The organism is Psychrobacter sp. AOP5-GZ1-6, from assembly GCF_052376345.1.
In the GTDB taxonomy this organism is placed as follows: domain Bacteria; phylum Pseudomonadota; class Gammaproteobacteria; order Pseudomonadales; family Moraxellaceae; genus Psychrobacter.
Genome location: NZ_JBQSVP010000011.1, coordinates 1 through 47,123, shown reverse-complemented (window position 1 = coordinate 47,123; position 47,123 = coordinate 1). Strand labels below are relative to the sequence as shown.

General features: G+C 41.6%; 35 protein-coding genes and 1 pseudogene. 17 read left to right on the top strand and 19 right to left on the bottom strand.

The window, feature by feature from the left end; genetic code table 11:
• The first annotated feature begins 157 nt into the window (after positions 1-157).
• Positions 158-1,057 (top strand): LysR family transcriptional regulator, encoded by a 900-nt coding sequence (locus ACT3RN_RS03125; RefSeq protein ID WP_192519183.1) that lies wholly within the window; start codon positions 158-160, stop codon positions 1,055-1,057.
• A gap of 61 nt (positions 1,058-1,118) precedes the next feature.
• Here the strand turns inward: ACT3RN_RS03125 and thrS are convergent, their stop codons facing one another.
• From thrS to folE2, 5 genes are read right to left on the bottom strand one after another with little or no spacing between them, the layout of a single operon-like run.
• Entirely contained in the window at positions 1,119-3,134 is a 2,016-nt protein-coding gene (gene thrS / locus ACT3RN_RS03120; protein ID WP_192519182.1) for a threonine--tRNA ligase, read from the bottom strand.
• 58 nt (positions 3,135-3,192) lie between these two features.
• On the bottom strand, positions 3,193-4,563 hold the full coding sequence (locus tag ACT3RN_RS03115) for a dihydroorotase (protein ID WP_192519181.1): 1,371 nt from the start codon (positions 4,561-4,563) through the stop codon (positions 3,193-3,195).
• Complete coding sequence (locus ACT3RN_RS03110) at positions 4,553-5,113, bottom strand: gamma carbonic anhydrase family protein (RefSeq protein ID WP_192519180.1); 561 nt, start codon at positions 5,111-5,113, stop codon at positions 4,553-4,555. The genes ACT3RN_RS03115 and ACT3RN_RS03110 overlap by 11 nt, the downstream gene beginning before the upstream one ends.
• Positions 5,103-5,561, bottom strand: a complete 459-nt coding sequence (gene hisI, locus ACT3RN_RS03105; protein ID WP_192519179.1) for a phosphoribosyl-AMP cyclohydrolase — start codon at positions 5,559-5,561, stop codon at positions 5,103-5,105. Before hisI ends, ACT3RN_RS03110 begins: the two co-directional genes overlap by 11 nt.
• A complete protein-coding gene (gene folE2, locus ACT3RN_RS03100) occupies positions 5,549-6,451 on the bottom strand; it encodes a GTP cyclohydrolase FolE2 (RefSeq protein WP_192519178.1) in 903 nt (300 codons plus the stop codon). The genes hisI and folE2 overlap by 13 nt, the downstream gene beginning before the upstream one ends.
• Before the next feature lie 116 nt (positions 6,452-6,567).
• Between folE2 and ACT3RN_RS03095 the strand changes: the two genes are divergently transcribed.
• The 4 genes from ACT3RN_RS03095 (at position 6,568) to ACT3RN_RS03080 (ending at position 10,429) form a co-directional block, all read left to right on the top strand.
• Positions 6,568-7,389: a D-Ala-D-Ala carboxypeptidase family metallohydrolase gene (locus ACT3RN_RS03095; RefSeq protein WP_225739154.1), complete on the top strand. Its 822-nt coding sequence runs from the start codon at positions 6,568-6,570 to the stop codon at positions 7,387-7,389.
• Between the two features lie 282 nt (positions 7,390-7,671).
• The gene (gene zigA / locus ACT3RN_RS03090; RefSeq protein WP_192519177.1) at positions 7,672-8,892 is read left to right on the top strand and encodes a zinc metallochaperone GTPase ZigA; all 1,221 of its coding nucleotides are present in this window, start codon (positions 7,672-7,674) and stop codon (positions 8,890-8,892) included.
• Positions 8,893-9,105: 213 nt separating this feature from the next.
• Positions 9,106-9,264, top strand: a complete 159-nt coding sequence (locus ACT3RN_RS03085) for a hypothetical protein (RefSeq protein WP_192519176.1) — start codon at positions 9,106-9,108, stop codon at positions 9,262-9,264.
• A gap of 112 nt (positions 9,265-9,376) precedes the next feature.
• On the top strand, positions 9,377-10,429 hold the full coding sequence (locus ACT3RN_RS03080) for an iron-containing alcohol dehydrogenase (RefSeq protein ID WP_192519185.1): 1,053 nt from the start codon (positions 9,377-9,379) through the stop codon (positions 10,427-10,429).
• Positions 10,430-10,548: 119 nt separating this feature from the next.
• On the opposite strand, the gene ACT3RN_RS03075 is transcribed toward ACT3RN_RS03080, so the two are convergent.
• A complete protein-coding gene (locus tag ACT3RN_RS03075) occupies positions 10,549-11,730 on the bottom strand; it encodes an aspartate aminotransferase family protein (protein ID WP_192519175.1) in 1,182 nt (393 codons plus the stop codon).
• 43 nt (positions 11,731-11,773) lie between these two features.
• Positions 11,774-11,965, bottom strand: a complete 192-nt coding sequence (locus ACT3RN_RS03070; protein ID WP_192519174.1) for a DNA gyrase inhibitor YacG — start codon at positions 11,963-11,965, stop codon at positions 11,774-11,776.
• Positions 11,966-12,199: 234 nt separating this feature from the next.
• Between ACT3RN_RS03070 and ACT3RN_RS03065 the strand changes: the two genes are divergently transcribed.
• On the top strand, positions 12,200-12,874 hold the full coding sequence (locus tag ACT3RN_RS03065) for a DUF938 domain-containing protein (protein ID WP_192519173.1): 675 nt from the start codon (positions 12,200-12,202) through the stop codon (positions 12,872-12,874).
• Positions 12,875-13,011: 137 nt separating this feature from the next.
• On the opposite strand, the gene ACT3RN_RS03060 is transcribed toward ACT3RN_RS03065, so the two are convergent.
• Both ACT3RN_RS03060 and purD read right to left on the bottom strand, forming a co-directional pair.
• On the bottom strand, positions 13,012-14,406 hold the full coding sequence (locus ACT3RN_RS03060; RefSeq protein WP_192519172.1) for an ABC1 kinase family protein: 1,395 nt from the start codon (positions 14,404-14,406) through the stop codon (positions 13,012-13,014).
• Between the two features lie 428 nt (positions 14,407-14,834).
• On the bottom strand, positions 14,835-16,163 hold the full coding sequence (gene purD / locus ACT3RN_RS03055) for a phosphoribosylamine--glycine ligase (RefSeq protein ID WP_192519184.1): 1,329 nt from the start codon (positions 16,161-16,163) through the stop codon (positions 14,835-14,837).
• 464 nt (positions 16,164-16,627) lie between these two features.
• Between purD and ACT3RN_RS03050 the strand changes: the two genes are divergently transcribed.
• Positions 16,628-21,475, top strand: coding sequence for an NAD-glutamate dehydrogenase (locus ACT3RN_RS03050; RefSeq protein ID WP_192519171.1), 4,848 nt, complete (start codon positions 16,628-16,630; stop codon positions 21,473-21,475).
• Between the two features lie 258 nt (positions 21,476-21,733).
• On the opposite strand, the gene ACT3RN_RS03045 is transcribed toward ACT3RN_RS03050, so the two are convergent.
• From ACT3RN_RS03045 to ACT3RN_RS03025, 5 genes are all read right to left on the bottom strand, one after another.
• Complete coding sequence (locus tag ACT3RN_RS03045; RefSeq protein WP_192519170.1) at positions 21,734-25,663, bottom strand: AAA family ATPase; 3,930 nt, start codon at positions 25,661-25,663, stop codon at positions 21,734-21,736.
• A 79-nt stretch (positions 25,664-25,742) separates the two neighbouring features.
• Positions 25,743-27,425, bottom strand: coding sequence for an exonuclease SbcCD subunit D C-terminal domain-containing protein (locus ACT3RN_RS03040; protein ID WP_192519169.1), 1,683 nt, complete (start codon positions 27,423-27,425; stop codon positions 25,743-25,745).
• A gap of 738 nt (positions 27,426-28,163) precedes the next feature.
• Entirely contained in the window at positions 28,164-29,801 is a 1,638-nt protein-coding gene (cysG, locus tag ACT3RN_RS03035) for a siroheme synthase CysG (protein ID WP_192519213.1), read from the bottom strand.
• A 303-nt stretch (positions 29,802-30,104) separates the two neighbouring features.
• Positions 30,105-31,055: an acetyltransferase gene (locus ACT3RN_RS03030; RefSeq protein ID WP_192519214.1), complete on the bottom strand. Its 951-nt coding sequence runs from the start codon at positions 31,053-31,055 to the stop codon at positions 30,105-30,107.
• Positions 31,056-31,308: 253 nt separating this feature from the next.
• Positions 31,309-31,632 carry a transposase gene (locus ACT3RN_RS03025; RefSeq protein WP_444518454.1) on the bottom strand — a complete coding sequence of 108 codons (324 nt, stop codon included), beginning with the start codon at positions 31,630-31,632 and terminating at the stop codon, positions 31,309-31,311.
• Between ACT3RN_RS03025 and ACT3RN_RS03020 the strand changes: the two are divergent.
• Positions 31,541-32,236, top strand: a pseudogene (locus ACT3RN_RS03020) (DUF817 family protein); the annotation flags it as partial. The gene ACT3RN_RS03025 and the pseudogene ACT3RN_RS03020 overlap by 92 nt on opposite strands.
• A 297-nt stretch (positions 32,237-32,533) precedes the next feature.
• Here ACT3RN_RS03020 and ACT3RN_RS03015 read toward each other — a convergent pair.
• The 3 genes from ACT3RN_RS03015 to ACT3RN_RS03005 form a co-directional block, all read right to left on the bottom strand.
• On the bottom strand, positions 32,534-33,172 hold the full coding sequence (locus ACT3RN_RS03015; RefSeq protein ID WP_192519216.1) for a phosphoadenosine phosphosulfate reductase domain-containing protein: 639 nt from the start codon (positions 33,170-33,172) through the stop codon (positions 32,534-32,536).
• Between the two features lie 118 nt (positions 33,173-33,290).
• Positions 33,291-33,887 carry a DUF934 domain-containing protein gene (locus ACT3RN_RS03010; RefSeq protein WP_192519217.1) on the bottom strand — a complete coding sequence of 199 codons (597 nt, stop codon included), beginning with the start codon at positions 33,885-33,887 and terminating at the stop codon, positions 33,291-33,293.
• A complete protein-coding gene (locus tag ACT3RN_RS03005; RefSeq protein WP_192519218.1) occupies positions 33,880-35,571 on the bottom strand; it encodes a nitrite/sulfite reductase in 1,692 nt (563 codons plus the stop codon). Before ACT3RN_RS03005 ends, ACT3RN_RS03010 begins: the two co-directional genes overlap by 8 nt.
• 287 nt (positions 35,572-35,858) lie before the next feature.
• Between ACT3RN_RS03005 and sat the strand changes: the two genes are divergently transcribed.
• The 6 genes from sat (at position 35,859) to ACT3RN_RS02975 (ending at position 42,635) form a co-directional block, all read left to right on the top strand.
• Positions 35,859-37,112 carry a sulfate adenylyltransferase gene (sat, locus tag ACT3RN_RS03000; RefSeq protein WP_192519219.1) on the top strand — a complete coding sequence of 418 codons (1,254 nt, stop codon included), beginning with the start codon at positions 35,859-35,861 and terminating at the stop codon, positions 37,110-37,112.
• 326 nt (positions 37,113-37,438) lie between these two features.
• Entirely contained in the window at positions 37,439-38,512 is a 1,074-nt protein-coding gene (locus ACT3RN_RS02995; protein WP_192519220.1) for a sulfate ABC transporter substrate-binding protein, read from the top strand.
• A gap of 234 nt (positions 38,513-38,746) precedes the next feature.
• A complete protein-coding gene (locus ACT3RN_RS02990) occupies positions 38,747-39,835 on the top strand; it encodes a sulfate ABC transporter substrate-binding protein (RefSeq protein ID WP_442440093.1) in 1,089 nt (362 codons plus the stop codon).
• A 193-nt stretch (positions 39,836-40,028) separates the two neighbouring features.
• On the top strand, positions 40,029-40,913 hold the full coding sequence (cysT, locus tag ACT3RN_RS02985; RefSeq protein WP_192519222.1) for a sulfate ABC transporter permease subunit CysT: 885 nt from the start codon (positions 40,029-40,031) through the stop codon (positions 40,911-40,913).
• A 1-nt stretch (position 40,914) separates the two neighbouring features.
• On the top strand, positions 40,915-41,838 hold the full coding sequence (gene cysW / locus ACT3RN_RS02980) for a sulfate ABC transporter permease subunit CysW (protein WP_192519223.1): 924 nt from the start codon (positions 40,915-40,917) through the stop codon (positions 41,836-41,838).
• 74 nt (positions 41,839-41,912) lie between these two features.
• Positions 41,913-42,635: a sulfate/molybdate ABC transporter ATP-binding protein gene (locus ACT3RN_RS02975; protein WP_192519224.1), complete on the top strand. Its 723-nt coding sequence runs from the start codon at positions 41,913-41,915 to the stop codon at positions 42,633-42,635.
• A gap of 95 nt (positions 42,636-42,730) precedes the next feature.
• On the opposite strand, the gene ACT3RN_RS02970 is transcribed toward ACT3RN_RS02975, so the two are convergent.
• On the bottom strand, positions 42,731-43,054 hold the full coding sequence (locus ACT3RN_RS02970) for an ArsR/SmtB family transcription factor (protein ID WP_192519225.1): 324 nt from the start codon (positions 43,052-43,054) through the stop codon (positions 42,731-42,733).
• Between the two features lie 378 nt (positions 43,055-43,432).
• Between ACT3RN_RS02970 and ACT3RN_RS02965 the strand changes: the two genes are divergently transcribed.
• From ACT3RN_RS02965 to bfr (ACT3RN_RS02955), 3 genes are all read left to right on the top strand, one after another.
• The gene (locus tag ACT3RN_RS02965; RefSeq protein ID WP_192519226.1) at positions 43,433-43,624 is read left to right on the top strand and encodes a (2Fe-2S)-binding protein; all 192 of its coding nucleotides are present in this window, start codon (positions 43,433-43,435) and stop codon (positions 43,622-43,624) included.
• 710 nt (positions 43,625-44,334) lie between these two features.
• Positions 44,335-44,823 (top strand): bacterioferritin, encoded by a 489-nt coding sequence (bfr, locus tag ACT3RN_RS02960; protein ID WP_192519227.1) that lies wholly within the window; start codon positions 44,335-44,337, stop codon positions 44,821-44,823.
• A 61-nt stretch (positions 44,824-44,884) separates the two neighbouring features.
• Positions 44,885-45,367 carry a bacterioferritin gene (bfr, locus tag ACT3RN_RS02955; protein WP_192519228.1) on the top strand — a complete coding sequence of 161 codons (483 nt, stop codon included), beginning with the start codon at positions 44,885-44,887 and terminating at the stop codon, positions 45,365-45,367.
• Positions 45,368-45,506: 139 nt separating this feature from the next.
• Here the strand turns inward: bfr (ACT3RN_RS02955) and ACT3RN_RS02950 are convergent, their stop codons facing one another.
• A complete protein-coding gene (locus ACT3RN_RS02950) occupies positions 45,507-46,913 on the bottom strand; it encodes a DHA2 family efflux MFS transporter permease subunit (protein WP_226945052.1) in 1,407 nt (468 codons plus the stop codon).
• Positions 46,914-47,123: the final 210 nt, after the last annotated feature.

The following is a 47,123-nucleotide window of genomic DNA, read 5'->3' as shown; positions in this document are numbered from 1 at the left end:
GCTGATATCTATTTGTGTCTTCATAACCTCAAATATATCATCTTGCTTCGGCTGTCACCCTTCTTTTATTACTCCAGCATACTTTTTGATACACCACCAAAAATTCGTTATAATAGTTAAGTTATATTAAAAACTGAAATACAGCTTAGGTGAAAGTATGTTAGAGAATTTACGCGGTATGGCCGTGTTCGCCAGTGTGGTCGGACACGGTTCTTTTAGTGGTTCAGCTCGTGAGCTAGGTATTACTACCAGTGCAGTCAGCCAACAAATTCGTTCCTTAGAAAATGATTTGGGTGTGGTACTGCTTCATCGTTCAACCCGAAAACTTAGTCTAACAGAAGCTGGTGAAAGCTTTTATGAAGCAGCCAAGGATGTGGTGAGTGCTGCTGAACAAGGTAAAATTAAAGTCAATCAGTTGCGTGATGAGTTAGCGGGTAGCTTGCGTGTGGCGACAACTCCTGAGTTGGGTGTCAATCATATTTTGCCTGCACTCTCTACGTGGATGGCGGCACATGATGATCTGAGTCTCACTTATCTGGCAGACAACCATTATGTTGATATGATTGATGAGCGCATTGATATTGCAATCCGTATGAGTCCTTCGATAAACGACTCCAGCCTGAGTAATCATCCACTGACTGATGTGCGTCAGATGCTCGTTGCCTCACCACAATATCTACGCCAACATGCTAAGCTACAAACACCTAAAGATCTAGCAAATCATCAGCTAATTTGTATTGAAATCATGAAGGATGCTAACCAGATTGATATGGTTCAAACAGAAAGTGGCAAAAAAACGCGCATAAAAATGAACTCACACATTTATACCAATAATGTCTTTATGGCAACTACTTTGGCCAAAGAAGGTCATGGTTTGGTAAGAATGATGGAAATGGATATCAAAAAAGAGCTTGAAAGTGGTGAGCTCGTTGAAGTTTTGACAGGGTATCAATTACCAAGCTTTGTATTATATGCAGTTACCTTGAATGCTGAACAGCAACCAGCTAAGATTATTCGTTGCTTAGAAGTCTTAAAAAAGTACTTTCATGCCCATTAGAGCGTGCCTAAAATGAAGACACACCCTAAGAGGTATATGATAAACAGCCTCTTTATTCAGTTTAACTGACTATCGTTTCTTTAATGTACTCATCTGCAGTTTGGCTGCCCACTGTTGTTACAAAAAAACCTGCTAATTCATCTATCGGCAGTAATCCTAAGTCCGTACCTTTACTGGTACGGATTCTAACACTAGATTGCTCTAACTCTTTTTCTCCAATCAGTAAAATAAATGGTATTTTCTGTAAGGTATGCTTGCGAATTTTATAGCCAAGTTTGTCTCTACCAAAGTCACATTCCACTCGCAACGATAAATCTTTTAGTTGCTTTAAAACTTGATTGGCATAAGCCTGCTGATTTTCAGAAATAGTGATTATCATCACTTGGACAGGAGCAAGCCAAAAGGGTAGGTGACCTGCGTAATGCTCAATCAAAATACCGATAAACCGCTCAAGCGAACCAAATATAGCGCGGTGTAGCATCACCGGCCTTTGTTTTTGGTTATCTTCGTTAATATAGCTAAGATCAAAGCGCTCTGGCAGGTTTAAATCTACTTGAATAGTGCCGCATTGCCACTCTCTGCCTATCGCGTCTTTTAGCGTGAATTCTATTTTAGGGCCATAAAATGCGCCTTCTCCTTCACTGACCTCATAAGCGATATCAATGTCTTGTAAAGACTGAATTAGGGTCTGTTCTAAAAAGTCCCATATTTGCTCAGATCCTATTCTGTTTTTTGGACGGGTAGATACTTTGATAGAAATATTATCAAATCCAAAATGCTGATAGATTTTATAAATCAAGCGGATGGTACTGACACACTCTGATAGAAGCTGATCTTTGGTACAAAATATATGCGCATCATCTTGAGTAAAATGCCGAACGCGCATCAAGCCGTGCAGCGAACCTGAAGGCTCATAACGGTGAACTTTACCAAACTCTGCCATTTTGAGAGGCAGTTCTCTATAGCTTTTTAGATCATGACCATAGAGACAGACTGCACCGGGACAACTCATCGGTTTTAACGCGTAGGTTTTTTCGTCAGGGGTTTCTACCGAAAACATTTGCTGTTTGTAATTCTGCCAATGCCCTGAAATCTCCCACAATTCGCGATCCATGACATCCGGTGTATTGACCTCAGTGTATCCTGCTTCTTCTTGTTGATGACGCAAATATCCCGTTAGTAATTGAAAGACTTTCCATCCTTTCGCATGCCAAAAAACAGCCCCTGGGGCTCGTTCGTCAAAGTGTAATAAATCCAGTTGCTGTGACAGTTTTCTATGATCTCTTTTTGCTGCTTCTGCTTGTTGTTTCAAATAATCGGTCAGTTGTTTTCGAGCAGCCCAGCAGGTGACATATATTCGTTGTAGCATAGGTTGACTCGCGTCACCTTGCCAATAGGCGCCTGATACATGAGTAATTTTGAAGTGTGGCAAAAATGAAGTATTTGCAACCAAAGGGGACAGATAAACATCTTTCATGCTACCACTGCCATTATGTGTATGTGGTTGAAACAAAGTCGTTATCGATGCGCTCTGTTCTCTACACTGCTTCAAACTATGTTGCTTTAAGCTTTGTTGCTTTAAAATACATTGTTTTAAGTATTCTGATTTCAGTGGGTTCTCTAAGCTAAAGTAAGTGACAGCATCAGCTAGAGAAATATAGCCACTTGCTATAGGCTGCTTTTTTTGAACCATGTCTTGCATGACGTTTGAGATTTCATGGAGATGATCTTCGTTGAAATTAGGCGTCTCTGCAAAGTCATAATAAAAACCAGTATCTGTAGTTTGATACTGTACAGGTTTGGCGTTTGGATATAAGTGTAAAACCGACCTTGCCAGCAGATAAGCAAATGAATCGCGTTGCAGTATCGACGCCTCATCATTTTGAGCGGTGATCAGCTGGATGTGACAGTCTTCAGTTATAAGATGTTGTAAGTCAACATATTGGCTATCAACTTTAGCCAAAAACACCTTTTTATAAGCAGGCGGTTTATAGATTGCTAGTAAAGTCGCAATCGATATAGGGTCGTCAATTGAAAGTTGCTGAGCGTTTTGGTGACTGGTTATTTGGATATTCATAAGTAATCTATCAATTAGTAATTATAGTGATTAGCGTTTGTTGAATGTTCAATAGACCCTAACGGTCGATCTCAAGAGATTGACCACGGCAGTTTGGGAACAGCTGGTTTTGATGCCATGCAAGCTGTCCTGAGATGATGGTGGTGGCTACAGAATATCGAAAAGCTTTATGTGCAAAAGGCGTCCAGTTACAGTGCATATAGTTATGAGTGTCACTGACCATGACTTTTTCTTTGTTTTCTTTGAGCAATACTAAATCTGCCCAATAGCCTTCACGTATATAGCCTCGGTCTTTAATACGAAACAAGTCTGCCACTTGATGCGATGTCTTGCGTACCATGGTTTCGATACTCATCTGTTTGTCCGCAACCAACTCCATCAGTGCAGGTAAAGCATGTTGCACAAGGGGTAATCCAGCTGGTGCATTGAAGTAACTTTGCTGCTTTTCCTGCCAAGTGTGCGGTGCGTGGTCAGTGCCAATAATATCCAAACGATTGGACTCTGATACCGCTTGGATCAACGCTTGACGATCTTGTGCTGTTTTGATGGCTGGATTACATTTGATGAGGTGTCCTAATGTTTCATAATCCGTATCATCAAAACTTAAATGATGCACACAAACCTCAGCGGTAATATGCTTTTTATCGAGTGGTAGGTTTTTAAACAGACGAATCTCTTTGGCTGTGGTGATATGCAATACGTGTAGCTGCGTACCGTATTTTTCAGCCAACGCAACCGCCATGCTTGAGCTTTCAAAGCAAGCTTGTTTGTCACGAATACGGGCATGCATTACAGCAGGAATGTCGTCACCGTATTTTTCTTTATAGTGTTGCTCACGCGTTCTGATACGAGGCGTTGACTCGCAATGGGTCAGTAAGATAGTGGGTACATTTGAAAATAAGCGCTCTAGGGTTTGTGGGTCATCGACCAGCATGTTACCTGTCGATGCGCCCATAAACACTTTAACGCCACTAACGAGCTTAGGGTCTAGGTGTTCGATGATATCTATATTGTCGGCGCTGACACCGAAGTGAAAAGCGTAATTTGCCATGCTATGCGTGGCAGCGTTTAGCTTCTTTTGATGAAGTGCATTCAAATCCAGTGTCGCAGGCTGTGTATTGGGCATGTCCATATAACTTGTGATACCACCAACTACCGCTGCCATCGATTCTGATTTTACAGTGCCTTTTTGCGGTGCCCCAGGGTCTCTAAAGTGTACTTGGTCATCAATCATCCCTGGAATGAGCCAGCCACCTTCAGCATCGATGTTTTTTGCATCAGAGATACCTGTAATACTGGATTGTATTTTTTGGATGCGGCCATTTTCTATCAGTACATCACTCGTTTTTTGAATGCCTTCATTTACGATCACAGCATTACGAATGATGATTTTTGGTAGATTATCAAATGTTAGGTTACTAAAACTCATTATGTAAGGCCTTATATCCTTGCACCAGCTCGATGTTGGTACTCACCACACTTTCTGAAAACTCGCTAATAGATATGTCCATCGGGGGGAAGTCACTCAAGTCAGTCGTGGCATGAATATGGCTGATAGCGGGAACATAAAAACTATTAGGTAAGTCTTGTCCGTCAACCACAGCATTGTGTCTCACGGCACTTCTATTACCGACTTTGCAATTGAACAAAACGCTATTGAAGCCAATAAAGACATGATGTCCAATTTCGCAAGGTCCATGAATGATAGAGCGATGAGCGATAGAAGAGTTTTCTCCTATGGTGACGGCAGCTCCAGCTTTAGAGTGAATAACCACTCCGTCTTGAATGTTTGAGTTGGCACCGATGATGATAGGTTCCATTTCACCTTGTGCATCTACTTCATCAGCACGGATCACGGCATAAGGCCCAATGAAGACATTGGCGTGAATAATCACTTTGCCGCAAATAATAGCCGTTTGGTCGACATAGGCCGTTTGGTGAATGATAGGAAGGTCGCCGGATGGGTTTTTACGAATCATAAGAGGTCTTATTGGTATTGGATAAAGGATTGCTTAAGATTGATACTCGTGTCAATTCTAAGCCTAGATAAAAACAACTGGGTCGAAAAGTATGACAGGCAGCGCCATGCTGCTGAACGGAAAACAAGACCGCATCACCATCACAATCTAATTTGGCATCGATCAGCTGCTGATGGTGCCCAGAGCTTTCTCCTTTTCGCCATAAGGTTTGTCTGGAACGTGACCAATAGCAGACCCTTTTAGTGGTTAAGGTTTCTATGAGTGCCTCGGCATTGACCCAAGCCATCATTAACACCTCTTTGGTCTGCACGTCTTGTGCGATTGCGGCTATTAATCCTTGGTCATTCCAAGGAATATGACTCATAACCGTATCAAAGCAGTACTCTTGGCCTTTTTTGCCGTGTTCCATGGTCAGAAAAATAGACGTGTTTGTATTTACCATTGCCATGAGCCTTCTGCGACCGCGTCATGGGCATGCAGGCTTTCTGCATGAATGACTTTGAATTTAAATCCTAAAATATTGGCATAGTCCAAGAATGTATGATGTAGCCGCCGTACTGCATCTTCGCAGAACATCAAGTTTTGTCCGTTTGCCAGTGCAAAAGCCTGTTCATCGACACGCTTTACCGCTGTCTGTACAGGTGTGGCAAGGGCGTGTTCTGCTTGGTCAATGAGGGCGATGAGCGACAATTCAGATACAGCAGTGGATAGCTTAAACTGTAATTGAGCGACGCTACGCTGGCTGTGCGGTGTTGCAACAATGGCCTCGGTAGTCCCTAACCAATCGATAACTTCTGCTGCATTGGTCAGATCGAATCGCTCTTCGGATAAGGCTTTTTGAAACTGCTGCTGAATTAAGCTGCGTGATAGGGCCGCCGAACAAGGGCAAGTAGATGAGTAAGGAACCTCAATCTGAACTTCCACGAAAAACTGACGGTCAATAAGCTGGCAGGATAGCTCAAAGGGGTAACTCTTCCAGCCAGTTAGCGGACTGATTAATGCTGGCCGTTCGACGTATAGCTGGCTTTTTATATGTAGCTTTGCATGATTAGATAACCCCTTATGGCTGTTGAGAAAGCCCTGCAATGTCTCTTTGAGGTGGGAGGTATTAAGGTTTTTTAATTTGGCCAATTCTAGTAACTTGATATACAACCGAGACATATGGATGCCCTTGATAGCAGGATCATCTAGGCTAACAAAAGCGCTTATATCGCTTGGACAAAGTGTGTTTTCAATATAAATAGGTAGGGCTATATGTTCCATGCCGACCCAGTCTAAACAAGCAGAATTGGGCGGTGCTTTTAGGTTCGCAGAAATATCAGGAAGATCATTAATCATTAATATGCAAAACTCAGTTGAATTGTAAAATGTTATGTTATAACATAACTAAATACTTAGCAAGTATAGCGATGCTTGCTGTTTTACCTGTGCATTTTTAATGTAGATGGCTTCAAATGAAATATAGTGTCTTTATTCTGTGCTCCGTTTTTTATCCTATATGTTTTCTAACAGCTTGTGCCCATCAGTCTGTTGATAGTCAGTATGTGCCGACAGTCATGCCAAGCAATCACTCAAACCATGATTATTCAAATCAGAGCCATTCAGAAAAAAACTTGGTCAACCAGTCACGTGAAAAATTCGCCCATAGACAAGCAAAAGACCCATTAGTGCATTTGCCTTCAGTACAAAATTCAGAGCTAGTTCATCAAAAACAAACTCCAGACACTTACCGTATATGGCTAAGTGACAGCGTCAATCAGCAACAGGCTATGGAATACACTTCTTTTTTAAAAAGTAAGGGGTTGGTTGGCTACGTACCAGATCATGAGTTTTTTCAAAGTGCTAGAGACTGGGAAAAATGCGGTGCCGCAGAGTTTGAAATACCACCTACAGAGTTATGGTCAAATATTGTCCCCACACTTCAAATAATGAAAGTGCTTGTCGATGACAAGGTGGTTCGTGATTTTACCGTCACATCCGTTTATCGAAATTTTAATTTGAACCGCTGCGCCAAAGGTGCTGATACCTCGCGTCACGTATTGAATACTGCCATAGATTTTCGTATTGGAAGCGAAGCGCCAGATACATTAGAGACAATACAGATTATAGAAACTAAAAAAAGACTTTGTACGTTTTGGCAGGAGAAGGGAGCGGCGTTAAACATGGGGCTTGGAGTTTACAGTTCTGGACAAATTCATATTGATAGTGCTGGTTATCGCACATGGGGTCCTGATCATCGTAGTAGATCCTCTCCTTGCTTGTCTGTCTCAATTTGAATACTCAACAGACTCTAGACTAATCGTCACTATTTTCACTATTTTCACTATTTTTAAAGGATTCTAATTTGTTATGACCATATTTAAGAACCAGTATTTAAGAAGCAGTATTCTTTAAGCATATTTGATAACAGATTTTGATAACAAATATAGTTGAGTTCAAATAATTTCGATACAGGCAAATCGAGTGCAAGCCATACCTTAGTATGGTTAGCGAGGATGACAATGTGACGGATTTATATAGATTTGACTATATATAAATTGATAGAGAAGAGAGAGCCAATGAGTAATTCTTTAGCCATCGAAAAAAAACTGCCTGTGACAGTGTTGTCTGGGTTTTTAGGCGCAGGTAAAACCACGCTACTCAATCATATCTTGAATAATCGTGAGGGTAGGCGCATAGCGGTTATCGTAAACGATATGTCTGAAGTAAATATTGATGCAGCATTGGTCAGAGACGGTGGGGCCGAGCTGTCCCGAACCGATGAAAAGCTGGTTGAGATGAGCAATGGTTGTATTTGTTGCACCTTGCGAGAAGACTTGTTGATAGAGGTACGACGTCTGGCAGAAGACAATCGCTTTGATCAACTGGTTATCGAATCAACAGGCATTTCTGAACCGTTACCTGTGGCAGAAACTTTTACTTTTGAAGATGACGATGGTTTCTCCCTGAATGAATTTGCTCGTTTAGATACCATGGTTACTGTCGTTGATGCTTTTAATTTTTTAAAAGATTACAGCTCTTATGACAGCATACAATCTCGAGGTGAGTCACTAGGTGAGGAAGATGAGCGTACCGTGGTTGATTTGCTGATTGATCAAATTGAATTTTGTGATGTCATTGTGTTGAATAAAGTGGATTTGATTTCAGATGACGAGAAAGAAAGACTACTAGCGATTATTCATTCCTTAAATCCACGAGCTAAAATTGAGGTTTCTCAGTTTGGTCAGGTCAATTTAGATAAGCTCTTGAATACCAACTTATTTGATTTTGAGGCAGCCTCTGAGGCACCAGGCTGGTTAAAAGAGCTTAGGGGAGAGCATATACCAGAGACACAGGAGTATGGCATCAGTAGTTTTGTTTATCGAGCCCGTCGTCCCTTTCATCCGCAGCGTTTTTACGATTTTATTAATACAGAATGGAAAGGTGTGGTGCGCTCAAAAGGTTTCTTTTGGCTCGCGTCTAATCCTAAGCTGGCAGGTTCTTGGTCACAAGCCGGTGCGATGGCCAGACATGGTCTGGCTGGGTACTGGTGGGCAACAGTTCCTGAAGAGGAGTGGCCACAAGATCAGCAGAATCGTGACATCATAGAAAGTAATTGGGACGAGAGTACAGGTGACGCCCGTCAGGAAATTGTGTTGATTGGTATAGAAATGGATGAGTCAGATCTTATCGATAAGTTCAATGATTGCTTGCTCAACGATGAGGAAATGGCCCAAGGTCCTAAAAATTGGCAGTTGATGAATAACCCATTTTCAGAGTGGGCTAAATTGATTGCTTAACGGACCATACTTTTTTAAGTATTCTACTTAGAAGTAAGATTCACAACACTTATGTAAATAAATAGACCATAATGATATAATATAACAAATTAATATTTGTTTTTTTCAAAGTTATGATATGATAATTTTGGTGGTCTAAAGGAGTGGATCATTACTATTCTATTTAGCTAAACGCCAAATTTTTAATTAGATTAACTTAATAAGGATATTACCATGGCTTTATCACAATTTTTTATGCCTTCTAGCAACTTAGTCGGTGAAGGTGCTTTAGAAAAAGGTATTGAGCAGCTAGGGCGTGTCCTCAATTCAATCGATAGCCATCTAAATAGGTTAAAAATGGCTAAATCTTGCCAAACGGCGTCAAATAGCTGACTAATATCTCGATATTATCTGCGCTGTTTTCCTTGTTTGACGACAATTTATCTCATTTTTATCACCATTTTTAAAATGAGGACACACCCTAGAAAAGCTCAACTGTAAAAAGATATTCATCGTTACTGACAGTATTCTCGAAAAGATCGGTGTCGTAGATCAAGTCACAAAACCCCTTGAATCAAAAGGCATAAAAGTCAAAATTTTTACCGAAGTTCAGCCTAATCCAACAGTCGGTAATGTCGATGCAGGACTTGCAGAACTAAAATCATTTGATGCAGATTTGATGATATCGCTCGGTGGCGGGTCGGTTCATGACTGTGCTAAGGCAATCGCATTGGTTGCAACCAATGGTGGCAAGATTGAAGACTATGAAGGCCTTGACCAATCAAAAAAACCTCAACTGCCGTTAGTATCCATCAATACCACCGCAGGTACTGCCTCTGAAATGACCCGCTTCTGTATTATTACAGACGAGAATACCCATGTTAAAATGGCGATAGTTGACACCAATGTCACGCCTATTTTGTCGATTAACGATTCTGGTATCATGTCTAATATGCCTGCTGGTTTGACGGCGGCGACTGGTATGGATGCATTGACCCATGCAGTAGAGGCTTATGTATCTACAGGTGCCAGCCCGATTACAGATGCCTGTGCTGTCAAAGCTATTGAGCTCATAGCAACTTCTTTACCGACCGCCGTAAAAGAACCGAAAAACATGGTCGCTCGAGAAAACATGGCCTATGCTCAATTCTTAGCAGGAATGGCATTTAACAATGCATCACTTGGTTATGTTCATGCAATGGCTCATCAATTAGGTGGCATGTATGATTTACCGCATGGTGTATGTAATGCGCTGCTATTACCACATGTCGAAGCATTCAATGAATCAGCGGCTACAGAAAGGTTGAATACCGTTGGTCAGATTTTAAGTGACAATAATAGCGACTTAGCGGGTTTGAATACAATTGACGCGATTAAAAAACTGGCAGATATTGTCAATATTCCGAAGTCGTTAAAAGAGCTTGGTGTTAAACGTGAAGATTTCGACGAGTTAGCGACCAATGCACTTAAAGACGTATGTGGTTTAACTAACCCTGTTCAAGCAAATCACGAACAAATCGTTGGTATCTTTGAGGATGCGTTTGAAGCCCGTTCATAATTTTTCTTATTAGCCCATAAAAAAGACATAAGCCGATAAGCTTATGTCTTTTTTTATATTTAACGGTTGGTGAAATAAAACAGGCATACTTGAGTATACCTGTCTTAAAAAACCACCTCTTAAACAGAAGGTTTTAATAAGTTGATCAAACGCTCAGCCACCTGTGTGCTTTCATCACGATTCATATTAAGCGGCGGTAATAAGCGTATTACATGACCGCCTGTGACATTGATGATTAGATTCTGTTCATCACGAGCACGATTTACGAGCTGGCTACAGTCCATGTCTTCAGGTAATACAATACCAATCATCATACCGGCACCGCGACTGCTGATGTCATACTGTCCTAGCGTATCGACTACCGTCTCACGAATAAACAACCCTTCGGTGACCGCGTTATTCATAATATCGCTGTTGGCTAATACGTCATACACACTATGAACCACGCGACTGGCCAACGGCGTGCCACCATAAGTTGAACCATGGCTACCAGCGCCAAATAAGCCATTGGCACGGCCACTTACCATACAAGCACCAACTGGGAAACCGTTACCCAACCCTTTAGCCGTCGTTAGCACATCAGGGCGTGCATTGCTGTGTTGATAAGCGAAATACTTACCAGTACGGCCATTACCTGTTTGTACCTCATCTATCATAAACAACCAGTTATGAGCTTCACATTCTGCTTGTAAGTCTTCAAGATAAGCAAAGCCATTGGCCGCTGTATTGAGACCACCTTCACCTTGTATGGGCTCTACAAAAATAGCGCAAATCTCATCGTGATCTTGTGCCGCCTGTTGGATGGCCGCAATGTCACCAAATGGTACGCGAATAAAGTCTTCATTTAATGTATAAAAGCCTTCGCGCGCTTTGGGATTGGCAGTGGCTGATAATGAGAGTAGCGTACGACCGTGAAATGAATGCTCCATAACAATGACTTTTGGACGTTTGAATCCTTGTTTATGTGCATATAATCGTGCCATTTTTAATGCCGCTTCGTTTGCTTCAGCACCACTATTGGCAAAAAACACACTGTCCATCTGAGCGGCAGTGCATAGGATTTCTCCTGCACGTTCTTGCCAGTCGATACCGAATAAGTTACTGGTATGCACCAAGATGGATGCTTGCTGTCGAATGGCATCAGTCACATGTGGGTGGCAATGCCCCAGTCCACAAACTGCAATGCCAGTTAGTGCATCTAAATAAGGCGTGTCATCTTTTGTGTATAACCAACTGCCTGAACCGCGTGTAAAGCTAATCGGTTGACGGTTGTAAGTGGGCATCAAGTAAGTAGCAGACATGTAAAACATCCTTAGGATGATAAGTGAATAAAAAAATTAGAAGTTATAGTTCGTCAGAGAAAGGCGTGGTTTCCGCAGGCAAAGTGTAATCTTCATTTGCCCATGCGCCCAAATCAATCAGTTTGCATTGCTTACTGCAAAACGGTTTGTATTTATTGTCCTGCCATGCAGTTTGAGTGTTGCAACGTGGGCAAGGATAAGTCTTCGGAGATATGTTGGGAGTAGGTTCGGTCATAATAAGTGTGAGAGCATCCTCGAGGATTTTTGTATAATAAACATCGTGAATAAATATAGCTGGTTTAATAGTATTGGGACATGAAGAAAACCAATAATAGGAAAATTAGTAATAGCCTAAGCAAAAAATTATATCAAATAATAGTAAACGGCAAATCCTGCTATTAAAGCCGATTAACTATATAATAGCATGTGGTCAAATAATGGCAAAAGACAAATATTTTAAGGATAGTAGATGACTGACAATATTGAGCTTACGCATCAAAAATTGCGAGTATTTCAACCGCAAAAGCTCTCAGCACCGCGTGACTTTATCATTCCAGATATCATTAATAATAAAAATCATAGCCCTTTGGTATTAGAGATTGGTGCAGGGAAGGGCAAGCATGCGCTTGGTTTTGCAGCACACAATCCTGATAAGCATTTGATAGCGATTGAGCGTACACGCAACAAATTCGAAGCGTTTGCCAAACTAGCAGCAATACAATCTTCACCGAACTTAGATGCGATTCATGCTGATGCCATTGCATGGACAGTGCATGCTATCAAACCAAGCAGTTTGGTAAAAATCTTTATTCTTTATCCCAATCCTGAACAGCATAACCCCAATCAGCAATGGTTGAATATGCCTTTTTTTGAGTTTCTATTGTCACGTTTGCAGGTAGGCGGGGAAGTTGTGCTAGTCACCAATATTGAAGCATATATGGATAATGCAGAGCAGCAGGCAACCAGGGTATGGTGCTTACCAAACACTCGATATAAAGTAGCGGCAGACAGTCAGCGTACACATTTTGAAGTCAAGTATCTAGCGCGTGGAGAGACATGCTGGGAGCTGAGCATTTTTAAGCCAGAAGGCTATAAAACAAGGTTTGATGATTGGCGAATTGAGAGTGTTGACGAAGAAAAATAGCCTAAGTAATAAAAATAAACGGTGACAGATGATTAAGGTATATCTATTTAATAAAATATAAAATAGCCTAAGCAAAAAAAACCATACATAAAAAAACTGCCACTAAAGGGCAGTTCAAAAATCGTGCGTCGTTTAATCTATAAAAAGGGCTTTACCAACTTATCAGAGTAGGTATGTGCGTCCAAAACTGTCAAAAAAGTATACGCACCAATAAATTTTCGGCTGATAAACATAAATTCTTTTGGTGGGAGATTAAATTCAAAAGACTGCATGGCTTTTGATGCTTTAGTTGATAGACGTGAATGCAGTTTACTGTTGGCCCAAATATAACGATTATCCTGATCCAAGCTGTCAGTTGGAATATCTGGGTTTATAGTAGGGTCACTAAAAGGTTCTGTCGCCAGCAAAAACAGCGAAGCTACATCCGATCTAACTTTATCGCTCATGCTATCAAAGAAGTCATAACCAGTCATCGCTAGTACCATTGCCTGATGGTCATGATGATAACCTGCTTTTAATAAACCATGGGCAATGGTCAATAGATGTTTATCAAATTGACGAATTGCACCAAAATCCAATAATACCAACCTATCTATATCATCTTTGTCATCACTGACGCGCACCAAATAGTTACCAAAGTTTGGATCAGTTTGCATTTCGCCCCAAACAAATATCTCTTGCATCATAATTTCAATAGCGGCTTGACCAATCGCGTTACGACGCTCATGAGACAGCATCTGCAACTCTTCGGAAACTACCGTGATGCCAGGCTCATAAGACATACACAATAGGCGTTTTTTTGAGTAGTTTCGATTGATTTTAGGCACTATATAACGTGAATCATGACTGAGACGCTCATAAAAACGCTCTGTGGTCTCCGCTTCCGCTTCGTAATCAACTTCATGATGGAGTAGGTCGCGTATCTCTTCAAACCACGCATCGAGTGAACGGGTTTGCGGCACAATATTACTAACTTTTAGTAATTGCTTGAATAAAGACAGATCTGAATTGATAGCTTCTGCCACACCAGGGTATTGTATTTTTAGCACGACTTGCTCACCAGTTTCTAATACGGTTGCACGGTGAACTTGAGCAAGTGACGCGGTTCCAATAGGAATTGGATCTACCTCTAGGTCATTTAACTTATCGCCTAATAATCTACGTAAGGTTTGTTCAATCGTTGGCCATGATAGTGTGGCGGTATTATCGTTAAGCGTTTGCAATGCACGTGTGATTTCGGGAGGCAAAATATGCTCGCCATAAATCGCTAACATCTGACCAATTTTTACCACAGAGCCTTTTAACTTACCAAGCTCTGCCGCAAGATAAGTAGCTTGATCTTCCATAAAAGCTTGGTTGCGAGCTGTACGTGCTTCTTTACCTAAGAACATACCAGACACGCTATTACCTGCCCAACGACGACCAATATTTAAAGATGTTTTGGCAATCGACATTCGACGCTCAAAGCCTGACGTTTTTAGGGTATCGATTGATTGCTTATTGTTAGACGATTTAGACGTATCATTTGCCATAAATATAATCATTCAGTCAGTTGGTACTGATTTGTGGGTAAGGGAACTACAAATCAAGGGAGATACGATATACAGGTACAAAATTGTATCATATAAAACGTACTTGGTTGATGCCTCATAGAGGCTAATAGCAGTTACTCTGTACGACGTTGTTTTACAATATATAATTTTGTAGAAATAAGTATTTTTAGAAAGCTAAATTTTAGAAAAACAGCAGGATCATTAATATAGTTGAGTTCAAATAACTTCGACACAAGGAAACCGAGTGCAAGCGATACATTAGTACGGTCAGCGAGGATGACGATGTAGCGGATTCATATGGATTTGACTATATTATATTTTTAATCTAAAAAAAATAAGACCTAGCATCATGCTAGGTCAAATAATAGAGTGCAGAATTTTTTATTAATTTAAGACAAACCACTCAATTATTGAGCGTTTTCACGAGTAACAGCATGGTGACCGATATCACGGCGATATTGCGCACCATCAAAACTAATCGCACCTGTTACAACTAGTGCTGCTTGTTGAGCATCAGCAATATTGTCTGCTAATGCCGTTACGCATAGCACACGACCACCGTTGGTAATGACTTCTTTCTCAGAATCTCCAGCATTACTGTCAGAAAATGCAGTGCCCGCATGGAATACTTTCACAGCATTGTCATCATTGCTGCCTAACGCTGGTAAGCCAGTAATAACATCGCCTTTTGAAGACGTTTCTGGATAGCCTTTAGACGCCAAAACAATGCCCAGAGCAGGGCGTTTATCCCATTTAGCCTCACTAGGCAATTGACCAGCCAGTCCTTGTTCGACCAAATCTACCATTGAAGACTGTAGACGCATCAAAATGGGCTGTGTCTCTGGATCACCAAAGCGGCAGTTAAACTCGATAACATAAGGGTCACCTGCGTCATCAATCATAAGGCCTGCATATAAAAATCCAGTATAAGGATGTCCAGCATTTTTCATGGCATCAACCACCGGCTGAATGACTTGGCTCATGACCTTGTCATGTACATCCTGAGTCACAACTGGTGCAGGAGAGTAGGCACCCATGCCACCAGTGTTCGGTCCTGTATCACCTTCAAAGGCTCGCTTATGATCTTGACTGGTTGCCATCGGTAAGATGTTGTCACCATCAATCATGCAGATAAAGCTGGCTTCTTCGCCTTGTAAAAACTGCTCGATAACCACACGACTGCCCGCATCCCCAAATTTATTGTCTGCTAGCATGTCGTCGATTGCTTCATGTGCTTGCTCGATAGTTTCGGCAACGATGACGCCTTTACCAGCCGCTAAACCATCAGCCTTGATAACAATTGGCGCGCCTTGTTTACTAACATAGGCTTTGGCAGCCGTTGCTTCTGTAAAACCTTGATAAGCAGCCGTTGGAATGTTGTTCTGTGCCATAAACTCTTTGGCGAAAGTTTTTGAGCCTTCTAGTTGTGCACAGTAAGCAGTCGGGCCCCATACTTTGATATTAGCATCACGGCAGGCATCAACGATTCCTGTGACTAAAGGTGCTTCTGGTCCAATGATAACCATGTCGATAGCATTATCTTGGCAAAAACTTATTACAGCACTGTGTTCATCAGCACCAGCGACTGGTTCTAAAGTAATATTCTGACATTTAGGCTCAAGTGCAGTACCAGCGTTACCAGGAGCGACGTAAACATTATCGACTTTATCGTCTTTTGCGCACTGCCATGCTAGCGCATGTTCGCGACCACCTGAGCCAATCACCAAAATATTCATCATACGTCTCGCCCTTAGCGTTAAAATTAATAATGAGTGAGTCACACACTCGTAAATACATCGGCATATTCTAACAAAAAAGTCGTACTGATTGCCATGAGTATCCACCTACTAGTGCGCAGTCACCTATAAATTCGAAAGCTGTTTCATTAGAAAAGGTTATTGATGTCTTGCTAATTCATGAAATGAAGTTGCAAACGTCTGCTAGCGCCTTAGTTACGTTACACTTCAATAAATTAAGGGGGTGAGGGTCACTTGAATATCACTTAGCCCTATGACATTAAAATAGAAACAGGGGAGAAACGTAAAAAAGTAATAAAAAACAGAATAATTTTTATAAATGGATATACTGCATCGCGGCATAAACAACATTCAATATATGCAGGCAGTATTAGTAAGTAAACGCATGACTTAATTTACATAAATAATGGATCAACCAAACCTATAAAAAAGGAAAAAATAAAATGCCAAACTCTCTCAGTATCGCAACAGAGCGCATCAGCCAAATAAGCGATATTGCTACCAGTTACGTACAAAAAGACAAATCGCTATTTGATCACTTTATTCATAGCTACTACCAACCTTTGCATCAAGAAGTGGCAAAAAATATCAATAATGCTGATCTAGCAGGTATGGCGCTGCATCATTTTACCCTGCTTAAAGCTTATGAAGGCAATTACCCGCAATTGACAGTGTTGAACCCCAAAGCGGAAGAGCAGCACTTTCACAGCTCGCACACAGTTATTCAAATTGTGGCTTATGATCGACCTTTCCTAGTCGATACAATTTTGATGAGCTTAGAAGCGGAAGGTATCGATATTCATCGTACTTATAATATTATTATCAATGTTGAACGTGATGATAATGATCAAATTACGCATATTGAAAGTGCCAATGAAAGTGCGACGTCTCATCTGTCTTTGATTCATTGTGAGATTGCTTATCAAGATAACAAAGACTTAGAATCTTTACAGCAGATGCTACGAGCAAAAATTGATACGCTAGATACAGTCGTTGGTGATTGGGCACAGATGCGAGCACAGTTGACTCATATTAAAGATGAGCTGTCTCATAAACAGTTACCAGAAGCATTTTATTCTCATCAAGAAATACAGGCGTTTTTAGATTGGGTATTAGACGATCATTTTATATTTCTCGGATATCGAGAGTATCGCTTAGAAGGTGGACAAGCAGTAGAGGTGGATAAGAATCCTACTGCCTTAGATTTATTTGCTATTGGTAATAGCGGTTTGGGTCTCTTACGTGGTTCTGAAGAAGATAAATTATCACAAAGTTTTAGCCAACTACCTAAAGTATTAAAGCAACTATTGACTGAGCCAAGAGTATTGATGCTCTCTAAGTCAAGTCGTGTATCACCTGTACATCGTCCTGTATACATGGACTTTTTGGGTATTCATAAGTTTGATGATAACGGTAAACTGGTTGGGGAGTATCGATTTATTGGCTTGTTAACCTCACAAGCGTATCAACTGACTGTACAACAAATACCATTATTGCGTGAAAAAGCTAATAAAATAATGGCGATGGCAGAGTTGCCACGTGATGGTCATGCACATCACAAAATGATGCATGTTATTAATACTTTGCCGCGTGATGATTTATTTCAAGCCAGCGTTGAAGAGTTATATCCAATCGTTTCGGGTATCAGTCAGTTACAAGACAAAAAGAGTCTGCGCCTATTCAGCCGTATTGATCATTATCAACGTTTTGTGTCTTGCTTAGTTTATATTCCACGTGACAAGTTCAATACTGAACTGCGTATCAAGGTGCAAAACGTACTAAAAGATGCTTATGGCGGAACTTCGTCTGGCTTTACCACTGAGTTCAATGAATCTGAACATGCTCGTGTCCATGTCCATGTGCGCACAGTACCAGGTCAAGTAAATGAGGTTGATACACCTGCGCTTGAGGCTAAGTTATCCGAGTTGATGCAATCATGGACTGATAACTATCAGAAAGTACTGCTCGATAATGTCGGTGAACAACAAGCCAATGCTTTAAATCGTCGATTCTTAAACTATATTCCCGCCGCATATCAAGAGCGTTTTGATGCTCGTACTGCCGTTGAAGATACCAAGCGTTTGGCGGTATTGACGACAGAGCAACCAATGATTTGGCACTTGTACCAATCAACAGGTGATGCAAGTAACCAGCTGCATCTAAAACTCTACGGTCGTGAGCAACCTGTCATCTTGTCCAAGGTCTTGCCAATCCTCGAAAACTTCGGCGTATCAGTCATCTCAGCACAAACCTATGAGTTTGACTTGCCAGAGCAGCCTATTTGGATGCAAGAGTATGAGCTGACGCTTGAGCATGTTGATACTGTCAATATGCAAGTGGTACGCGGTCAGTTTGAAGACAGTCTCAAACAAATTTGGGCTGGAAAAGTTGAAAGCGACTCCTTTAATGAGCTGGTATTGACGACCAACTTGGACACCTATGGCGTGGTCTTATTACGAGCATTATCGCGTTATATGTTACAAGCTCGAGCACCATTCTCTAGCAATTACATTCAACAAACTGTGGTCAAAAACAGCGATATCAGTGTAGCGCTAGCCAGCCTATTCGATGCCCGCATGAATCCAGAACACAACGAAGACGAGCGAACACAGAAAGCTGCGCAGATACAAGAAAAAATCATCGCAGCGCTAGCAGATGTAGATAGTCTAGACGAAGATCTTATCTTGCGTTGGTATTTGGATTTGATCAACGCCATGGTTCGTACTAACTTTTATCAAACAGATGAAAACGGGCAACGCAAAGACCGTTTGTCATTTAAGTTTTTGGCAGCAGATATTCCTAACCTGCCAAAACCAAAACCAATGTTTGAAATATTTGTTTACTCGCCGCGCGTAGAAGCCGTACATTTACGCGGTGGTAAAGTTGCCCGTGGTGGTCTGCGCTGGTCAGATCGTATGGAAGACTTCCGTACTGAAGTGCTTGGGCTGGTCAAAGCTCAGATGGTCAAAAACGCTGTTATCGTGCCAGTTGGCTCAAAAGGCGGGTTTATCGTCAAAACCAAATCTATGGCTGATGGTCGTGAAGCGTTTCAAGCAGAGGGTATTGCTTGTTATCAAACATTCCTGCGCGGTATGCTTGATGTCACGGACAATATTGTCGATGGCAAAATCATCCCGCCAGCCAATACGGTACGCCATGATGAAGATGACCCGTACTTAGTTGTCGCAGCAGACAAAGGTACAGCGACTTTCTCTGATATTGCCAATGCACTAGCAGCAGAGTACAACTTCTGGCTAGATGATGCCTTTGCATCAGGTGGCTCAGTCGGATATGACCATAAAGCAATGGGTATCACAGCTCGCGGTGGATGGGAGTCGGTTAAACGTCATTTCCGTATGCGCGGTATGGACATCCAAAACCGTGATGACTTTACCGTAGTCGGTATCGGCGATATGAGCGGTGATGTGTTCGGTAACGGCATGCTGCTCTCAAAACATACCAAGCTGGTCGCTGCATTTAACCATCTACATATCTTTATTGATCCTAATCCAGACACTGTGGCTTCATACGCTGAGCGTGCACGCTTGTTTGAATTACCACGCTCATCGTGGGCAGATTATGAAGCGTCATTAATCAGTCAAGGTGGTGGTATCTTCTCACGCCAAGACAAAACCATCACTATCAGTCCTGAGATGAAATCGCTCTTTGATATTAGTGAAGACAGCCTTGCACCGAATGATTTGATTAGTGCGTTACTACGCGCTCCTGTCGATCTTATTTGGAATGGTGGTATCGGTACTTATGTCAAAAGTGCGAACGAAACGCATGCTGACGTTGGTGACCGTGCGAATGATTCACTACGTATTGATGGTAATGAGCTACGTGCAACCGTCGTTGGTGAAGGTGGTAACTTAGGTCTAACTCAGCAAGGTCGTATCGAATACGCTCAAACCGGTGGACGTATCTACACAGATGCAATCGACAACTCAGGCGGTGTTAACTGCTCGGATCATGAAGTCAATATCAAAATCCTACTAGGTAAGATCGTTGAGCAAGGCGATATGACGATTAAGCAACGTAATGAGCTGCTTGAGAGTATGACCGACACCGTAGCAGAGCTGGTACTGCGCCAGAACTATCTGCAACCTCAGGCAATTGAGCTGAGTCAACTTCGTGCATCAGCGAACCTCAGCGATCACCAACGCTTTATTCAGATGCTAGAAGGTGAAGGGCGTCTGGATCGTGCAATTGAATACTTGCCATCTGATGAAGAAATTGCCAAACGTCAAAAATCTCATACCGGTCTGACCAACCCTGAACTGGCAGTCGTGATGGCCTATGGCAAGATGTGGATATACGACAACTTATTGTCTTCTGATTTGCCAGACGATCCTTACTTCATTAATGAGCTACGTAAGTACTTCCCAGATGAGCTGGCGTCACGTTTCTTCGATGAGATGACCGAGCATCGCTTGCATCGCGAAATCATTAGTACTTATCTAACCAATAGTGTGGTTAACCGCCTAGGCATCGAAGCATTGTTCCGTCTTTTCGAGGAAACAGATCAGTCGCTTGCTACCATCGTGCGTGGTTATGCGATCAGCCGTGATGTCTTTGATGTATCAAAAGCTTGGAAAACGCTTGAATCATTAGACAATCAAATCGATGCTACTGTGTTGCTAAGCCTTGAACTACGTCTACGTGATTCGCTTGAGAGTGGCGTTGTTTGGTTTATCAATGCCTTTGGCCAAGATTTGCAAGTCTCTGATATGATCAGCCGATTTAATGACAGTGTTGAAAAACTGACCAAACCAGATGGGTTTATTGAGCAGAAATTTGCAGAGTATTTACAAAAAGATACCACCAAATTGATGCAAGACGACCTGTCTAACAGTGATGCGGCGTTATTTGCTATGATGCCTTATCATGTGGATGCGCTTGATACAGCGCTCTTAGCAGAACTATATGAGCGTCCTGTCGATGAGATTGCAACCTTATACTTTGAGGCTTATCATGTCTTGCAACTAGACTGGATGGCGGATAACATCGCGACTTTACCGCAGCAAGGTTATTGGGATCGTCGTGCTCGCCATGCATTAATGAATGAGCTGTCACGTAGTTTGCGTCTACTGATGGATGCTATCTTATCCAAACCAGATGCGAAACAAGCATTTGATGAGTGGTACTCACGCCATTCAGATCATTTGACATCTGTCACAGCAGAAATGAGCAAATTAGATCAGTTGTATGCCAATGATGAAAACCGTCAGATCACGCTGTCAACATTGTCAGTATTGATGAGTGAGTTGAGTGGCTTGGTGACCAAATAAGTAGTAGATAAATAGATAGCCAGCTATCTAAACCATAATTTATTTGCAAAAAAACCCACCGCTATTAAATAGCGGTGGGTTTTTATTATGAGCGGTTTATTTATTCACTGAATATAATCAGTTTCAAATAAAAGAGAGTCAACCACACGATACGGGTTACGCCTTTCTTGCTGTGCCTACGCAGGAGGCGGCGCAAAATATAATCCGTATCGATGTATTTGTTTTATAGTGGATCGGCTATAGATATGATGTTCACTATTACTTACTGGCTGCAGCGTCTTCCACTTTACGACAGCCTTGTCCGCTAATTTGGCTAAACCCACCAGAGATTTTTTCGACCTTAATTTGCGTCAAGATACGTTCTTTTAACGCTTGAACGTGAGAGATAATACCGATAATTTTGCCTTCTTGTTGCAGGCTGGTTAGGGTATCAAGCGCGATATCGAGCGACTCTTCATCTAGTGTACCAAACCCTTCATCCAAAAATAACGAGTCCACTCGTATGTTTTGACTGGCCATTTGTGACAATCCTAGTGCTAATGCTAGGCTAATGATAAAACCTTCACCGCCTGATAGGTTTTTGGTACTGCGGATATCACCGCCCTGATAATCATCAACCACGTTAAGCTCTAATGCGTTATCTGCATCATGAATGAGTAAGTAGCGATTGCTCATTTTTGTTAGCTGTTTATTGGCATGGTCAATCATCACCTGAAAGGTTAAGCCTTGCGCAAAGGTACGGTATTTTTTGCCATCTGCGGAGCCAATCAAATCATACAACTGTTGCCATACTTGCATGGTCTCTTTTTGTGCAGCGATAGCAGTGTGCTGCTCGCTCTGTACGGTTTTTTGCTGCTCATTAGTTGTAAGCTGTTGTTCGATAGCACCCAATGCACCAAAACGAGTGTCTATCTCTGTCTGTAGCTGGTTCTGCTTGCCAGCGAGTACGTCTCTTGGTTCATCAGTTAAAGGATTGGCAAGCTGATCATCCAATGATTGCTGCGTGGCTTGTAATTGGGCTTTGGTCTGGTTTAATGCTTGTTCAATACCAAACTGTCGGTTTTTTAAATCATCACGCGTCTCTTTTGGCAGTCGTGCCTGCTCAAAATCAGCCTCGCTTGTAAACTGTGATTGTGCCAATAACGCGTTAAAATTCGTTTGCTGCTCATTAAGTATGGTCGTGGCAATATCAAGGTCTCTTGCCAATTGCTGCGCGCGCAATTGTGATTGCTCCAGCAACTGTGCCGCATTATCGGCCTGCCGTTGTACGATAGCGGTCTTATTTTTTGCCTCATCTAGCGCTGTGTGTAGTCGATTGCTCTCGTGATCAGGGTTTTTATCTGCAAATAGCCTGTGTCTCTCTGCCTGTAATTGCTGATGCGTTTTAGTATGCTCGCTAATTAAAGTGTCTAATTGCTGGAGTGCGGCTTCTTCACTTGCCAGCTGATGTTGCTTGGTATCAATTTGTGCGGTGATACTGCTTAGATTGTTATTCAGCTGATGCTGTTGGTCGGTTTGCTCATTAAGGGTTTGTTTTAATTCCTTTAGCGCACTGCTTTTCTGGCGTAGTTGATCGATGTGAGTGTCACATTCAGTCTTACTTAATACTGCCTGCGTTTGAATACTATGATGTAGTTGCGAGAGTGCTGCCTGAATGTCTGCGCGGTTCGGTGCTGTATTCAAATACGCTTTGTATTTATCAATGGGATATCTATCTACTTGCGCGCAGACCGCCGTTATAATAGGCGCCAATTCAGCAAAATTAACATTAATACGGTTATCTATACCTTCAATTTTTTGTGATATCAATTTTATATCAGTCGTTATACTGTTTACCTCATTAATCAGCGCCTGTTGCTGTTTTTCATCGGCCTCAATCGTTCTGTTAAGCGCTATGATTTGTTCTGCCTGAGCATCATATTCAGTTAGTATGGTATGAGTCGACTGCTTTTGTTGATTGAGCTGCTGTTTGGTGTTGTTTAATATCGCGGTAAAATGCTCAATATGAGCCGTGTCAAAGGCATTAGCGCTTTTATAAAAGTCACTCATCTCAGTCAGTGGATGGATAATCTCAGCAAGCGCTTGGGTATACGTATTTTGAGTATGCAGTATTGAGACCAAAACAGACTGAATATCACTGGCTAGAGTTGTTGTTCGTGTCTGCAGATTCGCTAACTGCTGCTGTTCGCTATTGATGGCTGATTGTTTTGTCGCATGTTTAATATTATCGTTAGATAGGGTCTGCTCGATATTTTCGATCAACGTATCTAGATCATCTATTTGCTGCAGTGTTTGTTGCATTTGCGACTGAGGTTTATCACCGTCTGCATGCTTATCTAATAATGGATGATCGTTACCATAAGGATGTTCATGCGCGCCGCAAAGCGGGCAGGGTGTACCGTCTTCTAGCTCTATGATGTAATCTTCAAGCTTGGCGACTTTCTGTAGTAATCTTAGATGCTCCTGTTTTTCTTGCTGTTTGGATTTAGCTTCTTGTAAGTTTGACCGACGTTGGACAATCGAGTCTGCTAACGTAGCCAGCTCTTTATTTAGTGCTGGCAGTGTCAGGTCAATCTGACTGATTTGGTCAGATATTTCAGATAAATGCTGTAGCTTAAAACCTACTTGCTCAATATGAGCGCTTATTTGACCAATCTGTTCTTGCTCGCTGCGCATACTTGCAACCGATTGGCCTTTCATCAGAGCACCTTGCTGCTGTTGTAAGCTGGCAAGTTGCGTACGTTGCTGCGAAATTGATGACTTATCTGTCTCTAGTTTTTTTGATAATGTATCCGCATTGTCTTGTCGCTCACGCATTTGCTGATGCTGTGTGGCTTTGTCTGCTGTTAGGCTGATATTATTCGTTAAAATATTTTTTAATCGAATACAGTTGTCATTAAAAGTGGGTATGTCGCTGTCTAAATTATTGAGCTCTGGATAGTCGCTAAAGTATTTTTCTATATGGTTAAGCTGACGTTTAATATCACTTTCGGTTTGTTGATGTGTGTCGATTTGTTGACGTAAGTTCTGCATGCTCGTAGCCAGCATGTTTTTGCGTTGGGTGTCGTCTGCTAACAATCGAGCTTGCTGATTAATTTTGCTATCTAGATCCCGCACTTTTGTGATAACTGGTAGGGTGTCATTCAGTGCTGTTGTCGCTTGCGCCTCTATGGTAGTAGCAGTGTGTAACTCATTATTAGCTTTTAAAACAGATGCCTGTTGTGTTGGTAGTTCCTGAGTGATGGTGGTGTTTTCTGTCTGTAGGTCTTGCACTTTTTTGCGGCTATAAGTCAGCTCTCGAAACGGACTGTCAATCTCTAACGCTTTATTGGCAGCATCCAAACGCATGGATTCTGGCACAAAGTCTTGCTGCGCTTGCAACGCGTCTGCCATTAATCCTTGGTGCTTGGTCAGATTTTGCTGTAATTCTGTGACTTTATCCAACCATTGCAGTTGATCGCTCACTTCCTTAAAGGCTTCGCGCTGTACGGCTTGCTCCTGCTTGAGAGTGGTTAATTCCACACGCAGCTGCGCCTCATCTTCATCACTTAATAAGGGTAAGCTGTCGATACCTGCTTGTAGTTTGGCCAGTTGGTTTTCTTCGTGTCGTTTTTTTTCAAACACGTTTTTAGATATCTCGGCATAAATGGCTGTACCAGTGATTTTTTCTAGAATGGCCGCTCTATCAGCGACATCGGACTTTAAAAAAGCGGCAAAGCTGCCCTGTGCCAGCATGATGGAGCGGGTAAATTGGTTAAAATCCATGCCAATTAAGTCTTGGATGTAGACGGCTGTTTTTGATTTTTTTTCTTCTAATACTTTTGCGCTTTTGACATCACTGATCTCATGCTTGATGGGTAGTAAATTACCTTTGGCTTTTTTGCGCGCTCGATGCTGATACCATGAGCAGCGATAATGCTTATCACCGATCTCTATCACTACCTCGGCTGAGCACTCGCCTGTACCTTGGGTCATCATCTCATTGGCTGAGCCCGTAATATCACCCAACCTAGGAGTTCGGCTATATAGTGCCAAACAAATCGCATCTAAAATGGTGGTCTTGCCAGCGCCCGTTTGTCCTGTGATGGCAAATATACCTTCATTAATAAAAGCGGCATTCGTAAAATCGATGTGCCATTCACCTTTTAGAGAGTTTAGGTTTTTTAGTCGTAGTTCAATTAGGCGCATGGTTGGGTCTTATCATTATTGGAACAGTTGTTATTTTAAAGTAAAGTTAATGCTTCAAAGCATGATACTTAAGGTTTGATTATTCAGCCTGCGTATCGTCATTATGAATGTTATGAATAATTTGTGCGTAAGCATCACGTAAGGTCAGCTTTTGCGCATCTGTCACCTCATTAGCACTCAAACAACGCTCAAATACTTGCATCTCATTTAAGTCTTGTAAGGTTTCAGAAGCCGCCTCTTGATTCAATACCTTGTTGTAAGTACGAGGGTTTTTTATTTTCAATACCTCACAAGGCAAGCCATCGACCATCACTTGAATTTGCTCACGTAGGTCACTGACAATATCGTCACCGGTATAAATGAGCTCAAGCCAAACCGATTCGCTCGGTGCTAAAGATTGAATGGTGCTGTCGATTGTTTGTTGAATAGTCTGCAAATCGCCAGATATTTGTGCTAATTTTTGGAATCTTGGAATAGGTAAGGATAACACTTGCATCTGACGTTCAACATCATGGTGGAGTAGTTGAGCAGCGAACGCAAAAGTTAAAGGCGTTGACTTTGAAATACCGATGATGCTCTGAGCTATATCTGTTTGGGTGGCCTTTTCTTCAGTGTTGTTGTCTTCACTACTACTCTCTGCTTCAATACCGATGTCTTCCTGAGCGCTGTTGTTAGTCTTTCCGCTTGATATCGACTCGTCTATTATTGCGTCATCAAAACCAAATAAGTCATCGATAAAGTCGGTTTGACTGTCTGCCTTTTTGGTCGTGGGTTTTTCTACTGATACCTCAGGCTTGGTAGATGTATTACTAAGTTGAGCCATATCAGAGGTTAGGTTCGCCGCTGGAGCTTCACTTATACTTTCATGATGGCTTTTGTTATCAATATTCTCTTTAATATCGTCTAATGCTGCACCGAATTGTATCAGTAAGGCCTGTTTTTGCTGCTTGGCTTCACCAAATCCCATGGCAATAGGTGAGCCTGAATAGCGAATATGCTCGCGCCCGCCCACACGCTGCGGCACGTGCAAATGGCCCAGTGCCACGTAATCAAAGCACTCGTCGAACATTTCGGCAGAGATTTTCCCCAAATTACCAATATATAAGTCACGCACGCCATCATCAGCAGTGGTGCTACCACCTGATGCAAATAAATGACCAGTAGCAATAATGGGAATGTGACGATTATGTGTTTTGATAATGGTCTGCTGGTGCGATTTGGCAATGGCTGCTACGGCATCATAATGAGCACAAATACCATTAATCACGCTGGCGTCTTTACTGTCCATAGACTCGCCAGCACCGCTACTACGAACATCGCGGTCGCGCAGATAAGGTACCGCTACGATAATACAGCTAGGCACGCCTTGAGCATTATTTAACAACAGCACTTCATCGTTGACATCATCGCAAGCAGTACCGATCACATGCACGTTTAAAAACTTTAGGATTTGACTGGGTGCGTCTAAAAATGTTGGGGAGTCATGATTGCCTGCCACGATAATGATATGTTGGCAGCAAGATTTTGATACCTTACCCAAAAACTCATAGTACAGCGCTTGGGCTCTATTGCTTGGGGTCATGGTGTCGAAGATATCACCAGCGACGATTAATACATCGACTTTTTGCGTACTGATGGTCTCTTCAAGCCAGCTTAAAAAAGCTTCAAATTCGCTATAGCGCATATGTCCATAAAGCCGTCGTCCTAAGTGCCAATCGGATGTGTGCAAAATAGTTAATGGTAAGGCAGCGAGTACGGGCATAGGGGCACTTAATATAATTGGCTGAATTTGGCTAAATGAGGAAGAGTAATGCAGTGATTATTTTAGCAAGAATTGTCTGGTTTTGCTGTCTTTGGAGGGGTATTTAACGTCATTTCCTACTGGAGGAATAGTAATAGCTAAACAAAAAAGTATAATCTTTTGTCTACTATAGGTCTTGTATAGATTAAAATCGATACGTTGATAACGATAGGTTTGGAAACGATGTAAACAAAACAATGTAAATTTTAAAGCGAATCAAATACACAGCGTTTATAGACAGTTATTAAAAGATAAATCACGGTGTAAAATAACAATGAAAAAATACATCATCATAATTTTCACTATCATTTACCTGTTAGGTTATATCGAAATCAGACGTAATCATTTACTTGTACATCACTCAGGTTTTATTTCAAACCATGACGGAGTTAAATTGACTTACGGTCATAACATTTCACCGGGTAGTAGTGTAGGACTACTACAGCCACGCTTATTCTATGCCAGCTTTTTTGTTCATTTAATTTATAGGCCGTTAACTGTGGTAGAAGAGAGATATTGGTATATGGTTGTACCACAAGATGACGTTTGGCCTTATACGCTTCACACCACTTTATAAAATTCATACTATTTTATGAGTGGTTTTTTAATAAAAACCAAAAAAATGAGCTAAAATCCATACATCAAAAAGCCACGCTAATGATTATTAGCGTGGCTTTTTGATTGTTTAGACAACCTAAATTAATCAACAATCAGTTGCTCTAGACCATCTTCTGTGGCAAGGCTGGCTACCATCGACAAGGCATGCGCTTGTTGAGCATGAGGTTCATGTAGTGCAGTTTCGGATTTTGGCGTGGAAGCTGTACCACCACGTAACCAGTTATTATTGGTGTCGGATATATTTTGCTCATGTTGTTGATTGTACCAAGCCAAACTATCATGCAGGCTAACGACATCACCCATGATCAGTAGGGCAGGCGTTGGTAGTTGCGCTTGTGCTTGTAATTCAACGATATTGGCAAGTGTACCAGTCAATACTTGCTGATTAGGCATACTGGCATTGGATACGATGGCAATAGGTGTATCGCTACTACGTCCAGCACCAACCAAGCCCTCGGTCAAACGAGGCAAAGAGTGCAGACCCATATAAAACACAACCGTCTCATCGGTGTTCAAAAAGCTCTGAAAGTTGTTGTTTGGCGCGCCAGCCTTTAAAAACCCAGTAACAAAGCGGACCGATTGCGAGTGATCACGATGAGTAAGTGGAATCCCTGCATAGCTGGCCGCTGCATTGGCAGCAGTAATGCCTGGCACGACTTGATAAGGGATGCCATGTGCTCGCAAACTTTCAATCTCTTCGCCGCCACGTCCAAAGATAAACGGGTCGCCACCTTTTAGACGAACCACTCGGCGACCTTCTTTGGCACTATTTACCAACAGCTCATTGATACCGAGCTGAGCGACCGCATGGTTGCTGCGTTTTTTACCGACAAACACTTTATCCGAATCACGGCGGCATAAATCTAACACTTGCGGTGAGACTAATGCATCATAATAGACAATATCTGCTTGCTGCATCAGGCGTAGCGCTTTGAATGTTAATAACTCTGGATCGCCAGGCCCTGCACCCACGATATAGACTTCACCAACTGGAGTACTAGCATCCAAAGAGGTTGGGTTGTCGATCACAGGAGCGGCTGTCACAGCAGTGTCGATCGGTGATTCATGAGCACTGGCAATATGAGCGGCAGTGCTATCTAAGTCGGCTTGTAGCTGCTCAGTAGCTTGAGATTCATTACCAGCAAACATTAGCTCGCTAACTTTGCCTTCAAATGCCCGCTCCCAAAATTGTCGACGTCCGGTCAGTGTAGGAATCTTGGCTTTTACTTCAGTGCGAAATTCGCCAGCTAGTTTGGCTAATTTGCCATAACCTTGTGGGATTAACGTTTCAAGGCGTGCCCGTAACAGGCGTGCTAATACTGGTGCTTTACCGTTAGATGAGATGCCAATCACAATTGGATTGCGGTCAACGATAGCGGGAAAGATGAAATCGCATAGAGGCGGAGTATCGACGACGTTCACCGGAATATTAAGATCAGTGGCATCTGCATGAATCTGATGGTTTAGGGGTTCGTTATCAGTTGCTGCAATAATGATTCGTGCGCCTGACATATGACTTTTATCATAATTTTCATAAATCAGTGTATGCTTGCTATTAGATAGTAACGCTTGCAGTTCATCACAAATATCGGGCGCTAACACCGTAATAGAGGCACCGGCACGGCTGAGTAAATCGGCTTTACGCAACGCTACATCACCGCCACCAACGATAAGCACTTTACGGTCTTCTAGTTTAAAAAATAGCGGAAAAGTATTCATAGCATTACCAATCATTCATTTAATGTAAGATATACAGCTATTATGAGGTATCACGCGCAACGTCTCACGCAGTGAATTGGCATTAGTATATTCGTTTTTGTCATGTTGGTGGGGTTTTTTTGCGAGAAAGGGAATAGATGACTTAATAGGATGTTCATATAGCGTGATGCTTAGCAATAAAAGGCAGTATAAGACAAAAAATAAATAGGATAGCCAAAGTGATATAACAGTGATATAGCTAAGCACTTTGACCATAATATTTATAAAATATTCGCAATAATATATGGAGTATTTTGCCAAAGCCTACTCAAACTCACTGAGCATTTTAGTCATACGTGCATCTTTTTGTTGCCAGATGTCTTCTAGCCAATCAAACATCATTTTTTTCGTGGCTTCATCACGGTCATAACCACCATCCATAATTGCGGAAAATAACTCATCGGGTATCTTTAAGCGAGTCACATCTACACCCAAGCGACGGATATTGCCTTTCCATAAGTCATCATAGTCAGGCGTCCCATCTGGATATACGATCGTGATATCTAAGATTGAATCCAATTGATCACCTAATGCATTGATCGCCAATGACAGACCACCAGCACGTGGTTTTAATAGGTGTTGATAAGGTGAGTCTTGCTTATCATGTTTTTCTTTGGTGAAGCGCGTACCTTCCAAATAATTAAGTAGTGCAAAAGGCTTGTCTTTTAATTGACGACACGCACGTTTGGCTTCGATTAAATTTTGTTTTTTAAGCTCTGGATTTTTTGCTATTGCTTTAGAAGAAAAGCGCTTCATCATCGGAAAGTCTAAGAAGTAAAAGGCTTGACCGATAACAGGAATATAAATCAAATTAAACTTAGTAAAGAACCGTGTCAAAGGCAATCTACCTTGGCTAATGTATTGCACAATACTGGTATCCACCCAAGATTGATGATTGCTCACGAGTAGATATTGTTTGTCCTCACTTAAATCATTCGGCATATTGATACGCCAGTCTTTGTGAGGTAGCGCATGATTGATTACAGCGTTATTACTGTTAATCCAATATTTAGTAATTGCAATGAGTGCATCATCAGCGTATTTTGACTTGGTCAATACTTTGGTCGCGCCCAACGTCCAAATAGGTATACCAACGAAGACACTATTGGCAGTGAGGACGCTAGCACCAGTCAAAAAAGAAGCAGCTTTTCCGACAGGAGGTAATTTATCATGGAGCTTTTCGTAGAGTGAGTTATTTTTTTTTATAGAGGGCATAACTAATATCCATATTAATGAGTACGGTAAAACTATCACCAATCTTGAGTAGTACAGTGAGCGCGACTACTCACAAAGATGGTATTTTCGTTCATGGTTTGACTTTAAAGGGTGAGCGTCGTGCATTTATTATGCGCAGCCCTCAAAGGTAAGGCATAGAATAACCCAATGTTATACCATAAGACGTTAAAAAAACGTTATTTATTCAATTGAATGCATTTTAATATATTTTAAGGTGATTATCATACTATAGTCAGCTCAAAATAAAATTGTTATGGTTAGGGCAAACATCATAAAACAATTTGGATAAGTCGTTTTCCATCCAGCCTTGGCGTAGAAACTTCACCTGAGCCCATTTCTTTTCGATAGGGTTTAGGTCTGGGCTGTACGGCGGCAACCAAAGAATACGATGCCCGTGCCTGTTTAGTAGCTTTTGAATGCGTTTGCTCTTATGAAATTTGGCGTTATCCATCACAATCACGCATTTGGTTTTAAGACTTGGGATTAGGGTTTGTTTGCACCAGTTAGCGCTTTTGGTGTGCTTAAAGTTAGAAGCACCTCGTGAAGTATGGGTCATTGCTATTTTTCATATTATTGCCATGGCAATGGAGCTGTTTTTGACCCATCCCAAAATCGGCTCTTGGTGCTATCCTGAGCAAGCGATTTTTAGAATTGCCAATGTGCCGCTTTTTGCAGGTTTTATGTATTCGGCGGTAGGCAGTTTTTTAGCGCGTGGGTTAAGGCTGTTTAACGTGTCTTTTACCAATTTGCCAAATTTAGTATGGGTGATTTTATTGGTTGTTTCATCTTATGCTAACTTTTTTACTAAATTCTTTGTACCTGATATTCGCAATGTGCTGTTCGTAGCTTCACTCATCTTATTCTGGAAAACCAAAATATTTTTTCAAATTAATAGTGAGAATAATTTGCAGGCAGGTAGTGCCAAGCAATACCAATTACCATTTTTACCATTACTATTGTTTCTCGCATTTCTGGTTTGGTTAGCAGAGAATATTGCTACTTTTGCTAATATTTGGCGTTATCCTTCACAAGTGGGCTCATGGCAAATGGTCGGTTGGGGTAAGCTGGGTTCTTGGTACTTATTACTGATATTGAGCCTAGTATTGGTGTTGGCGGTCATGGGTAAACGCGATGCTAAAGGGAGTTGGCAACTGATTTAATCATGAAAAGTGAAATGGGCGAAAATAACAGTACTTATTATTTTAAAATTGAATGGGCGATAAGCATAAAAAAGGCCCTTTCTTGAATCCAAGAAAGGGCCTTTTTTATTCATAAACAGCTAGGGCGTGTCCTCATTTTAAAAATGGTGATAAAAATGAGATAAATTGCCGTCAAACAAGGAAAATAGCGCAGATAATATCGAGATATTAGTCAGCTATTTGACACCGTTTGGCAAGATTTAGCTATTTTTAACCCACTTAGATAACTATCGATTGAATTGAGGATATGCCCTAGTATTATAGCTGAGTATGCAAACCACACTCACGGCTTTCTTCTACTTTAGTTGGATCAAAATAATCAAACTCGTTTGGTAGGTTGTTTTCTTCAAGATAACCATCTAGATCAACATCGGTTTTTTCAAATAATGGAGCGACTTTTAACACGCCATCTTTTGATAGGCTAAGCACATCAAGGCCTTGACGGAACTCTGTTTGATCTTTACGAATCGCATTGAACCATACGTCAGGTTTCAGCTCATCTAAAGCGCGGCGGAATGGCTCAAGTTTTACTTGGTCAGTAAACTCACCATGCTGTGGGTTATCAATACCCGGGATACCGTTCATGGTTGCATCACGATGTGCCGCTGTTTGTTTAGGTATATAAGTCACAACGTTTAGGTTAAGGTCACGAATCACTTTATTAGCGAACTGATACGTCGCATCAGTATTATAGCCTGAGTCTACCCATAGTACGGTGATGTCAGGACGCTGCTTAGCAACCAAATGCAGGATTGCTGACTCATACGGACGAAAGTTAGTCGTGATGATTGGGTTTTTTGCTTGAGTCAGTGCCCATGCCACGATTTCTTCTGGTGATTTACCTTGCAGGTCTTGATTGGCTTGGTCGATATTTAGATTTGGGTGTAATTGGCTCATGGTATATTCCTTAAATGGGATTGATTTGATAAAAGGGTTTAGCACAGGCCCTCAATGTAAACAGCAAACTTTGAGTCGGCTGAAAACGAGGGCATGCTGTAGTAAAAGTTTAAGTTAGTTAAACACCTGCAAACATCGGTAATGCTGCGGCATCTCGACCGCCATAGCTGCTGGCAAGCGCATTGAATGCTTGACGAATATCAGAAATAGATTGCATGTCGTGCTCACTAAGCACAAAGCTGTCGACGCCTACGCGTAATAAATAGGCAATTTGATCACGGCCAAAATCACCAGTAACGCGAATCTCGCCTTGATAGCCAATTTGGCGTAAGGTTTGCGCGAAGCTAAAGTTACGTCCATCAGCGAACTTTGGCACATGTATGACGATAAGCGTCTGCGTTAATAGCAGCTCACTTAACGCTATTAACGCATCTGTGTCTGTATCAGCAGTCACCCATAATCCAGTATGACTGCTATGCTGGATTATCAGCTCATACACTTCTTTGACTAAGCCAACTCCTAGCGTGCCTGAAGCATCTAACAAATCAGCAAGTGGCACTAGCACATCAGGTTTTTCTTGTCGTTGTAAGAGCTCAAGTAAAGTAAGGTCTACAGAGGCGATTCCATCTGGTAGTGTCTCAGTGGTCAATACATGCCAGCTGTCCTGATGACTAATATCGACACCCTGACTATCCAAAATATGGTGATTAGCCATAGACCTTCTCCTTAAATGGATCAATACCGACACGCTCAACCAACTCACCAAAGCTTTCTACGTCGTTATCAGTGGTAGCACGTAGATCAACATAGACATCAACGATCTTTTGAATTGTGTCAGCAACTGCTTCCGTAGGTACGGATCGACCGAGTATCTTGCCAAGCTTGGCATTGTCGCTAGAGTTGCCGCCAAGGCTAATCTGATACCAGTTTTCTCCCTTTTTATCGACACCCAAAATACCGATATCGCCAGTATGATGATGGGCACAGGCATTGATACAGCCCGACATATTGAGACGGATATCGCCAAGATCATAGAGATAGTCAAGGTCGACAAACTGCTTTTCTATTTGTTCAGCGATGTTGTGGGTAGTGGCATTAGCAAGTGAGCAATAATCCCAACCTGGACAAACAATCATATCCGTGAGGGTGTTAATATTGGCACGAGCTAAATTCAGCGCTTTTAGTTGTTGCCACAACTCGTACAACTCATTGGTTTGTACATCAGCAAATACTAGGTTTTGTTGGTAAGTGCCGCGCAATTCACCAAAGCTATGTTTGTCTGCAAGGTCAGCCAACGCGTCCATCTGTGACTCACTGACATCGCCTGACGGTACGTATTTACCATCAACCAACCCTGCTTTCAAAGAAACTACTACTGCACGGTATCCATTGACTTTGTGTGCGACAGTATTTTGTTTATACCAATTGGCAAAGTCTTTATCAGCGCTCAATTGCTGCTGTAAATCAGACTGAACTTGTAGCGCATCGAAGTCCGCATAATCAGGCTCACTGAAAAAGCCCATGGCGGTTTCAAAATTTGCATCAGTCAGTGTCAACGGCCCGTCTTTGGTATGCGCTTCCCACTCAGCATTGACCAATTTAGCAAATGCAGGTCCACCTAAGGTATCGACCAATATTTTGATACGTGATCTATATTTACTGCCTTTATCACGGCGACCATGCAGATTATAAACACGTAATATAGCGTCTAAATAACTGAGTAGATGCTCACGTGGCAAAAACTTATTGATAACTTTACCAAGCACTGGGATACGGCCAAGTCCGCCGCCAACCAATACTTCAAAACCAATCTCGTCATCCTCATTTTTCTTCAAGTGCAAACCAACATCATGCACTTGCGTCGCTGCGCGATCTGTCTCTGTACCGATAACGGCAATCTTAAATTTACGTGGTAAAAAAGCAAATTCAGGATGGAACGTAGACCACTGACGAATAATCTCGCAATAAGGACGTGGATCCGCAATCTCTTCTTTATGGATACCAGCATAAGGGTCAGTGGTGGTATTGCGAATACAGTTGCCAGATGTTTGAATAGCATGCATCTGTACCGATGCCAATTCTGCCAAGATATCTGGCACTTCTTCTAGTTTTGGCCAATTCAACTGGATATTGGTACGGGTCGTGAAGTGTCCATAACCTCTATCATATTTACGAGTAATTTCTGCTAGTTTGCGCAGTTGGTAACTGGCTAGTAAGCCGTAAGGAATGGCGATACGTAACATCGGCGCATAGCGCTGAATATAAAGACCATTCTGCAAACGCAGTGGCAAAAACTGTTCTTCTGGCAGCTCGCCTGCCAAAAACCGTTCGGTTTGATCGCGAAACTGAGCGACTCGTTCCTCTACTAAGTTTTGGTCAGCGTAGTTATATTGATACATGACGTAATCTCAAATTTGTTTTTAGACTTAAAAGCAGCGACGAAAATGATTTGCGTGTGTAATAGGTTTATTGCCGTTCGCAATGCGCACAATTCAGCTTTACATCATATAAGCTTGCGCTTAAAAACATAAATTCCTTTAAGACATATCCATATCCAAACACAGCATAAATTTTCATAACGAAAGTTAGGTAGCCTATGCTTATCAAATTTAAAGCGCAATGCCACAACCATTTCTTAAGCCACTTCTTACTTTCTCAGCACTATTTTTGAGGTTTTAAAACGACTATGACAGCTTCTATTATTAATAATCAGCCATCAAAACTTGTTCCGCCACACGGTAGCAATGAATTAAAGCCGTTACTACTAAGAGGGGATGCTCGCGATGAAGCGATTACGCTTGCCAGCACATTACCGACGATCACCTTAAGCTCTCGTGAGCGTGGTGATTTAATTATGTTTGGTATTGGTGGTTTTACACCGTTGAATGGCTTTATGAATCAAGCGGATTGGCAAGGCGTGGTTGACAACATGCGCTTGCAAAGTGGTGACAACGCAGGCTTGTTTTGGCCGATTCCTATTACGTTGTCAGCACCTAAAGCGACTGCTGACAGCCTTAACTCAGGTGACAAAGTGGCACTGGTCGCTGAAGATGGTGAAGTGATGGGCATCTTAACTGTGGAAGAGACTTACACCATCGACAAAACGCATGAGTGTCAGCAAGTATTTACCACAACAGATTCAGAGCATCCAGGTGTTCAACAAGTATTGAACCAAGACGATGTCAATATCGCAGGTAGCGTAGAAGTACTCAGCGAAGGCGAGTTTCCAACATTATATCCTGAAATTTATAAAACGCCCGCTGAAACACGCGAAATTTTGGATGCCAAAGGCTGGAAAACGGTTGCGGCATTCCAAACACGTAACCCAATGCACCGTTCACACGAATACCTTGCCAAAATTGCCATCGAAATTTGTGATGGGGTCTTAGTACACTCTTTGCTCGGCGCGTTAAAGCCTGGTGATATCCCAGCAGAAGTGCGTCAAGAAGCAATTAAGACCTTAATCGATAACTACTTCCAACAAGATACTGTTATTCAAGCGGGTTATCCACTAGACATGCGTTATGCCGGACCTCGCGAAGCATTGTTACATGCTGTATTCCGTCAAAATTATGGTTGTAGCCATCTTATTGTAGGTCGTGACCATGCTGGTGTTGGTGATTACTATGGTGCCTTTGACGCGCAGGCCATTTTTGATAAAGTCGGCAAAGATGACCTCATCACCCAACCATTAAAAATTGGCTGGACCTTTTGGTGTAATGCTTGTAATGCGATGGCCTCTGACAAAACTTGCCCGCATGACGCCTCTGAGCATGTCAAAGTATCGGGGACTAAGCTGCGTAAAGCCCTATCAGAAGATGAAGAAGTGCCAGATAATTTTAGTCGCCCAGAAGTGCTACAGATATTGCGTAATTACTATGCTGGTATCGCAAAAGAAGAACGTGCCGAGGTGAAATTAACGGGAGCATCTGCGGTATAAGTATTATAAAAACATTATAAAAAGTTAATAAAAAAGGTGTCGGGCTTATCGTCTGGCACCTTTTTTATGTTTACAATTTCTTACCTGTTTCAGGTATAGGCTAGGGCGGGTTAAATATTCCAAACATTAGGGCTGTGGATCGCCAAAATCGCTTATGCCAAGTTAAACACTTGATAAGCGAATTCGTCACTAAGAGTCTAGCACACAAACTGCTAGCATATCTTTTATTATCCATCGGGCAAAATCCAAAATATTTAAAGCTTCAATACTAATAATAGAGCAATCAATATTTGGTTAGTACCCTATCATTTATTAAGAAGAAACATATGCGATCACAGGTATCTAATATCAGTTTAAAAGTTGGTAGTGCATGGGCAGTCGCCTTACTGATAACAGGCTGTAGTCCTACTGAAGCCACGCAACAAGACACACCGACAGCGGGAGACTCGCAGGATATCAGCTTACTGAATGTCTCTTATGATGTATCACGTGACTTTTATAAAGACTACAACACTCTATTCAGTGCAAGTTATGAAAAAGAGCATCCAGGTAGTAAGGTCAAGGTCAATCAATCACATGGTGGCTCAAGTAAGCAAGCGCTGTCTATTGCTAATGGTTTGCAAGCAGATATGGCAACCTTAAACCAAGAAAGCGATATGAATCTGTTGGTAGAAAAAGGGCTGGTAGCCACTGATTGGAAGCAGGCGTTCCCGAATAATGCAGTGCCTTATACCAGTACCATGGTGCTATTGGTACGTAGCGGCAACCCAAAAAACATCAAAGACTGGTCGGACTTGGCACGCAATGATATCGATGTGGTCATACCGAACCCAAAAACCAGTGGCACAGCGCGTTATGCTTTCTTAGGAGCGTATGGTTATGGTTTGCATCAATTTAAAGAAAGTGTGGAAGCTCCAGCCAAAACTGATGACTTCATCAAAAAACTATTAGCAAATGTGGTCACTTATGACAATGGTGCGCGTGCAGCGACGACCAGTTTTACCCAACGCGGGCTAGGGGATGTGCTCGTCACAACTGAAAATGAGGCAAATTTGGCTGCTAGGCAGTTTGCTAAAGGCCAAGTCGATATTGTGTATCCAAGCTACTCTATAGTAATTGCTAATCCAGTGGCAGTCGTGACCGGTGTTACGGATAAAAGCGGTAAGACAGATGCCGCAAGTGCTTACTTACAAGGTCTGTGGGATGTGCCTGCTCAGCAGCTCATGGCAGAGATGTACATGCGCCCTAGTAATGCAGAAGTACTGGCTGCTCATAAAGACACATTGCCTGAAATTGCAACTTTCGACCCAGTATCTGTTTTTGGTACTTGGACGCAGATTATGGATACGTTCTTTATCGATGGTGGCCGCTTTGATCAGCTGGCTCGCGTAGAAAAATAGCTTTTTAACACTCATTTGACTGGCTGACTGTCGAATAATAGGCGCTGCAAGCGTTTGTGTTTTTGACGCTTCATCAACAGTATTTTTAGTGGCTCCTGAAAATAAATTGACAAGTTTGTAGTTATCGCCTAGTTATTCCGTTTTGGCAATAACATACGCATATTCATCATTAAACATAATAAGATGGCACTGTTAGCATACTTGCATTACTTAACAAATATTTTTGAGGGATTTATGACACACGCAGCTGGTTATCAACAAAAAAGTAAAAAACTGAATGTTTTGAGCATTGCAGGCGTTGCATTAACGTTGGGTTTGGCTGGTTGTAGCAATGGCGATACGACTGCCAATGCGGACGGCGCAGCCGCGACAGAAGGGCAAGATATCGAGTTGCTGAATGTCTCTTATGATGTGGCCCGTGATTTTTATAAAGACTACAATCCGTTATTCGTTGAACACTATAAAGCTGAAAACCCAGACAGTAATATCCTAATCAAACAGTCACATGGTGGCTCAAGCAAGCAGGCACTGTCTGTTGCTAACGGTTTACAGGCGGATGTGGCCACGATGAACCAAGGATCTGATATTGAGCTGCTTGAGAAAGAAGGCTTGGTTGAGTCAGATTGGGAAAGTAAATTCCCTGATAATGCAGTGCCTTTTACCAGTACTATCGTGTTTTTGGTACGTAAAGGTAACCCAGAAGGCATTAACGACTGGGAAGATTTGACCAAAGATGATCTTGAGATTGTCATGGCTAACCCAAAAGTGACGGGTAATGGTCGTTATGCATTCTTAGGTGCGTATGGCTATGGTTTGCATGCCTTTAATCAAGATGAAGCAAAAGCTAAAGGCTATGTCAAAGACATGCTAAAAAATGTCAAAGTCTATGAAAATGGCGGCCGTGCTGCCACAACGACATTCGTTCAGCGTGGTATCGGTGACGTCTTAGTAACCTTTGAAAATGAAGCCAACCTTGCAGCGACCGATTTTGGTGCGGGTCAAGTCGATATCGTTTATCCAAAATACTCTATCAAGTCAGAAAGCCCAGTGGCTGTTGTCAAAGCTGTGACAGACAAAAAAGGTACAACAGACGCCGCAAAAGCGTATCTTGATTACCTATGGAGCGAGCCTGCTCAGCAATTGGCAGCCGATCTTTATCTACGTCCTAGTGTACAAAGCGTACTAGAGAAAAACGGTGACAAATTACCACCAGTTGAAACTTTCCGTCCGAATGACGCCTTTGGGTCATGGGATGACATCATGGGTACTTACTTCAGTGATGGCGGCGTGTTCGATCAATTGGCTATCAATGCACCGCAGTAGCAATTGACTAAGATTGCTCATTTATTCAAAGCAGTGACTTTACTACCAGTTAGGTGATGTGGTCATTTAGGAAAACTTCATAAAGGACATGGTCGTACGCACTGTGTCCTTTATACCGTAAGCATCTTAATAATAAGTTCGATATAACATGGTCTTACGATAAGTACCATCAGTTAGGCAACAGGACATCACTATGAGTGCAACATCTTCTTCTGCCAGTAAAGCCCCTGCTAAGAAAGGTTGGCTAACACGCTTGCGTCAACGCAATGTACTGCCAGGTTTCGGTCTGAGCATGGGCATTACTGTTTTTAGCTTATCGCTATTGGTGGTGTTGCCGTTTGCGATGATGGCTTATACGACAACGCAAATGGGTTGGAGTGGCTTTTGGGAGACCATCAGCCAGCCGCAAGTGACGGCTGCTATCAAGCTGAGCTTATGGATGTCTTTTTTAGCCATGCTTACTAACATGGTGTTTGGTACCTTGGTTGCTTGGGTGCTCGTACGTTATGAGTTTTGGGGTAAGTCTTTAATTAATGCCTTGGTCGACCTGCCATTTGCCTTACCAACAGCGGTTACTGGTATCTCGCTTGCTACGCTTTATGCTCCCAATGGGTTGATGGGTCAATGGTTTGCTAAGTTTGATATTCAAGTGGCGTTTACGCCACTGGGTATTTGGTTGGCGTTGGTCGTAGTCAGCTTTCCCTTTATCGTCCGTGCTGTGCAGCCGGTACTCGCTGAGCTATCAGTTGAGTTTGAGGAAGCGGCTGCCGTGCTAGGCGCCAATCGCTTAACCACCTTTCGTAAAGTAATTTTACCGGAGTTGTTACCAGCATTATTAATGGGTGCAGGTATGATGTTTGCTCGTGCCACTGGCGAATATGGCTCGGTGATTTTTATCGCAGGTAATATTCCGATGCAGTCTGAGATTTTACCGTTGATTATCATCAGCAAGCTTGAGCAGTTTGATATTCAAGGCGCCTCTGCTGTCGCACTATTTATGCTGCTTATCTCATTTGTGATTCTGTTAACCATTAATATCGTACAGTGGAAGCTGTCACGCCGTGTAGGAGCACGCTAATATGCAAATATCTAATAGCTACGACTACCAGAGTAACGCAGCCACCAAAGATGCACCATGGATACGTCGTATCTTTATCGTTATTGCCGTACTATTTATGGTAGTGATGTTAGTGATCCCTTTATTGGCGGTGTTTTACGAAGCCTTTAAGGGTGGCTGGCAGTTGTATATTGCCTCACTTGTCGATCCAGAGGCACTACAAGCCATTAAGCTAACATTGATTACTGCGGCCATTGTTTTACCGATTAATATGGTGATGGGTATCGCGATTGCATGGTTGGTCACTCGCTATCAGTTTAAAGGTAAGCAGTTGGTTACCACGTTACTTGATTTGCCATTTTCTGTTTCACCAGTGGTTGCAGGCTTGATGTTCATATTGCTATTTGGACTCAACTCTACGGTTGGTGGCTGGCTTGAGAGTATGGGGTTCCAAATCATTTATGCGGTTCCTGGTATTGTATTAGCGACATTATTTGTCACATTCCCGTTTGTCGCACGTGAGTTGATACCGCTGATGCAAACTCAAGGTGATAGTGAAGAGCAAGCAGCACTCACATTGGGCGCTTCTGGTTGGCAGACTTTTTGGCATGTGACGTTGCCAAATATTAAATGGGCACTGCTATATGGCCTAATTTTGACCAATGCGCGGGCGATGGGTGAGTTTGGTGCAGTCAGCGTCGTATCAGGTCATATTCGGGGCGAGACCAACACCATGCCACTACTGGTTGAGATTGCTTACAATGATTACAACTTTACAGCCGCTTTCGCTTTATCTAGTTTACTTGCTGCATTGGCATTGATTACGCTGCTTATCCAGCAAATCATGACTAAACTACAAGAGCGTAAGTTTGCCAAATCTGGGCGATTGGATAATATACCTGAGATATCATTAAGTACTGAGACAACGGTTACAGACAAGGTATAAGTGAGACATTACTGTTTATTGGTAACGCATGACTGACATAAATGGTCACTAAAATATATATAAGAGACATCATTATGAGCATCGAAATTCGCAACATCAATAAAAAATTTGGTGATTTTACAGCCTTAGATAATATCAATATCACCGTACCAACTGGCAAGCTAACGACATTACTAGGACCGTCGGGCTGTGGCAAAACCACTTTGCTGCGTATCATTGCAGGTCTTGAGTATGCTGACTCTGGGCAGGTGTTGTTTGATGAGTTAGATGTGACGAACACGCCTGTACAAAAACGTCACATCGGCTTTATGTTTCAACATTATGCGCTGTTTCGTCACAAAAATATCGCTGATAATGTCGCGTTTGGTCTCACTTTGCTGCCAAAGAATGAGCGACCAAGCAAAGCTGATATTAATAAGCGTGTGGCAGAGCTATTAGAGTTAGTGCAGCTGCCACAGATTGCCAATGCTTATCCACACCAATTATCAGGTGGTCAGCGTCAGAGAATTGCACTGGCACGTGCACTTGCAGTAAAGCCGAAATTATTATTGCTTGATGAGCCGTTTGGTGCACTAGACGCTAAAGTTCGTAAGGAGCTACGTACGTGGTTAAAAAATATCCACCATGAGCTGGGTATTACTAGCATTATGGTTACTCATGATCAAGAAGAGGCGCGTGCAGTATCTGATGAGATTGTCGTTATGAATCAAGGGCGAGTGGAGCAGGTAGGGACATCAGAAGAGCTGATACATCAACCAGCTAGCACCTTTATTAGTGAGTTTTTAGATTTGGTTTAAATAGTCGACATACTTCATTAGAAATAAAAAAAGACCTATGATAAATAGGTCTTTTTTTGTAGGGTATGTCTGAATATTCTTAATACGAAACATCGTTAACCAGGCTTTGGCATGGCAATATCTTTAGTAGATATTTGCTCATAGGTAATATCTAAAATTTCTTGACACCATTCTGGTAAGTCATCGGACACTTCATACCACATCCATGTACCATCTCGTACACAGCTTAAAATACCCAGTTCTTTCAAATGATTTAAATGACGTGATATCGTTGGTTGTGGCTGATCTAGTATCTCTACTAACTCTCCCACGCAGCGTGATTCTTTTTTAAATAAAATTTGAAATATTTTTAAGCGGGTCGGGTCAGATAAGACTTTAAACAGCTCAATAGGTCGTAACGTAAAATTATTGTCAGACATAGTATGATCCCTATAGGGCTTTTGTTAATAGAAGTTAAATATAACAGTAGTTGTGCATAAAATCGATTAAAAAGTGAGCTAAATTACAGTTTATCGTTAATTTACTACCTTTCATCTATATCATAACATACATATTTATATTCGTTTAGATAGATTAAAGGATGCAATATCCTTGCCAATTATGCAGAATTCCTTAAAAAAACATTTAAATACTATTGAAAATGATAATAGTTATCGTTATGATAGGTCAATCAATAAAGATGATTGATTGGTTGTCCAGTGACGAAAATTAAGTTGCATAAGATGATGATTATCAACTCTTTAAACTGACTGACAGTCAAATAGTTATTGAATAGTGATGTTCATAGGAGCCAGTTCATGTACGTATGTATTTGCAATGACGTAAAAGAAAAGCAAATTCAGGCAGCGATTGCGTCAGGCATCGATACGCTTGATGGTCTAAAAGATACGCTAGATGTGGCAACTTGTTGTGGCTGCTGTGAGCCTATGGTCAATGACTACTTAGATGAACATCATGCCAAGCTTGATGAGTTAGCGTACGCTGTTTAAGCATTAATAGCTCATCTCGTTTCTATTCTGTTTTACCATTCTCAATTTTCTATCATTCTCAATGTAGATGCCACCCGAACTCATATTGACATAAATACCACTAATTACTTACTCTATCTACCATGGATAGGGTAAGATTCTTAGTGTTGATGCGCTTATTTTTAATAAAATGGATATTGTTGACAGCAGCCACTTAGGTGCCATTAATTGACACATTTATATATTTAATAGCGTCAAAATATCCAAATATTGTCATAAGAATAAGCCGTGCATTCCATTCAAACGATAGCCCTCCACATGGGCTAAAATAGTTTATGTTGTCATTTTTAAGTCACACGATATATAGTCAAAGCCCTCTAAAATGAATACAAGTCATCTAAACGCAGATTGTACAAGTAGTACATCTTGTGAGAGTAACGCCGTAGCCATTTAATAATTATCTAACGATATATAATGACATGATCTAGCCAGTTATTATTCTCGACTAGCATCTTGTTCTCAACTAGCATCTTATTCTCAACTAGCATCTTATTCTTAGTTCATAATGTTACAAGCTGGATAACAGCCTGTATGCTATTATGTGTCTCTAATATTGCAATAAATTCTGTTGATTTTGATACTAAGTAATTGGTTTGTTGATCAGACTGTCCTGATGTAGGTCATTTTGATTGTAAGACGATATACAAGGTAGATATAGAGGAGTACACGTTATGATAGGCAGCCAAAAAGTCATTGATTATTTAAACTTTTTGTTAGGTGGTGAGCTTGCAGCTCGCGACCAATATTTTATACATTCTGAAATGTATGCTGAATGGCATTACGGTAAACTTTATGAGCGTATTCATCATGAAATGGCAGATGAGACACTACATGCCCAAGCCATTATTCGCCGTATCTTAATGCTGAGTGGCACGCCAAAAATGACTGTTGATACCATCAACATTGGCTCTACTGTCCCTGAAATGCTACAGCTAGATTTGGACTTAGAGTACAAGGTACAACAACACCTAAAAGACGGCATCGCTATCTGCGAAGCAGAGCATGACTATGTGACACGTGAAATGTTGGTTGAGCAGTTAAAAGACACTGAAGAAGATCACGCTCATTGGCTCGAACAGCAATTGCGCCTTATTAACATGATTAGTCTACCTAATTATCTACAAAGCCAAATGGCTGAAGTGACTCCTAATCTTATTTAACACTACGCTAGATGCGTATATAAATAAGAATAAGCTCAAACAACACATATGGAGAAAGATAATGAAAAGTAATAAAGAGGTTATTCGTGCTTTAAATAAAGTGCTTGGACAGTCGTTGATCGCTATCAACCAGTATTTTTTACATGCTCGTATCGCACGTCATTGGGGATTAGAAGCCCTCAATGAAAGTTTTTACAAACAATCTATTGCTGAGATGAAATGGTCTGATGATTTGATTGCACGGATTTTATTGCTAGGCGGTTTACCGAATTTGCAAGATTATGGCAAAATATTTATCGGTGAAGATGTGGCTGAAACGATTGACTGCAACTTACGTTTAGAAAAACAGAAGTTTGCTATCCTTACTGATGCTATCACGTTATGTGAGACAGAGTCTGACTATGTTTCTCGCCAGCTATTGGTTACCTTAAAAGATGGTAATGAAGAGTATGAAGACTGGTTAGATACACAAGAGGATTTGATTGAAAGCGTTGGGATAGAACGATACATCCAATCACAAATGAATGATGATGACGCGCCTTAAGTTGATGTGATTAATAAACAGAACATATTCTCTAAACTTGCCAGCTTGTGATTGGTTATATACCAAAACATAAGCTGGCATTTTTATGCCCAATGTTTTGTACCTAACATTTGAGAGGCTCTACTTGACCAAATCATACTTAATATAGACCACGACCATCTTCAGGTTTTAGCCGTAAAAAATACAATCCTGAAAGAATGGTTAAGACACCAAGTATCCAGTAGGTGGCTTGAAAAGCAACCAATGTATCTAGCGAAAATCGATCACGCAATAAATTAAGTACGGCTGCGCCGAAAGCAATACCGAAACTGATCGCTAGCTGTTGATTAACAGCCATTAAACTGTTACCACTGCTGGTCTGTGTACCATGAAGATCGCCAATAGTAATGGTATTCATCGCGCTGAACTGCATGGAGTTACAAGCACCCATAATTGTCAATATAGGTATAAACCAAAGCCACTGTGAAGGGTCATCAAACTGCGCCAACACAATGATAAGCGTGCCCATAAAAAACGTGTTATAAACCAAAACAGTGCGATAGCTATAACGTTGAATAATTTTACTAACCCAAGGTTTGATACCCATAGCACCAACTGCAATTGGAGCAAGCAACCAGCCTGCCCGTGAAGGTGAGTATTCAAATACCACTTGTAATAGTAACGGCAGTAAAAAGGGAACAGAACTGATACCGAGGCGTGTGAATAAATTACCTGTAATACCAATTCGGAAAGTGCGAATATCAAACAGAGTCAATGGAAATAGTGGTGCAGATCTTCGTTTGGCGTGCCATACATAAGCAGCTATCAGCATACTCGCTCCCAAAGCAAGTAATAACCCATAGATACCTCGGCCTGTTTGCGAACCAAACTCTACTGCAAGCGTAAATCCACAAGCCGCCGCTGCGAATAATGCAAACCCCGCCCAATCCAGTCGTTTAGTATCCTCAAATAATGCCGGCACGAGTTTTTTACCCATGATAAGACCGGCAATACCCATCGGGATGTTGATTAAAAATATCCAGTGCCAACTGGTATATTGTACGATATAACCACCCAATACTGGCCCTACTAACGGGGCAACCAATGCTGGTATCACCGCAAAGTTCATGACTGTTAAGAGCTTATTGCGTGGATAGGACTTAACCAATATCAACCGAGCAACGGGAGTCATCATCGCACCGCCAATACCTTGTACAATGCGCGAGCCAATCAAAAAATCTAACGTCGACGATGCAGCACATAGTAACGAGCCAATACAGAACAGAATAATTGCATATAAAAATACGCGGCGAGTACCATATTTATCGGCTAGAAAACCACTGATAGGAATAAATATTGCTAAAGTGAGCGCATAACTGATGACCGCCCATTGCATCTTTAATGGCGATTCACCTAACGCCTGCGCCATTTGCGGTAATGACGTATTTAAAATAGTGGCGTCCAAAATTTGCATGAATAGTGCGACCGCTAGCACATAGGGTAGGTACTTTTCTTGCATTGGAGTCAGGGTGATTTTAGACTCATTTTTATTAAGCATAGTAGACATAAATCATATTTTAGTCGATTTGATCGATTGTTAGTCGAAAGCGTTATGGGGTATGTGGAGTAAATTATTTTTAGTTAATTATGTTCGATTAACTATGTTCAATTAAGAGTATTTGAGTAGTGTAGAAACCAGATTGGCTAAAATGAATGCCAATCATCCACAAAAAAATGACTAATGGTAAGATTAAGGTCTGCTGAACATTCAAATTTG

What these genes read in the sequence shown, in the direction of transcription:
- ACT3RN_RS03060 (WP_192519172.1), bottom strand. Translation starts at nt 14,406, where the DNA reads ATGGCAAATGATACGTCTAAATCGTCTAACAATAAGCAATCAATCGAT.
- cysG (WP_192519213.1), bottom strand. Translation starts at nt 29,801, where the DNA reads ATGAATACTTTTCCGCTATTTTTTAAACTAGAAGACCGTAAAGTGCTT.
- zigA (WP_192519177.1), top strand. Translation starts at nt 7,672, where the DNA reads ATGAGTAATTCTTTAGCCATCGAAAAAAAACTGCCTGTGACAGTGTTG.
- ACT3RN_RS03030 (WP_192519214.1), bottom strand. Translation starts at nt 31,055, where the DNA reads ATGCCCTCTATAAAAAAAAATAACTCACTCTACGAAAAGCTCCATGAT.
- hisI (WP_192519179.1), bottom strand. Translation starts at nt 5,561, where the DNA reads ATGGCAATGGTAAATACAAACACGTCTATTTTTCTGACCATGGAACAC.
- purD (WP_192519184.1), bottom strand. Translation starts at nt 16,163, where the DNA reads ATGAATATTTTGGTGATTGGCTCAGGTGGTCGCGAACATGCGCTAGCA.
- ACT3RN_RS03125 (WP_192519183.1), top strand. Translation starts at nt 158, where the DNA reads ATGTTAGAGAATTTACGCGGTATGGCCGTGTTCGCCAGTGTGGTCGGA.
- ACT3RN_RS03075 (WP_192519175.1), bottom strand. Translation starts at nt 11,730, where the DNA reads ATGTCTGCTACTTACTTGATGCCCACTTACAACCGTCAACCGATTAGC.
- ACT3RN_RS02995 (WP_192519220.1), top strand. Translation starts at nt 37,439, where the DNA reads ATGCGATCACAGGTATCTAATATCAGTTTAAAAGTTGGTAGTGCATGG.
- ACT3RN_RS03025 (WP_444518454.1), bottom strand. Translation starts at nt 31,632, where the DNA reads ATGACCCATACTTCACGAGGTGCTTCTAACTTTAAGCACACCAAAAGC.
- thrS (WP_192519182.1), bottom strand. Translation starts at nt 3,134, where the DNA reads ATGAATATCCAAATAACCAGTCACCAAAACGCTCAGCAACTTTCAATT.
- sat (WP_192519219.1), top strand. Translation starts at nt 35,859, where the DNA reads ATGACAGCTTCTATTATTAATAATCAGCCATCAAAACTTGTTCCGCCA.
- ACT3RN_RS02965 (WP_192519226.1), top strand. Translation starts at nt 43,433, where the DNA reads ATGTACGTATGTATTTGCAATGACGTAAAAGAAAAGCAAATTCAGGCA.
- ACT3RN_RS02975 (WP_192519224.1), top strand. Translation starts at nt 41,913, where the DNA reads ATGAGCATCGAAATTCGCAACATCAATAAAAAATTTGGTGATTTTACA.
- ACT3RN_RS02950 (WP_226945052.1), bottom strand. Translation starts at nt 46,913, where the DNA reads ATGTCTACTATGCTTAATAAAAATGAGTCTAAAATCACCCTGACTCCA.
- ACT3RN_RS03005 (WP_192519218.1), bottom strand. Translation starts at nt 35,571, where the DNA reads ATGTATCAATATAACTACGCTGACCAAAACTTAGTAGAGGAACGAGTC.
- ACT3RN_RS03065 (WP_192519173.1), top strand. Translation starts at nt 12,200, where the DNA reads ATGACTGACAATATTGAGCTTACGCATCAAAAATTGCGAGTATTTCAA.
- ACT3RN_RS03010 (WP_192519217.1), bottom strand. Translation starts at nt 33,887, where the DNA reads ATGGCTAATCACCATATTTTGGATAGTCAGGGTGTCGATATTAGTCAT.
- ACT3RN_RS03050 (WP_192519171.1), top strand. Translation starts at nt 16,628, where the DNA reads ATGCCAAACTCTCTCAGTATCGCAACAGAGCGCATCAGCCAAATAAGC.
- ACT3RN_RS02990 (WP_442440093.1), top strand. Translation starts at nt 38,747, where the DNA reads ATGACACACGCAGCTGGTTATCAACAAAAAAGTAAAAAACTGAATGTT.
- ACT3RN_RS03045 (WP_192519170.1), bottom strand. Translation starts at nt 25,663, where the DNA reads ATGCGCCTAATTGAACTACGACTAAAAAACCTAAACTCTCTAAAAGGT.
- cysT (WP_192519222.1), top strand. Translation starts at nt 40,029, where the DNA reads ATGAGTGCAACATCTTCTTCTGCCAGTAAAGCCCCTGCTAAGAAAGGT.
- ACT3RN_RS03110 (WP_192519180.1), bottom strand. Translation starts at nt 5,113, where the DNA reads ATGATTCGTAAAAACCCATCCGGCGACCTTCCTATCATTCACCAAACG.
- folE2 (WP_192519178.1), bottom strand. Translation starts at nt 6,451, where the DNA reads ATGATTAATGATCTTCCTGATATTTCTGCGAACCTAAAAGCACCGCCC.
- ACT3RN_RS03115 (WP_192519181.1), bottom strand. Translation starts at nt 4,563, where the DNA reads ATGAGTTTTAGTAACCTAACATTTGATAATCTACCAAAAATCATCATT.
- bfr (WP_192519228.1), top strand. Translation starts at nt 44,885, where the DNA reads ATGAAAAGTAATAAAGAGGTTATTCGTGCTTTAAATAAAGTGCTTGGA.
- ACT3RN_RS02970 (WP_192519225.1), bottom strand. Translation starts at nt 43,054, where the DNA reads ATGTCTGACAATAATTTTACGTTACGACCTATTGAGCTGTTTAAAGTC.
- ACT3RN_RS03085 (WP_192519176.1), top strand. Translation starts at nt 9,106, where the DNA reads ATGGCTTTATCACAATTTTTTATGCCTTCTAGCAACTTAGTCGGTGAA.
- ACT3RN_RS03095 (WP_225739154.1), top strand. Translation starts at nt 6,568, where the DNA reads ATGAAATATAGTGTCTTTATTCTGTGCTCCGTTTTTTATCCTATATGT.
- ACT3RN_RS03015 (WP_192519216.1), bottom strand. Translation starts at nt 33,172, where the DNA reads ATGAGCCAATTACACCCAAATCTAAATATCGACCAAGCCAATCAAGAC.
- ACT3RN_RS03040 (WP_192519169.1), bottom strand. Translation starts at nt 27,425, where the DNA reads ATGCCCGTACTCGCTGCCTTACCATTAACTATTTTGCACACATCCGAT.
- bfr (WP_192519227.1), top strand. Translation starts at nt 44,335, where the DNA reads ATGATAGGCAGCCAAAAAGTCATTGATTATTTAAACTTTTTGTTAGGT.
- cysW (WP_192519223.1), top strand. Translation starts at nt 40,915, where the DNA reads ATGCAAATATCTAATAGCTACGACTACCAGAGTAACGCAGCCACCAAA.
- ACT3RN_RS03070 (WP_192519174.1), bottom strand. Translation starts at nt 11,965, where the DNA reads ATGACCGAACCTACTCCCAACATATCTCCGAAGACTTATCCTTGCCCA.